At 52.4% G+C, this 57,536-nt stretch carries 57 protein-coding genes, 1 tRNA gene, 1 other RNA gene and 1 pseudogene (1 of these 60 running past the window's edge); 20 read left to right on the plus strand and 40 right to left on the minus strand.

What is annotated here, in order from left to right:
* Window positions 1–60 precede the first annotated feature (60 nt).
* The 3 genes from LJA86_RS12820 to LJA86_RS12830 all read right to left on the minus strand — a co-directional run bounded on the left by LJA86_RS12820 (window position 61) and on the right by LJA86_RS12830 (window position 1,963).
* Window positions 61–774, minus strand: a complete 714-nt coding sequence (locus LJA86_RS12820; protein ID WP_229226269.1) for a hypothetical protein — start codon at window positions 772–774, stop codon at window positions 61–63.
* Window positions 775–1,126: 352 nt separating this feature from the next.
* Window positions 1,127–1,300 (minus strand): hypothetical protein, encoded by a 174-nt coding sequence (locus tag LJA86_RS12825; RefSeq protein ID WP_229226270.1) that lies wholly within the window; start codon window positions 1,298–1,300, stop codon window positions 1,127–1,129.
* A 90-nt stretch (window positions 1,301–1,390) separates the two neighbouring features.
* A complete protein-coding gene (locus LJA86_RS12830) occupies window positions 1,391–1,963 on the minus strand; it encodes a hypothetical protein (RefSeq protein ID WP_229226271.1) in 573 nt (190 codons plus the stop codon).
* A gap of 444 nt (window positions 1,964–2,407) precedes the next feature.
* Here LJA86_RS12830 and LJA86_RS12835 point away from each other — a divergent pair, with 444 nt between their 5' ends.
* Window positions 2,408–3,331: a hypothetical protein gene (locus LJA86_RS12835; RefSeq protein WP_229226272.1), complete on the plus strand. Its 924-nt coding sequence runs from the start codon at window positions 2,408–2,410 to the stop codon at window positions 3,329–3,331.
* Between the two features lie 190 nt (window positions 3,332–3,521).
* On the plus strand, window positions 3,522–3,959 hold the full coding sequence (locus LJA86_RS12840) for a hypothetical protein (protein WP_229226273.1): 438 nt from the start codon (window positions 3,522–3,524) through the stop codon (window positions 3,957–3,959).
* 856 nt (window positions 3,960–4,815) lie between these two features.
* Here the strand turns inward: LJA86_RS12840 and LJA86_RS12845 are convergent.
* Window positions 4,816–5,688 (minus strand): DUF6998 domain-containing protein, encoded by an 873-nt coding sequence (locus LJA86_RS12845; RefSeq protein ID WP_229226274.1) that lies wholly within the window; start codon window positions 5,686–5,688, stop codon window positions 4,816–4,818.
* 174 nt (window positions 5,689–5,862) lie between these two features.
* Window positions 5,863–6,327 carry a helix-turn-helix domain-containing protein gene (locus LJA86_RS12850; protein ID WP_045784723.1) on the minus strand — a complete coding sequence of 155 codons (465 nt, stop codon included), beginning with the start codon at window positions 6,325–6,327 and terminating at the stop codon, window positions 5,863–5,865.
* A gap of 239 nt (window positions 6,328–6,566) precedes the next feature.
* Between LJA86_RS12850 and LJA86_RS12855 the strand changes: the two genes are divergently transcribed.
* Entirely contained in the window at window positions 6,567–7,064 is a 498-nt protein-coding gene (locus LJA86_RS12855; protein WP_229226275.1) for a hypothetical protein, read from the plus strand.
* A 14-nt stretch (window positions 7,065–7,078) separates the two neighbouring features.
* On the opposite strand, the gene LJA86_RS12860 is transcribed toward LJA86_RS12855, so the two are convergent.
* The 4 genes from LJA86_RS12860 to LJA86_RS12875 all read right to left on the minus strand — a co-directional run bounded on the left by LJA86_RS12860 (window position 7,079) and on the right by LJA86_RS12875 (window position 10,019).
* Entirely contained in the window at window positions 7,079–8,002 is a 924-nt protein-coding gene (locus LJA86_RS12860) for an SIR2 family protein (protein ID WP_045783878.1), read from the minus strand.
* Window position 8,003: 1 nt separating this feature from the next.
* Window positions 8,004–8,957 (minus strand): DUF4365 domain-containing protein, encoded by a 954-nt coding sequence (locus LJA86_RS12865; RefSeq protein ID WP_229226276.1) that lies wholly within the window; start codon window positions 8,955–8,957, stop codon window positions 8,004–8,006.
* Between the two features lie 27 nt (window positions 8,958–8,984).
* Window positions 8,985–9,329 carry a hypothetical protein gene (locus LJA86_RS12870; protein ID WP_126440979.1) on the minus strand — a complete coding sequence of 115 codons (345 nt, stop codon included), beginning with the start codon at window positions 9,327–9,329 and terminating at the stop codon, window positions 8,985–8,987.
* A gap of 66 nt (window positions 9,330–9,395) precedes the next feature.
* Window positions 9,396–10,019, minus strand: a complete 624-nt coding sequence (locus LJA86_RS12875; RefSeq protein WP_229226277.1) for a recombinase family protein — start codon at window positions 10,017–10,019, stop codon at window positions 9,396–9,398.
* A gap of 192 nt (window positions 10,020–10,211) precedes the next feature.
* Here LJA86_RS12875 and LJA86_RS12880 point away from each other — a divergent pair, with 192 nt between their 5' ends.
* The 4 genes from LJA86_RS12880 (at window position 10,212) to LJA86_RS12895 (ending at window position 13,484) form a co-directional block, all read left to right on the plus strand.
* Window positions 10,212–10,679, plus strand: coding sequence for a DUF1643 domain-containing protein (locus tag LJA86_RS12880; protein WP_229226278.1), 468 nt, complete (start codon window positions 10,212–10,214; stop codon window positions 10,677–10,679).
* A gap of 155 nt (window positions 10,680–10,834) precedes the next feature.
* A complete protein-coding gene (locus LJA86_RS12885) occupies window positions 10,835–11,848 on the plus strand; it encodes a hypothetical protein (RefSeq protein WP_229226279.1) in 1,014 nt (337 codons plus the stop codon).
* 409 nt (window positions 11,849–12,257) lie between these two features.
* On the plus strand, window positions 12,258–12,830 hold the full coding sequence (locus LJA86_RS12890) for a hypothetical protein (RefSeq protein ID WP_025912436.1): 573 nt from the start codon (window positions 12,258–12,260) through the stop codon (window positions 12,828–12,830).
* A gap of 102 nt (window positions 12,831–12,932) precedes the next feature.
* A complete protein-coding gene (locus LJA86_RS12895; protein WP_050437741.1) occupies window positions 12,933–13,484 on the plus strand; it encodes a DUF4468 domain-containing protein in 552 nt (183 codons plus the stop codon).
* 257 nt (window positions 13,485–13,741) lie between these two features.
* On the opposite strand, the gene LJA86_RS12900 is transcribed toward LJA86_RS12895, so the two are convergent.
* Window positions 13,742–14,272 carry a hypothetical protein gene (locus LJA86_RS12900; RefSeq protein WP_097564052.1) on the minus strand — a complete coding sequence of 177 codons (531 nt, stop codon included), beginning with the start codon at window positions 14,270–14,272 and terminating at the stop codon, window positions 13,742–13,744.
* Window positions 14,273–14,362: 90 nt separating this feature from the next.
* On the opposite strand from LJA86_RS12900, the pseudogene LJA86_RS12905 reads away from it, so the two are divergent.
* Window positions 14,363–14,646, plus strand: a pseudogene (locus LJA86_RS12905) (NIPSNAP family protein).
* A 113-nt stretch (window positions 14,647–14,759) separates the two neighbouring features.
* Here the strand turns inward: LJA86_RS12905 and LJA86_RS12910 are convergent.
* The 4 genes from LJA86_RS12910 to actS all read right to left on the minus strand — a co-directional run bounded on the left by LJA86_RS12910 (window position 14,760) and on the right by actS (window position 17,700).
* Window positions 14,760–15,917 (minus strand): site-specific integrase, encoded by a 1,158-nt coding sequence (locus tag LJA86_RS12910; RefSeq protein ID WP_229226280.1) that lies wholly within the window; start codon window positions 15,915–15,917, stop codon window positions 14,760–14,762.
* The gene (locus LJA86_RS12915; RefSeq protein WP_229226281.1) at window positions 15,880–16,713 is read right to left on the minus strand and encodes a DUF6538 domain-containing protein; all 834 of its coding nucleotides are present in this window, start codon (window positions 16,711–16,713) and stop codon (window positions 15,880–15,882) included. The genes LJA86_RS12910 and LJA86_RS12915 overlap by 38 nt, the downstream gene beginning before the upstream one ends.
* A gap of 89 nt (window positions 16,714–16,802) precedes the next feature.
* Window positions 16,803–16,876 (minus strand) — tRNA-Gly (locus LJA86_RS12920).
* 80 nt (window positions 16,877–16,956) lie between these two features.
* Complete coding sequence (actS, locus tag LJA86_RS12925) at window positions 16,957–17,700, minus strand: amidase activator ActS (protein ID WP_045335243.1); 744 nt, start codon at window positions 17,698–17,700, stop codon at window positions 16,957–16,959.
* Window positions 17,701–17,863: 163 nt separating this feature from the next.
* Between actS and idi the strand changes: the two genes are divergently transcribed.
* Entirely contained in the window at window positions 17,864–18,406 is a 543-nt protein-coding gene (idi, locus tag LJA86_RS12930) for an isopentenyl-diphosphate Delta-isomerase (RefSeq protein WP_039265495.1), read from the plus strand.
* A gap of 38 nt (window positions 18,407–18,444) precedes the next feature.
* Here the strand turns inward: idi and lysS are convergent, their stop codons facing one another.
* The 5 genes from lysS to xerD form a co-directional block, all read right to left on the minus strand.
* Window positions 18,445–19,962 (minus strand): lysine--tRNA ligase, encoded by a 1,518-nt coding sequence (gene lysS / locus LJA86_RS12935; protein WP_021242046.1) that lies wholly within the window; start codon window positions 19,960–19,962, stop codon window positions 18,445–18,447.
* A gap of 9 nt (window positions 19,963–19,971) precedes the next feature.
* Window positions 19,972–21,070, minus strand: a protein-coding gene (prfB, locus tag LJA86_RS12940) for a peptide chain release factor 2 (RefSeq protein ID WP_095908218.1) whose coding sequence is annotated in 2 segments (ribosomal slippage) — window positions 19,972–20,994 and window positions 20,996–21,070 — 1,098 coding nt in all. Because the reading frame shifts where the segments join, the coding sequence is not laid out codon by codon here.
* Between the two features lie 90 nt (window positions 21,071–21,160).
* Complete coding sequence (gene recJ / locus LJA86_RS12945) at window positions 21,161–22,894, minus strand: single-stranded-DNA-specific exonuclease RecJ (RefSeq protein ID WP_048029122.1); 1,734 nt, start codon at window positions 22,892–22,894, stop codon at window positions 21,161–21,163.
* A gap of 5 nt (window positions 22,895–22,899) precedes the next feature.
* Window positions 22,900–23,613, minus strand: a complete 714-nt coding sequence (dsbC, locus tag LJA86_RS12950; RefSeq protein WP_023333302.1) for a bifunctional protein-disulfide isomerase/oxidoreductase DsbC — start codon at window positions 23,611–23,613, stop codon at window positions 22,900–22,902.
* A 28-nt stretch (window positions 23,614–23,641) separates the two neighbouring features.
* A complete protein-coding gene (gene xerD, locus LJA86_RS12955) occupies window positions 23,642–24,538 on the minus strand; it encodes a site-specific tyrosine recombinase XerD (RefSeq protein WP_008499709.1) in 897 nt (298 codons plus the stop codon).
* Between the two features lie 101 nt (window positions 24,539–24,639).
* On the opposite strand from xerD, the gene fldB reads away from it, so the two are divergent.
* Window positions 24,640–25,161, plus strand: a complete 522-nt coding sequence (gene fldB / locus LJA86_RS12960; protein WP_025757760.1) for a flavodoxin FldB — start codon at window positions 24,640–24,642, stop codon at window positions 25,159–25,161.
* Window positions 25,162–25,167: 6 nt separating this feature from the next.
* Here fldB and LJA86_RS12965 read toward each other — a convergent pair whose 3' ends face one another.
* Together LJA86_RS12965 and sdhE are read right to left on the minus strand one after the other, a co-directional pair.
* Complete coding sequence (locus LJA86_RS12965; protein ID WP_021242050.1) at window positions 25,168–25,578, minus strand: protein YgfX; 411 nt, start codon at window positions 25,576–25,578, stop codon at window positions 25,168–25,170.
* The gene (gene sdhE / locus LJA86_RS12970; RefSeq protein WP_006178375.1) at window positions 25,559–25,825 is read right to left on the minus strand and encodes an FAD assembly factor SdhE; all 267 of its coding nucleotides are present in this window, start codon (window positions 25,823–25,825) and stop codon (window positions 25,559–25,561) included. Before sdhE ends, LJA86_RS12965 begins: the two co-directional genes overlap by 20 nt.
* A gap of 294 nt (window positions 25,826–26,119) precedes the next feature.
* Between sdhE and ygfZ the strand changes: the two genes are divergently transcribed.
* The gene (gene ygfZ, locus LJA86_RS12975) at window positions 26,120–27,100 is read left to right on the plus strand and encodes a tRNA-modifying protein YgfZ (RefSeq protein ID WP_045909913.1); all 981 of its coding nucleotides are present in this window, start codon (window positions 26,120–26,122) and stop codon (window positions 27,098–27,100) included.
* Between the two features lie 84 nt (window positions 27,101–27,184).
* Here the strand turns inward: ygfZ and trhA are convergent, their stop codons facing one another.
* Window positions 27,185–27,844, minus strand: a complete 660-nt coding sequence (trhA, locus tag LJA86_RS12980; RefSeq protein ID WP_045335239.1) for a PAQR family membrane homeostasis protein TrhA — start codon at window positions 27,842–27,844, stop codon at window positions 27,185–27,187.
* A gap of 265 nt (window positions 27,845–28,109) precedes the next feature.
* Between trhA and LJA86_RS12985 the strand changes: the two genes are divergently transcribed.
* Together LJA86_RS12985 and LJA86_RS12990 are read left to right on the plus strand one after the other, a co-directional pair.
* Window positions 28,110–28,841 carry a MurR/RpiR family transcriptional regulator gene (locus LJA86_RS12985; RefSeq protein WP_021242053.1) on the plus strand — a complete coding sequence of 244 codons (732 nt, stop codon included), beginning with the start codon at window positions 28,110–28,112 and terminating at the stop codon, window positions 28,839–28,841.
* Between the two features lie 116 nt (window positions 28,842–28,957).
* Window positions 28,958–30,391: a 6-phospho-beta-glucosidase gene (locus LJA86_RS12990; protein ID WP_045909914.1), complete on the plus strand. Its 1,434-nt coding sequence runs from the start codon at window positions 28,958–28,960 to the stop codon at window positions 30,389–30,391.
* A gap of 85 nt (window positions 30,392–30,476) precedes the next feature.
* Here LJA86_RS12990 and LJA86_RS12995 read toward each other — a convergent pair whose 3' ends face one another.
* The 8 genes from LJA86_RS12995 to LJA86_RS13030 form a co-directional block, all read right to left on the minus strand.
* Window positions 30,477–31,220: an SDR family oxidoreductase gene (locus LJA86_RS12995; RefSeq protein WP_045909915.1), complete on the minus strand. Its 744-nt coding sequence runs from the start codon at window positions 31,218–31,220 to the stop codon at window positions 30,477–30,479.
* Window positions 31,221–31,290: 70 nt separating this feature from the next.
* Window positions 31,291–34,164, minus strand: coding sequence for an aminomethyl-transferring glycine dehydrogenase (gcvP, locus tag LJA86_RS13000; protein ID WP_048029111.1), 2,874 nt, complete (start codon window positions 34,162–34,164; stop codon window positions 31,291–31,293).
* Between the two features lie 127 nt (window positions 34,165–34,291).
* Window positions 34,292–34,681, minus strand: coding sequence for a glycine cleavage system protein GcvH (gene gcvH / locus LJA86_RS13005; RefSeq protein WP_008499718.1), 390 nt, complete (start codon window positions 34,679–34,681; stop codon window positions 34,292–34,294).
* Window positions 34,682–34,704: 23 nt separating this feature from the next.
* Window positions 34,705–35,799, minus strand: a complete 1,095-nt coding sequence (gene gcvT, locus LJA86_RS13010; RefSeq protein WP_045910150.1) for a glycine cleavage system aminomethyltransferase GcvT — start codon at window positions 35,797–35,799, stop codon at window positions 34,705–34,707.
* A gap of 397 nt (window positions 35,800–36,196) precedes the next feature.
* Window positions 36,197–37,399, minus strand: a complete 1,203-nt coding sequence (gene ubiI / locus LJA86_RS13015; RefSeq protein WP_045909917.1) for an FAD-dependent 2-octaprenylphenol hydroxylase — start codon at window positions 37,397–37,399, stop codon at window positions 36,197–36,199.
* 12 nt (window positions 37,400–37,411) lie between these two features.
* Window positions 37,412–38,590: a 2-octaprenyl-6-methoxyphenyl hydroxylase gene (gene ubiH, locus LJA86_RS13020; protein ID WP_045909918.1), complete on the minus strand. Its 1,179-nt coding sequence runs from the start codon at window positions 38,588–38,590 to the stop codon at window positions 37,412–37,414.
* Window positions 38,587–39,900 (minus strand): Xaa-Pro aminopeptidase, encoded by a 1,314-nt coding sequence (pepP, locus tag LJA86_RS13025; RefSeq protein ID WP_086374948.1) that lies wholly within the window; start codon window positions 39,898–39,900, stop codon window positions 38,587–38,589. The genes ubiH and pepP overlap by 4 nt, the downstream gene beginning before the upstream one ends.
* Window positions 39,901–39,931: 31 nt before the next feature.
* Window positions 39,932–40,510 carry a YecA family protein gene (locus LJA86_RS13030; RefSeq protein ID WP_024906571.1) on the minus strand — a complete coding sequence of 193 codons (579 nt, stop codon included), beginning with the start codon at window positions 40,508–40,510 and terminating at the stop codon, window positions 39,932–39,934.
* Between the two features lie 168 nt (window positions 40,511–40,678).
* On the opposite strand from LJA86_RS13030, the gene zapA reads away from it, so the two are divergent.
* The 3 genes from zapA to LJA86_RS13045 all read left to right on the plus strand — a co-directional run bounded on the left by zapA (window position 40,679) and on the right by LJA86_RS13045 (window position 41,854).
* The gene (gene zapA, locus LJA86_RS13035) at window positions 40,679–41,008 is read left to right on the plus strand and encodes a cell division protein ZapA (protein ID WP_006811891.1); all 330 of its coding nucleotides are present in this window, start codon (window positions 40,679–40,681) and stop codon (window positions 41,006–41,008) included.
* A gap of 41 nt (window positions 41,009–41,049) precedes the next feature.
* Window positions 41,050–41,233: non-coding RNA, 6S RNA (gene ssrS, locus LJA86_RS13040), on the plus strand.
* A 24-nt stretch (window positions 41,234–41,257) separates the two neighbouring features.
* A complete protein-coding gene (locus tag LJA86_RS13045; protein ID WP_045909920.1) occupies window positions 41,258–41,854 on the plus strand; it encodes a 5-formyltetrahydrofolate cyclo-ligase in 597 nt (198 codons plus the stop codon).
* Between the two features lie 102 nt (window positions 41,855–41,956).
* Here the strand turns inward: LJA86_RS13045 and serA are convergent, their stop codons facing one another.
* Window positions 41,957–43,189 carry a phosphoglycerate dehydrogenase gene (serA, locus tag LJA86_RS13050; protein WP_021242062.1) on the minus strand — a complete coding sequence of 411 codons (1,233 nt, stop codon included), beginning with the start codon at window positions 43,187–43,189 and terminating at the stop codon, window positions 41,957–41,959.
* Between the two features lie 266 nt (window positions 43,190–43,455).
* On the minus strand, window positions 43,456–44,115 hold the full coding sequence (rpiA, locus tag LJA86_RS13055; RefSeq protein ID WP_014885151.1) for a ribose-5-phosphate isomerase RpiA: 660 nt from the start codon (window positions 44,113–44,115) through the stop codon (window positions 43,456–43,458).
* Between the two features lie 127 nt (window positions 44,116–44,242).
* On the opposite strand from rpiA, the gene argP reads away from it, so the two are divergent.
* Entirely contained in the window at window positions 44,243–45,136 is an 894-nt protein-coding gene (argP, locus tag LJA86_RS13060) for a DNA-binding transcriptional regulator ArgP (protein WP_008499727.1), read from the plus strand.
* 43 nt (window positions 45,137–45,179) lie between these two features.
* Here argP and LJA86_RS13065 read toward each other — a convergent pair whose 3' ends face one another.
* From LJA86_RS13065 to tkt, 7 genes are all read right to left on the minus strand, one after another.
* A complete protein-coding gene (locus LJA86_RS13065; RefSeq protein WP_008499728.1) occupies window positions 45,180–45,911 on the minus strand; it encodes an oxidative stress defense protein in 732 nt (243 codons plus the stop codon).
* 91 nt (window positions 45,912–46,002) lie between these two features.
* Window positions 46,003–46,638 carry an arginine exporter ArgO gene (argO, locus tag LJA86_RS13070; protein WP_021242063.1) on the minus strand — a complete coding sequence of 212 codons (636 nt, stop codon included), beginning with the start codon at window positions 46,636–46,638 and terminating at the stop codon, window positions 46,003–46,005.
* A 145-nt stretch (window positions 46,639–46,783) separates the two neighbouring features.
* A complete protein-coding gene (locus tag LJA86_RS13075) occupies window positions 46,784–47,638 on the minus strand; it encodes a small-conductance mechanosensitive channel MscS (RefSeq protein ID WP_045909921.1) in 855 nt (284 codons plus the stop codon).
* 186 nt (window positions 47,639–47,824) lie between these two features.
* Window positions 47,825–48,904 carry a class II fructose-bisphosphate aldolase gene (gene fbaA / locus LJA86_RS13080; RefSeq protein ID WP_008499731.1) on the minus strand — a complete coding sequence of 360 codons (1,080 nt, stop codon included), beginning with the start codon at window positions 48,902–48,904 and terminating at the stop codon, window positions 47,825–47,827.
* Between the two features lie 92 nt (window positions 48,905–48,996).
* Window positions 48,997–50,160: a phosphoglycerate kinase gene (gene pgk / locus LJA86_RS13085; RefSeq protein WP_008499732.1), complete on the minus strand. Its 1,164-nt coding sequence runs from the start codon at window positions 50,158–50,160 to the stop codon at window positions 48,997–48,999.
* A gap of 49 nt (window positions 50,161–50,209) precedes the next feature.
* A complete protein-coding gene (epd, locus tag LJA86_RS13090; RefSeq protein ID WP_045909922.1) occupies window positions 50,210–51,229 on the minus strand; it encodes an erythrose-4-phosphate dehydrogenase in 1,020 nt (339 codons plus the stop codon).
* Window positions 51,230–51,554: 325 nt separating this feature from the next.
* The gene (tkt, locus tag LJA86_RS13095) at window positions 51,555–53,546 is read right to left on the minus strand and encodes a transketolase (RefSeq protein WP_229226282.1); all 1,992 of its coding nucleotides are present in this window, start codon (window positions 53,544–53,546) and stop codon (window positions 51,555–51,557) included.
* 272 nt (window positions 53,547–53,818) lie between these two features.
* Between tkt and LJA86_RS13100 the strand changes: the two genes are divergently transcribed.
* Window positions 53,819–54,577 (plus strand): M48 family metallopeptidase, encoded by a 759-nt coding sequence (locus LJA86_RS13100; RefSeq protein WP_021242066.1) that lies wholly within the window; start codon window positions 53,819–53,821, stop codon window positions 54,575–54,577.
* A 209-nt stretch (window positions 54,578–54,786) separates the two neighbouring features.
* On the plus strand, window positions 54,787–56,055 hold the full coding sequence (locus LJA86_RS13105; RefSeq protein ID WP_229226283.1) for an OprD family outer membrane porin: 1,269 nt from the start codon (window positions 54,787–54,789) through the stop codon (window positions 56,053–56,055).
* 50 nt (window positions 56,056–56,105) lie between these two features.
* Here LJA86_RS13105 and speB read toward each other — a convergent pair whose 3' ends face one another.
* A complete protein-coding gene (speB, locus tag LJA86_RS13110; protein ID WP_008499737.1) occupies window positions 56,106–57,026 on the minus strand; it encodes an agmatinase in 921 nt (306 codons plus the stop codon).
* A gap of 448 nt (window positions 57,027–57,474) precedes the next feature.
* On the opposite strand from speB, the gene LJA86_RS13115 reads away from it, so the two are divergent.
* Window positions 57,475–57,536 carry the 5' end (the start) of a fimbrial protein gene (locus tag LJA86_RS13115; RefSeq protein WP_045909925.1) on the plus strand. It continues 499 nt past the right edge of the window, so 62 of the gene's 561 nt are visible here — the first part of the coding sequence; the start codon lies at window positions 57,475–57,477; its stop codon lies off the right edge, out of view.

Genomic DNA, 57,536 nt, shown 5'->3' on the forward strand with positions numbered 1-57,536 from the left:
AGCAGATGCCACCGGCTGAATATGAAAACCTATATTATCAACGGCTCAGAAGTGTCTAGATTATCCGTAGCGATTCAATTTACCCTGGCCTTTCAGCGTTCTTATCAGGCCGTCATAACGGAAATCAGAGTTTGCTTCACAAGGCATCATTCCGACAAATTTGAATTGCATATTTGCATTTTCACGCAGACGCTCAAGTGAAACCCCCGGTGCCTCAATTCGAAATCCCCGGAGGATCTCATAAAGCTCTTCATCATTAGCCAGTCCAAGATGGTCGCGCCACACTTTCCTGACTTTGCCCATCTCGCTTCTGGCCGTTTTGCCAACGGCAAGCTTATCCAAATCCAGAGAGCCATCAGTATTTTGGTGGATTTTCCCAAGCGAATCGCTATCCCGAATAGTGTCGGTAGTGACCAGAATAAAAGAGGAATTTGGGACGGCTATAGTTTTTGCCTCTTTAAGCCGTTGAAGTAAAGATTTGGATTGTGCGTTGATGAATTCAGGATCAACTAAATCTTCATATCCGAAACGGCCGCCTGAGACAACATGATATTTGATCTGAAAATATTCTGCGGCGATGCGTACGGAACCATAGCCAGGTCTTGGGGGATTGTATTTAGCAACTACATCATCGAATGATTTAGGCGCATCTGCTTCATAAGATACTTCTATGACATCTGATCGGGTTCTGTCTTTCAAAAAAGAAGCATAATACCAGAATAACCGAGCCTGATAATCATGCCCTTGCCAGCCTGCGACCACAGCATTCGCCATGAGATAGCTCCTAAAATGACATCAATATTTTGAAACTATCACTTTACAGTGCTCTATTCAAGTGGCTGAAAATGGTGCCAAAATTCTGGTTTGAAAAATTATAAAATTCACCATCCTATTGATTTTACAAGCTTTTAACTGATTTGAACGTTTCTGACTGCCAAAGGGATGGAGTATGACAAAAACTTTACCGCACCGGGTAATCCTCGGGCTAGACGGCCGCATTTCAACCAGCGCTGTTCCGTTGAGCTGACGGCTATACCATAAAAGATGTGCCGTTCTCGGAGAGTGGCTCTACAGAAGAAAAAAGGCTCCCAATGGGAGCCTTACATGCAAATCGGTATGATGAATATTATCCGAGGCTTATCGGCTTTACGCCTTTCTTTGGCCCGACCATATCCATATCTTTTTCCTTCCGGCCAACCTTGGCAAGCTTGTTGCCATCAATGGAAGTCCAGAAGTCAAGTGAACATTTCGCGGCTGCCATAGCTTTATCAGGGGTGATTTTTTTATTTTGCTTGATCATGTTAAACCTCTTTGGCTAGAGCCCTCATAACTAATTTTATAACAAACCAGTTCATTAAACAAACAGTCCGTCGAATCCTGATTGAGGCTGTCATTCTTCATCTGGGTCAATGCCATTCACCTTCATTCGTATGGTGTCTAAAATCTCGTGAACACTGGCCGACATCTTACTGTGATCATCCCATACCTGGGCGAACCCGTAAGTTCGATAACGAGGTTTTGCATCTTCGGTCGGATCTTGAATGTAAACGTCGCCAAGTTCAGCGATCCGGCAGAACGTTGTCGCGTATATGAGAGCTATGATTAACACCCTGCCTGTTAAATCGGTTTCTTCATAAGAAATAAAGTTCTCTAACATACAAATGGAAAATTGATCACGGCGAGAGTCGTACTTACAAATTATCACGGCCTGGAGTTGTTCCGGTTCGTCACGGTCGATCAGCTTTAGAGTTATATCCAGTATTCCGTCATCAGCGTTCCCTCTATAGGTTTCCATCGCCCATTGCCAGTTCAAACTGCTTTGTAAATTTTCAGCTTCAAGTTCGCGTTTGTCTTCTTCACTCAGTATGCCTACTGAGATATTGGTCCACCCAATAGTTTCAATAGCTTCTTGGGTGGTGGCTAGGCAATGCTCATGGATTTGCTGTGTAGATAGGAAGCTCACTTCATGTCGCCCTTTTTCGTTTGTCCCGAGGCAATTATACCGTTCAGGTGTCCCAGTAGGAGAGTTATTCTCGTTTCCGTAAAATTTTGGAGCCGCCGCGAGTACATATACTTTTAGTACTACGTATCTGGAGGTTTTATATGTGAGGTTACTCAGCTCCAACCGATATCTCAAGGTGACTGACTGCCTTTTCTGGCTTCCAGTTCAACACCCCATGTCCCAGAGCCTGTTGAACGGGGTTGTAACGTATCTGGGACCTAAGCGAACTTCATCTCGCTCAACGCCCTGGCCAACTGTTGGGACAGATCCTTCTTGTTTGAGGACATGATTGAAAGACACTCTCTTCAGAAGTGCGTATGGCCCGTAGGTAAATAAAAAGAAATTCAGAAAATATAAAAAAACCTATTATAATTAAATAATAGTGTTGGATGGTGGTGATAAAAAATGAAAATCATATCACTTTTAGCAATGACTATATTTTTAGTATCAGTATTTACATATGCATCATCACCACCACTTAGCGATGATGCAATTATAACAAATGTAAGTATTCTCAAATATAATGGAGAAAATGGTAAGCCATTTATAGAAATAAAATCCCGAGACCCAGGAAAACTTATTGAAGGTGGTTCATCATTGACGGGCCATGTAATGGTATATACTGGTATTGAAGCCATCGATGGTACCAAATTTTATACCAGCGTTGCTGGTTTTTATCCTGATGAAGTAAAAGGCTACAAAGATGTATTTAATGATATATATTCTACTAAGGGGGAAGTGAAGTTTACATATAACGACATGCAAACTAACAAGTCATTTTTCACATATGTTACAGATAAACAGCTGTCTTTAATAAGATATATTATCAGTAATCAAACAAAATATACACTTTGGAAAGATAACTGTGTTGGAATGCAGATGACAATTGCTCACGCGATTGGTTTGGACTTAAAAGAACGTGGGACTTATGTAGATTTTACAACTCCTAGTGCATTAGTTGATATGCTTAATAAGAATAATAATGAAAACACGGCTATAGACTTTGCTAAAAGTGAACTGAAACGGATGACGTCAGAGAGGGAAAAAGCTGTAACTGATACGAAAATATATTTCCCTCATGGCCCTGAGCATCCTATACCTCACACTCCGGGTCCGCCGGGAGCAGCTGGGGGTGGCGGTGATTTAAATAATCCTGATAACAGACCAGGGGAAGGAAGTCACTTTCCTGGAAATCATTCTGGCGTAGGTTCAAGTGGATCAGGTCCTGGTGGTGGCTCATCCTCGGGAGCTACAAAATCTTCGAATGGGAGTAGTAGCAATGAAGGCAATTTCATCATGTGTCTCGACAATTACTCTGTATGCTCTTAGCACAATGAGTTTGTTACCGGTGGTGTCATCTGCTGCAAGGCTATATCCGCCAGGTTGCAATGAACGTAACTGGTATGCGTGCTATTCGACAGGTTCTGCCATAAACGAGTGTCCGGCGTTCGACAACACTATTTCTTGGACTAATTATCTTGCAGGCGTAAAAAATGGGAAGGCATATTCAAGTTATCCTATGGCTAGTGTAGTTTTTAAATATAGTCTCGAAGCTGAGAAATATTATATTGATAAGCATTTTAAATTTTCTGACATACGCCCTGCGATAGCTATATTTCCTGGAATCAATATTGGGAATGTTCGTGCGGACAAATGCTATACGTTGCAGTATAGAAATAAAGCATCCAATCCTCCGCATGGCTATTTGTCCCAGATTAATATGATGCTAAATAGCGATCACCCAAATTTTTCTTTATTACATGCTAAGGAGGGGTTACCTGGGAACCCGTTGGATGGGGAGATAAATGTTGATGGAGTACTTCTGAAGTTCAACGAAGCTGGTGAAGTTCTTAATTTAGACGGAGTTAGAGTTGGACAGTTACAATGTTATTTACAGGTTGATTGTTCTATGTATGCAATCCAATCAGATCAAGTGCGAACCTTGGGAGGCCATTAAACTATTTTGGAAGTAGGTTAAACTCTCATGAGTGATACTTCCATTGAAATGGAGCTTATAGATCATTAACTTAGCACTCGACCGTATATACTTTTGCCCGGTTAACTCTTAGACTCACTCCTTGGTTTCCCAGCTGCTAAAGTTTTACTAATGAACTCATTAAATGAGGTGTTGAATCGCCACGGGTTTAACAGACACCTCGGCGGCGTCAGTCCGGAGACATTTGAACAGGCCTCGTCGTGAGGACAGGAAATGTCTACTGTTGTGGGGTCAGTCCAAAAATGACTCTGAGGTGTCTAGATTATCCGTGGCGATTCACTTTGCGAAAGTCACCAGTGACCTAATCAGATTGTCAGAGGGATCACACCTTATGAGGGTGCTCGTGTACCTTTCGGAGCGTGAGCGAAGCGCTGGAAGGGCCTGCATATCGTATGCAGGTACGTTTCGTTTACCACGATACACCTGTTTACGCAGCCACAAGGCCGCACATCGGGCTTAAATGCGTATGATCAATCTGTTGGGAGTTATGCCAGGTATGAGGCTTTTTGTTCGTTGTTTTGCTGTCGCGGTAAGAACCTGAACCACCGCCAGCGTGATGATATGCTCCCTTGTACCACAGACCAATCACGCGACAGGTGCGGGCGTAGAACAATGGGTAGTTTAAGTTGTACCTGCTAAAGCGGGGCAACGTAACTAACTGCTAAATCATAACTTATTGATTTATCAGGAGATTGGAGCGGGCGAAGGGAAATCACCCCCGCTCCAAAGTTCTCGTAATCCCATGGATTTATTAACAAAAACGTGATGCATTGTAGGAGGTTTTTGTAGGAGGAACTACAACGTTTTGCAAACCGCTTCACTCCAGAACGCTGATAAGTTTTAGCGCGTCATTTCTGACAGAATCTTGTATTCGCTCAGAGTCAGCGATCAACGCCAAAGCCTCAATACTTAAACCATCCCTGATCACTTTTCGCGCTTTACTGAGACGGCTCCGGCAACTTTTCTCTGTATAACCCTCACGTGAGTGCATTTGCTCAATGATATAAGCGCTTGGTAAATTTGAATCGGCAAAATGATGGTAGTAGTTTACGAAGCACTCCATCCCAATAGCCTTAAGGAGGCTGACTAGGGTAACACTACTCGTTATCTTCTCTGGTTGATTCAAAACCTCTTCCATAGGTTCGGGTGGAAGGGTTTGCATAGCCGCTTCATTGACTGAAGCCGAACTCCTGACAATCAAGTCTTCTTTGATGGAACTAACTCGGGGATCAGTAAGAATCGCGCCCTTGAGGTTAACGATATGTGCGTTAACGTGGTCACTATGCCGTGCATAATCTCGTATTACTTCATGTGGGATTTTGTAAGCATCAAGAATGTTGTAAGTCTCATCGAAAATAACCGCGATTAAATAATCAAAATCGGCTGCCTCATAGTTACGCAAGGCACTAAGCTGCCGGGAAGGATTATCCGGCGTAACTCTCCTAGCTTTGATCTGCACTTTCAGGCCATCAGCATCAATGGCATCAGCGCCCGCCGACGAATTACTGAGAAGAGTCATACCCAGTGCTTTAGAAACCAGCCATTCAGCATAGTCACCAACAGGATTATTCTTGGTGCGAATGACACCTCTAAAACGCAACTGCGTTAAAATTTCGGAATGAAGTGACAGTAACTCAAGATTATTCAGCGCATTTAGCCAATCATATGATATTAAATGATTATTTTTCAAAACACTCTCCACTGCCGAAGTGAAATGCCACTGTAACGCCTACGTAACGCACCTGGATTTTGATGTTTTGTCGACTCTTATAGAAGAGTAAGACTGATTCATAGGTGTCTCACCTTTTGCCAAAGAAGACTGTTCATTAATACAGCATCCAGAATTCATAAACTTACACTTACTTCACTTTCTCAGTTTGCCCCACCGCACTGCCGAAACAATGCCCCAGTTGCCACTGGCATTGGGCCTACGCCACTTTGCGGTCTCCATGCTACGTAGATACTCAAGTGCTTCGGAAAACGTGCCAAAACGCTTCTGAGCCGCTTTATCACCTACGCCAAACGAACCATCGCGACTACTCGCAAGTCCAGGATTAAAGCACGAGCCATCGGCCGCGTATGGAACCAACAGTTCCGGATCGTCATCTTTAGATGAGTCAGACGCTAATAACTGCCATGGCTCAACACTCAGAGCGTTAGCCAGCACCTCAATCGCATCAAGAGACGCGTTGGAGCCACCACGTTCAATACGACTCATATAACTACGAGCAAACCCACACCGATCAGCAAAGGCTTCCTGGCTCATTCCGGTGGCAATGCGCAGTTCTTTTACCCGCTCGCCAAACTGTATTCTCAAGGTCTTTTTCATGCACTGAATGTGCAGTCTTGACCACTGTAAGGCCACGCTCCATATGAGACATTTTGAATCTAAAAGCTCTATTTGTGAGCACAATCTCCCTCGCAAGAAGCCTGTATCACTACACCAAATAGATTCAAAATGAATACCAATAGTGACAAATAAAATCAAAACCGTATGATGGTCATCACTGGTTAAGTGTCTCCAGTACTCACTACAAGCTGTGATGTTGTTTGGCAAATGAGGGAATCATGACGGAATCAGGCTTTCTATTACCGATGGCAGCGGGAGCCGTGCTTAGCTGGGCCAGTTACAGCATAGTTGCTCACGTTTCAATAAAACGGCAGATCAGCAGCATACGAGCAATATCATGGGGCATTTTGGGAACTCTCGCTTTGGTGCTGGGAGTGTGTGCGTTTTCAGCTGCGAGTGCAGAACACACAACAGAAAAGCAAGGTGCTTCTTGCTCAGATAATACACCGGAATGCTATGCAAAAGCGCACCACAACCCCGTCAGACAGTGCAAGCAGGTAATGGACAATAAAGCGACGTTTCGCCATGTGTGGCAGGAAAGTGAAGCTCAACCGGTTTTCGGAACTTACTTATGGCACGACGAGAAAAAGAAAACGATTCAAGCATTTGGACAACAGGCTAAGGCTATTAACAGTCTTGGGATGCAAACACCGCTTCAGTATTTTTGTGTTTTCAACGCCAATACCGGGGAAGTAATCGCAGCTTCATTTGAATAAATTAAGCAACCTGCTCATAATATTTCGAACCACTTTTCCGGAAAAACAATATCATTTAAGGGGTTGATAGTCTCTATTGATGCTGAAGGCCAAAGACATTTGGCCTCATCAACTTTCGGATAGGGATCTATCAAAATTACCTTTTTCAAATTTGAGCCACTTTCCCTCAATAGATTCAGCAAAGCATTATCATACGCATTAAAAGAAAAACCAAAAACAATTAAGACTTTGCTATTGGCTAAGGCATTCCTAGCAAATGTCCAAACATCTAGTAATTCAAGCGGAGGTTCTTTTTCAGGAGCAGGGGGAACAATTAAAGCTTTCCCTGTCCTGCCAGGTTTGCCGCTGGTGTATTTATTATATTTGTCCCACGATAAAGAGCCATGTAATTTAGCCAGCAGAATCTCACCAGTAACTCTCACATCTGCATTTTGCCAAGGAAATTGTGGATTTCTTCCTCTTCCCACTAAAATTTCATTCTTTATACCATAATTAAATCCAGAGCAACCTAGGATATACTCGACAATATTATCATAATTACAAGTAATGATATTTTTTAAACCAGCCCGCTCTAGCTCATTAAATAAATTACGTAAAAAAACTATCCTTTCATTTTGTTTCACAATTTTTTCATCGAACATAGCAGCAGAATATCCGCCACGAATCCTAGTAATGAATGGTTCAGTTAACCTTCTATTAACATACCAAACAACTCTGCTCCTACGGTGAGAAGATTTATTAATACACCAATAAACAAAATTTTCGTATGTTGCTTCCGGATTTTTTTGTATCCAGACAGACCAATCCTCCTTAATTAGATAGAGTTTTTTCTCTTCTGAGGCAGTAAGGTAAGAGATATTAAAATCAAAAAGCTGACTTACCAGTGGCAAATCGAAAGCCCATTTAGAAAAACCGGCCCCCAAAAATATAGAAATCATGTTACAACAACCTTTTATTACTAATCATGTCCCATAAATCTTGACGTTCATATTCTGATAAAGATTCAATCAATTGAATAGCAACAGCATTCACGTCATTACTCAAATTATTGTTGAAGATAATACTTTCCAACCTTAAACATATATCTGGAATGTATCTCATTATATTACATATATGCTCCGCCACATGCTCATAACAATCATCCAATGCAACCTTCACTGAAAATATCATTTTGATTAACTGGACATCATTAAGCAAAGACAATCTTTTTATTATATATTGGTAGCGAAAATCACTTTTTTCCTTCGGGAAATATAAACTTAATCTATAACCAGCATCAGCAACAATTCTGTCATCATAAAGAAGGGAAAGAAAAGTATCTAATAGTTCATCCCATGCAGTATGAGATGAGATGGTGCTTAAATTTTGAAATGAATCTTTCTCTTTCTTTTGATTCGATTGAGGCATGGTTAAGTAAGAAAATTTAATAAAATCTTTCTTAATCCTTGTTAATTCAGCGCTATCAATAAGGGTTTGCAAGCTGTCAGAATCTAATAAGTGTTCTTGAACCGAAAGATTAATTACCCATGGCCCTTTATTGGTAAGCCTGTCCTTAGCTATATCGCTCAAATTAACCCAAACACCTTTTTCATCCTCAGGATCATAGACGACACCTATTATAGGTAAAGTGCATCTAGACCAATATTCAAAATGAGCTTTATCACTTTTGAAAGAATAACGACCTGAACTCGTTTTAAAACTTTTCCCTGTTTTTATTTGAACTCCTATCATTGCTCCTGTAGCAATATTGCCCACTTGAAGCTCAATAAACGCATCTATACCAACATCAAAAATCCTAACTGGACGGTAAATTACTTCTTGTTTGCTACATAGATATTGTAAAAACGCTGAACCTAGCTCGCCAATGTGGGATTCAGAAGTTACTCTTGTCATAAAAACCACCTAGCAACATTTAATTTTTTAATAATTACCTCTACAAACCTCACATTCACTTTGGTCTCTTTTCTCATTAGTCGTTCTATATGAAGCTCCATAATGATAAAAGTTCTTGGCCTGACCACATTTTGGACATAGCTTAAGAAATTCTCCATTTAGAATCCCACATAGATTGGTTACCCTCAGTCCTCTACCTTCATTTTCATTTGAAGAGTCATAACCATTCACCTTTGTTGGCATCCCAGACAAATCAAAAAACCTATAATTACCAGTTATATAAAAATCTGTTAATTGAGTTATCGAAAAAGAATCATTTCCGTTCGAAATTAATATTTCGCTATCTAATCTCACAGGAAGAACAAGCGACATTTACACCCCCTATAATGATTACTACGCTCTTATCTCATTATGACGATCATGAGCTACTCAGAAAATCTACAACACCTTATAAATGACATCAATCTCATCCTTCTCATTCTGTGACACTCTGCTCTCGTTTAAAGACATGATAGACGCTATAGTCGCTCTAGAAACGCCATATTCTCGTGCTAACGCACTGACACTGGTTCCGCTATACTTTTTCTCTACAATCGCGTCACGGGCTTCAGGCGCTATTTTCGACGGTCTTCCCAGCTTCTTGCCTTCGGCTTTTGCTCGTGACAGCCCCACCTGAGTGCGTTCAATTAGCAAGTCACGCTCCATCTCCGCAACTGCTGCCAGCATCGACAACAGAAGCTTACCGGCAGCAGAGGTGAGATCAGTTGTGCCAAGCTGGTGGACAATGACTTTGATATTACGCTCAGCCAGCGCCTTTATCGTTTGCAGGACGTCAATCGCATCACGCCCCAGACGATCGAGTTTCGCTACCACCAACGTTTCACCATCACGGATTTTATTGAGCATTTCAGAAAACGCTTTACGTTGCATTGCCGGAACCTTCCCGCTAACAACATCAGCGAACCAGTAATCAATTTGCCACCCAGCCTGCCCAAGTTCCAGCCGTTGGTTCTCAGTATCCTGTTGCGATGTCGAAACACGCCCGTAGCCAAAAATCGCCATAGTCATCTCCTCATCCGGCCCCTGCCAGAAAACGAGGCCAACATTAGGATGGCCTGCCAGAAAAGCCAAGGCTAATTTTCCAACAGTATGAAAGCACGCGATTGGAAGGTGTCGGAAAACGGTCGTTTGTTGGCGCTTAAAACGGATAAAGAAATGTTAGGCTGAAACCATCACTTCATAAGGACAACTGGAATGATTAAAGACGCGATTTTTTCACCGTGCGGCCAGTATCGCTACTCGTTATCACGAGTCTGGGACGAATCAAAACCATATGCCCTTTTCATCGGGCTAAACCCTTCATATGCCGATGCTGAGAACGATGATCGCACCTCGAGCCGCTGCATATCGTTTGCCAAAAACTGGGGCTACGGCGGGGTATACATGGCCAACCTGTTCGCGTTCGTTCATACCCAGCGACATGAAATGATGAAAGCACCTGATCCCATTGGTATAGATAACGATAGCCATCTGATAAGGCTTATTGCCGGTGCCGGTCTGGTAGTGGCGGCATGGGGCAACGAAGGCAGACATCTCAAGCGCTCAACAGTAGTCCGACAGTTGCTACCAGAAACCACAATGTGCTTTGTCTTAAACGCCACAGGTGAACCCAAACATCCTCTGTATATGAAAAATGACAGTGTTCTCATACCCTTAAGTTAGCAACGACTACTGCGTTCAGAATATGAACGCATTATATTGATAAGTAAGGTTTTTATCGCAAATCCATTGTGCTACCGTGCTCGAAATGTTCTCAAATCTGCTCAGTTCGAACGACCCTGATGCCGGTTTGAAGTTCCCTTCAATAAGGTCGCACTATGAAGAGTCGAAAATACGTAGCTGCTGAAGCAGACCGCAAATCCTTTAAGGTTTCAGCCGGGATCGATTGGCTGGACTTAAAGATCAGCTTCTCCAGACTGACCCAGCATCGCTACGTTCAGGATGAATTACTTAAAATCACCGGATTAAAACTCTGGGTTAAACCCTGCGGTCTACGTATCTCAAAGCTGTCATCATGCGCCCCCCGTCCCGACAACAACGTTAAAACGTGGGTAAAACCTACGATAAGCAGCACTAACGATACTTTTCGGATTTGCTTCCGTGATCTACTGGCAAACCATGGCAGGAAGCTGGAAGCTGCACTCAAGCAATTGCAAAACCGTTTCCCATTTGCGTGTGAGCCACAAATCGTGGGAGTCGAAGTTTTCTGCGATTTCTGGCATAAACAACGGTCAGTATCAGCGACACGAGCAATGACCTATCGGCTCCAGACAAGCCTGTTTAGTAACGGAACCAGACCAAGGCAATTCAATCCCGCTTCGTGGAAAAATGTCTACCTTTTCCCCGGAACACGTATTACTCCATATCGAAACTTCAGGACTGGTAACAAGTGGGACAACATCTCGTGGCAGGTCTACCACAAACGCACTGACAACGATCAGAAACTACCTGTAGAAGAGCAACGCGCTCGTGTTGAAGTCACGTTAAAAGGTGCTGCGCTCACTCACTACTCTCTTCACCATCTTAGCGACATGCAGCGCTTTCGATTTGAAACCCTCGCTCACCTGTTCAAATTTCGCAAACCAATAGAGCCTGAAATGATGGCTGACGGTGATTTGTTCCGGTTTACCGCTATCAACGCAGTTCGTAGGGTGAACGACGCAACAGCCGAGCGCGGATTGCATTCTTTCAATAACATCGGACGTAGGGATAAACGTAGCTGGATGATGGTCAACGGTTACAAGCGCCTACGGAAAGAAAGCTCTCATCTGGCGGTTGTTAGCGATCTGCAAAACGCCGTCAAAGGTGCTTTACGCCGTCTCAACGTTTGAGCCGCCGCCCGCTCCCCTATTCCAGAAAAAAGTGACAATCAGCAGGAAAGAGGCCGCATTCCTGCTGGTCTGGATGCAGTTCTCTTAATAACTGTATATATAACAACTCAACTATCAGCTTACATACCTTCGCTAAGGGTGTTTATCGGTGGCAGTTCCTTTCAATCAAACACGAACCAAACGTTGTGACACTACATTGGGTTCGCGGTGCAAATGCATCCGGATAAGTTTGGTGCGGGAAAGTGGATCTCCTAGGTTTGGAAGTCCCCCTCTCAGGCATTGCGTCCAAAAACTTCGGTGGTGGCAAAATCATCCTTATACTTGCAGATAAACATTGTTGAAAAATTCTCTCCCGCATAGTTCAATTAACTACTTAGGATTTTTCTGATCTCCTTTCTCAAGGAAGCTTATGCCCGTATCCAATTATTACCAAGCCCAACCGGATTGTTATGTGCGCTTTGATTGGGGTGGGATTTCCCTTGAAGGCGAGTTTTTCAGCTATGAGGAGTATGGTCGAGATATCGATCCGAAATGGGGATACATCCGACCATTTGATAGAGCCATCAGACAACAACTAATCGATAATTTACAAGCAACTCACGGGATTGATCTCCTGACATTCACCTCTCAAGGCGACCTGATCACCTGTGATGCTTTTGTCACCCATAAAGATCTGCAGGCAGCACACCAAATTCTCGTAGAGTCCTTTGATTTCGTTGATGAATCGGAGCTTACAACTGAAAGGGAACACATCGGTAACTGCCGTATCGATTTGATAAGACGCCAATACATTGTCGGCAGCAATCTTAAAGGGCCCAAAGAGTCTTTGGACAACCTCAATGCAGAGTTTCTTAAATGGGTAACACCTTTCTACACGCCGTTGCGTTACGAGCGGAAGTGGTTAACCAAGCATCGTAATGGGTTATTACGTTTTGGCGCGCTCGTTGCTGTCGCTGTTTTTGCCTATATCCACTACGGGTGATAATAGAAAAGCGAGACCTGTCCTGCGGTTTTGAGAAACCGACTTCATTCCGCACCATATTTACATACTGCACTTAATAAAAATGCGATAAGGACAAATCGAATGAAAAAAGTAATGATGAAAACTGTTTTAGCCAGTTTGGTTGTATCCAGTATTACTGTGTTGACAGGTTGTGTGACCTCACCAGATATGGAAGCAGCTAAACAACCGCTGGGTAGTATAGTCAGTGTTGTTAACGTTCCCGGGGTTAAAAAGGATGCACTTTACAGTAGTTCCAAAATTTGGGTTGCAAAGGCCTTCACTGATTCTAACAGCGTAATCCAATATGCCGATAAAGAAGAAGGTTCGATTGTTGGCAAGGGGAATGTTAAATACCCATGTGACGGTTTTAATGATTGCTTAGCTAATGAAGATGTTCGATATAAATTCACTATGAAAATCGACACAAAGGATGATAAAGCTCGCATCACCTTTGATGATATCCACATTTATCGTCCGGCCCATGTAACCAGCGGGATTGCGTTCCCTGCCATAGATTCGCCAAATATGACTGTTGGTGGACAAGCAAAAGCCAAAAAAGCGTTGAATGATATTGTGGAACAATACAAACGCGAGATCGTGACTGAAAGTAGCTCTGCTGCAAAAGACTGGTAACAGCCATCAGCTCAAAAACTTGCCGAATAAGTTTTTGAGCTTTTATATCTGGGATTATGTGTGGCCGCATAATGATAGTTATGACAGGTTATCACAGGGCATTTTTATTCCATTCGAAAGCAACCTGTTTCACTTGGCTACGCTAGCAACTCTATGAGAGTGCCGCAAATTCCGCGCCATGATTTCCACTACCTTCTTTAAAAAACTCGCCAGAGAGCTTCCTGGCGGGTTAAATGCGCATATCATCACCTATACAATCAGCCAGATGTCACGATGAAACGAAGTTCATAACCTCTACCAGTAGGCCAGACTTTTTTTACTGAAGAGACTTTCCACCCATCGACGCTCCATTCACCTTCTTTCCCATCACTGAGTAAACCAACAATGTCGGCAACTTTTCCGGGAGAATGAGGAAACATCTTTTTCATTATTTCAAATGAACCGTTTATAAAATAACCTCGGGCAATTTTGACGGCATTTGGCTCTTGATTATTCATATTAAGCATGAGCATCAATTTCTTTGTTTTGTCCTGATTACCTGATACGTAGTAAGCGATGTTATTGTTCATAGTGTCGCTACTATTCGGCGTTTCTATCTCAAAATAGGGTGTTCCGCACGTATAGTCTTCGCTGCCTTCAGCATATGGTTTATAGGTTGACGGAGTTTTAATGAATGGCATTCCTGAAAGAAAATGGCAAGCATCTGAAGGAACCGGGTCAGGTATGCTAACGGCGAAACCTGGAGAGGAGATAATGGACAGCAACAAAAAAATAACCTTTTTATTCATGGCAAAAAATCCTGATCAAGCGAACCCAGTAAGATGTGTTTTATTGACCCGAGCACCATGCATGAAAGGTTACAATGTCAGGTCGTAACAATCCGTGTAACTAGTTTATCGGTCAGTTCAGCAGACACTTTATACCGCCGCCATGGGATCGATGTTGTTTCGTTTGGCAACTCGCTTCATGACCCGGATTGCTACTACCTCATTCGCACCTTTGACAGCGCTGAAAAATGGCTGCGGCTCTCAATGCTTTTTACGCAAGCGATGACTGGCACAGCGGTCCACGCGAAAACATCGTTGGCAGCATAGAGACCAGCATTAAAACAGTGATGAATCTACCAACTAAAAACGTGGAAGGGCTGCGGGTGCAATCGTAGGTTATATGGATTCACCAGACGCATTTTAAGCACCTCAAAATTTGGCACTATGAAAATGCCACTACCCTTAATAAAAAACGCGCCACAGAGCTTCCTGGTGCGTTTGGCACATCTTACGATTTATGTCTGCGCCGCGCGTCGATGACCGCCTTGATACCCGCTTGCGAATCAAACTGCGCAATATCAGGCAAATTGTAGTGAAGCTGCGAAATCACGCCAAATTGCTCTCCCACATCAGCATCCTTACGATAGGTTGTCATCGCAGTGGTGCTGCCGCGAACATGTCCTACAAGCTGCGCAATCGTGCGCTCGTTGATCTCAAACTCGTCTACGGCATTGATAAAAGTATGCCGCAGCGAATGGAACGTTTTCTTACCATCGCGGGGAAAGCCAAGAATTTTGCCAAAGTAGTTTTCGTTAAACCATTTTGAGGCGGCGGCGCGATATCCTTTGATTTTGTTGTGCTTTAACTCAGGGAAAAGACGATCATACCCGGCTGCTTTCAGCGCATCCACATACTCCAGCAGCCCTAGTTCGATAAGTCGCGGATGAATTGGAACCTGACGGATTGCATTCACCGTCTTTAATGATTTATCGCCGCCAGCCTGCGCCTCTTCATCCATCATCTTATCTGGCGCATCAAGGTTAAAATCAATGTAGACAACGCCGTTTTTATCTACGCGAATGTCCGCCAGATAAAGCTGGCAAAGCTCATTGATTCGCCCGCCTACATATAATGCCAGCAGGGGCAACCAGTAGTGAAACGGGCGAAAACTCGTATAACGTCCATATTGATTGGGCGTTCCCGAGCCTTTCTTAAACCAGTCAGCCGAGAAAATTTGCACTAATTCATCATCGGTGAAGAGGTCGCGGCGATCTTGCTCACGCACCATCACGCGGCGCTGAGCCAGCACATTCTCAGCAGGGTTATCAAAAAGATAACGTTCGCTCTTAGCCCATTTGAGCATTGATCCCAGTGATTCAATATGCCTGCCAATCGCATCTCGGCTCATGACCGACTGACCATCAGCCAACGCCGTTTCAATCAGCTTATGCGTATCTGAAATCTTGTATTTTCGCCGCATTAAATACAGATTGCCGGGCATATTCTGCATTCTATTGACGTAATCCTTCACGACATCACGATCCAGCCCACTCAAGGACATATCGCCCATGATCTCCGTGAAGTGTTCAATTCTGGAACGAATTTTACCCTCGCTGGCCAACTTGATATCACCCGTATTTTTGTAGACCAGAAACGCTTCCAGCAATGGCTGAAACCGTCATACTCGCATACAACGGATTGCAATACGGATTCATGATAGCGACCGCAGGAAGCGCTGTTGATGGCACTGTAGAAGCTTTTGGTGGAGTGGTTGATGTCGGTTCCGATTTCGTAAGCGCCTTATCCCAAGCGCTACGCAGTTTTTCAGCCTGCACGTTGTTGATGAACAAAGAACTTGCATTCAGCGTCACCCCGGGTAAATCCAACAACCAGAGGGAAAGAGGATTGCCGTTGTTAGCCCTGAATGCCGTAACCTCAACCTCTCGCCCGTTCAGCAATTCAACAAGGGCAAACTGCGGCTGATAAAGCTGCATATAGCCGTTCACCGCAGCCTCAGCACCGTCATACGCAATGTTATTCAAAACGAACCCATGCGTATCAGGATCACGCTCAAGCGTGCTGAAATCATCAATCAGAAAGCCACGCTGGTTCGACACAAGGGCATACAGCGGCACATTGTCTGCCAGAAGATGCTGGACGACAGTCTCAACCCCAACCCCAAATGAATCGCAAAACAATGCCAGGCTGATTTTGCCAGCGCCAGTCAACAATGGGGCATTGCCCCTGATCTTTTCTTTATCCACTTGCCTGAACTCTTCCAGAGACGCATACCACTTCTCCAGCAAACACGCGGCAATAGCTCTGGCATTTGCAAGGTGGGTTGTGCGGGTAGATGCATGAATTTCACGCTGCCCTATCAGGGCGCGATAACGAACCGGAACGGTGATCCGCAGAACATAGATACCACTTGGACGTCGATAGAGATTATCACGCTGCGCCATCGGCTGTATGACCCCTTTGTAGGAGGATCACGAGCGCCGTCACGTATGGTTTTGAAAAAGATAGTGGAATGAATACGTTAGGGGAATTCTGGAGCGGGCGAAGGGAATCGAACCCTCGTATAGAGCTTGGGAAGCTCTCGTTCTACCATTGAACTACGCCCGCTTTGAGGTGCGTAAGGCATTATAGACCTTACGCACCTTCATACAAGCCTCTTCACAACTAACCGGCGATTAAATAATCACTTAGCACTTCGGTTTGCTGCCGGGCGCAGGAAGATAGCGCTGCGGATCGATGGCCGTCGCCTTATAGCGGATCTGGAAATGCAGCTTCACTGAATCCGTACCGGTGCTGCCCATGGTGGCAATCTTCTGCCCGGCTTTGACGTTCTGCCCGTTGTTGACCAGCATCGTGTCGTTGTGCGCATAGGCAGTGATGTAGTCTTCGCCATGCTTAATCATGATCAGGTTACCGTAGCCGCGCAGCTGGTTACCGACGTAAACCACCTTCCCCGCGCCGGAGGCATAAACCGGCGTACCGCGCGCAGCGGCGATATCAATACCCTTGTTGCCACCTTCAGAGAGTGAGTAAGGGGCGACCACTTTACCGCTGGCAGGCCAAATCCAGCAGCGCTGTCCAACCGGCGGCCATGACGATTGCGGCACCTGATAGGACGGCGTCACTTTGGCGGTTTTGCCTTTCGAAGAGGACTTTTTACCCGCGGACGATCCGCCGCTAACCTTCAGCTGCTGCCCCACCTCTATGGTGTAGGGCGGAGAGAGATTATTCAGCCGCGCCAGATCCTTCACGCTGGTCCCCGTTGCGCGCGAAATCCGGTACAGGGTGTCCCCACGTTTGACGGTGTAGACCGAACCGGAATAGCTTCCCGTATCCGAAGATTTGCTCCCTGAACAACCCGCCAGTAATAGCGTCAGCGTCAGGCAAAAAATAGCGGTAAGGGGTTTTCTCGTCAGGCTTCCTGCAAACAAAACAGATCCTCGGTCAGCGTGAATGGCGCACTATGATAACAGCCCAAACGAACAGGGGTCATGCCCTTTTCCGCTCTACGAGCCAAACCGTTCGTATAAGAATGCAGTATAATGCTTCGGCTGATGGTGCTGAACCACTCGGCAATTTGGCACTGGAGCATCAATGAGTATTCAAGAACACGTTATTTTGGTAAACGACCAGGGAATGGTGATTGGCACTCAGGAAAAATATGCCGCGCACACGTTACATACCCCGCTGCATCTGGCGTTCTCTTCCTGGCTTTTTAACGCAAAAGGCGAATGTCTGATCACCCGACGCGCCTTAAGCAAAAAAGCCTGGCCCGGCGTCTGGACCAACTCCGTGTGCGGCCACCCGCAGTCGGGTGAAGAGACAGTCCAGGCGATAATCCGCCGCTGCCGCTTTGAAGTGGGCGCAGAACTGACCGATATCACCGCCGTCGCCCCTGAATTTCGCTATCGGGAAACCGACCCGTCCGGGATCGTGGAAAACGAAATTTGCCCGGTGTTCGCCGCCCGCATCACCAATGACGTGACGATAAACGAAGATGAAGTGATGGACTATCAGTGGGTTGAGCTGGACGCTCTATTCCGCGCGCTGGACGCGACGCCCTGGGCCTTTAGCCCGTGGATGGTCATGGAAGCGACAACCGCCCGCGAAAAACTCAAAGCCTTCGCGGCGCAATAAAAAAGCCCCTTTCGGGGCTTTTTTTACATCTTAACGCCTTACTTCACCGGGCGCATCGCCGGGAACAGGATCACGTCGCGGATGGTGTGGCTGTTGGTGAACAGCATCACCATACGGTCGATACCAATCCCCAGACCCGCCGTTGGCGGCAGGCCGTGCTCCAGCGCGGTCACGTAGTCTTCGTCGAAGAACATCGCTTCGTCGTCGCCTGCCGCCTTCGCGTCAACCTGATCCTGGAAGCGCTGAGCCTGGTCTTCCGCATCGTTCAGCTCGCTAAAGCCGTTGCCGATTTCACGGCCGCCGATGAAGAATTCGAAGCGGTCAGTGATCTCCGGGTTCTGGTCATTACGACGCGCCAGCGGAGAGACTTCAGCCGGGTATTCGGTAATGAAGGTCGGCTGAATCAGATGCGCTTCGGCCACTTCTTCGAAGATCTCGGTCACGATACGGCCCAGACCCCAGCTCTTCTCAACCTTGATACCGATGCTTTCGGCGATCGCTTTCGCAGAATCGAAGTTATCCAGATCGGCCATATTGGTTTCCGGACGGTACTTCTTGATCGCTTCGCGCATGGTCAGTTTTTCGAACGGCTTGCCGAAGTCGAAGACTTCTTCACCGTAAGGAACCTGCGTGGTGCCCAGAATATCCTGCGCCAGCGTGCGGAACAGGGATTCGGTCAGCTCGATCAGATCTTTGTAATCCGCATACGCCATATAGAGTTCCATCATGGTGAACTCTGGGTTATGACGAACGGAGATCCCTTCGTTACGGAAGTTACGGTTGATTTCGAACACGCGGTCAAAACCACCAACCACCAGACGCTTCAGGTACAGTTCCGGCGCGATACGCAGGTACATGTCCAGGTCCAGGGCGTTGTGATGGGTGATGAACGGACGCGCAGACGCGCCGCCAGGGATCACCTGCATCATCGGGGTTTCCACTTCCATAAAGTCGCGGTTGACCATGAACTGGCGGATACCGGCCATAATCTGGGAGCGAATTTTGAAGGTCTTGCGGGATTCATCGTTAGAGATGAGATCCAGGTAGCGCTGACGATAGCGCGCTTCCTGATCCTGCAGGCCGTGGAATTTGTCCGGCAGCGGGCGCAGGGCTTTGGTCAGCAGACGCAGCTCGGTGCAATGGATAGACAGTTCACCGGTTTTGGTTTTGAACAGTTTACCTTTCGCGCCCAGGATATCGCCCAGGTCCCACTTCTTGAACTGCTCGTTGTAGATGCCTTCCGGCAGATCGTCACGGGAAACGTACAGCTGTATACGGCCGCCAACGTCCTGCAGGGTCACGAAGGAGGCTTTACCCATGATACGACGGGTCATCATGCGGCCCGCAACGGCTACTTCAACGTTCAGCGCTTCCAGCTCTTCGTTCTCTTTCGCGTCGAAGTCAGCGTGCAGTTGGTCTGAGGTGTGGTCACGACGAAAATCGTTCGGGAACGGCACGCCCTGCTCGCGCAGCGCTGCCAGCTTCTCGCGGCGGGTTTTCAGTTCGTTGTTAAGATCGACTACCGCGTCAGCGCCCTGTGCTTGTTGTTCAGACATGTTGGTTCCTCATAACCCTGCTTTCAAACTTGCTTCGATAAATTGGTCCAGGCTGCCGTCCAGCACCGCCTGCGTGTTACGGGTTTCAACCCCGGTACGCAGGTCTTTGATGCGGGAGTCATCAAGGACGTAAGAACGGATCTGGCTGCCCCAGCCGATGTCAGACTTGTTGTCTTCCATCGCCTGTTTCTCAGCATTTTTCTTCTGCATCTCCAGCTCATAAAGCTTCGCTTTCATCTGCTTCATGGCCTGGTCTTTGTTCTTATGCTGGGAACGGTCGTTCTGGCATTGCGTTACCAGCCCGGTTGGAATGTGGGTAATACGCACCGCCGATTCCGTACGGTTAACGTGCTGGCCGCCCGCGCCGGATGCGCGATAAACATCGATACGCAGGTCCGCCGGGTTGATTTCGATATCGATATCTTCATCAACTTCCGGGTAAACAAACGCGGAGCTGAAGGAGGTATGACGACGGCCACCGGAGTCGAACGGGCTCTTACGCACCAGGCGGTGAACGCCGGTTTCAGTGCGCAGCCAGCCGTAGGCATAATCACCGATGATCTTGATGGTGACGGATTTAATACCGGCCACTTCACCTTCAGACTCTTCGATAATTTCGGTTTTGAAGCCGCGCGCTTCTGCCCAACGCAGGTACATGCGCATCAGCATGCTGGCCCAGTCCTGCGCTTCGGTACCGCCGGAACCTGCCTGAATATCGAGATAGCAGTCAGCGCTGTCGTATTCGCCGGAGAACATGCGACGGAATTCAAGCTGCGCCAGCTTCTCTTCCAGCACGTCGAGTTCTGCTACGGCTTCGTTAAAGGTTTCTTCGTCGTCGGCTTCGACGGCCAGCTCCAGCAAACCGGAAACATCTTCCAGCCCCTGGGCCATTTGATCCAGCGTATCTACGATAGCTTCGAGAGAGGAACGCTCTTTACCCAGCGCCTGTGCGCGTTCAGGTTCGTTCCAGACGTCCGGCTGTTCCAGCTCGGCGTTTACTTCTTCAAGACGCTCTTTCTTGGCATCGTAGTCAAAGATACCCCCTAAGAACGTCAGAGCGCTCCGTGAGGTCCTGAATACGGTTTTTTACCGGATTAATTTCAAACATGGTCTGTTTTCTTTTATGGACTTGTCAAAATGCGGTGATAAGAGCGGGATTGTACCGAATCCACGCCCTTTTTTATAGAGATTACTGCCGCTAAATTGGCCAGATATTGTCGATGATGATCTGAAGGGTGCGGTTACCGCGAAACTCGTTGATGTCCAGTTTGTACGCCAGCTCGACCTCGCGTACGCCGTTGTCCGGCCATACCGCCGTGTCAACGTTAAAGGCAATGCCGTCCAGCAGCGGGCCGCCGCCGACCGGTTCCACCATCACCTTCAGATGACGCTCGCCGACGATGCGTTGCTGCAGCAGGCGGAAACGGCCGTCGAACAGCGGCTCCGGGAACATCTGCCCCCATGGACCGGCATCGCGGAGCATTTGCGCTACGTCCATCGTCATCTCAAGCGGTGAAAGCTCGCCATCGGACACCACTTCACCCTGCAGCAGGGCCGGGTCAATCCAGTCGGTGACCAGCTCGCCGAACAGGCGCTGAAACTCGTCGAATTTCGCCTCTTCCAGCGACAGGCCTGCCGCCATCGCATGGCCGCCGAACTTGATCATCAGGCCCGGATACAGCGTATCGAGACGCTCCAGCGCGTCGCGCATGTGCAGACCCTGAATCGAGCGGCCAGAGCCTTTCAGCGTGCCGTCGCCCGCGGGGGCGAAGGCGATCACCGGGCGGTGGAAGCGCTCTTTGATGCGCGACGCCAGAATGCCGACCACGCCCTGATGCCACTCGGGATGGTACATCGCCAGGCCGCCCGGCAGCGTATCGCCGCTGCGCTCCAGTTTTTCACACAGGGTCAGCGCTTCGGCCTGCATCCCCTGCTCAATCTCTTTACGTGTCTGGTTCAGGGCGTCCAGCTCGTTGGCCAGCACGCGCGCTTCACCAATGTTGTCGCACAGCAGCAGCGCGACGCCAACGGACATATCGTCCAGTCTTCCGGCCGCGTTCAGGCGCGGCCCGAGGGCAAAGCCCAAATCGCTTGCCGCCAGCTTGAGCGGGTCGCGGTTGGCGATTTCCAGCAGCGCCTTGATCCCCGGACGGCACTTGCCTGCCCGGATACGGCTTAAGCCCTGCCAGGTCAAAATACGGTTATTGGTATCGAGCGGGACCACGTCAGCGACGGTACCCAGTGCCACCAGATCGAGATATTCGGCCAGGTTTGGTACGGCAATACCGCGGGATTCGAACCAGCCCTTATCGCGTAACAGGGTACGCAGCGCCAGCATCAGATAAAACGCCACGCCTACGCCCGCGAGGGATTTCGACGGAAAATCACAGTCGCGCAGGTTGGGGTTAATAATCGCCTCGGCGGCAGGCAGCGTTTCACCGGGGAGATGGTGATCGGTAACCAGCACCGGGATCCCCAACGCGTGGGCATGATCGACCCCCGCATGGGAAGAGATCCCGTTATCGACGGTCATGATCATCTGCGCACCGCGGGCGTGCGCCTGATCGACCACTTCCGGGCTAAGTCCGTAGCCGTCTTCAAAACGGTTCGGCACCAGATACGTGACGTTATCGCAGCCCAGCGCGCGCAGGCTGAGCACGCTCAGCGCGGTGCTGGTGGCGCCGTCGGCGTCGAAATCCCCTACCACCACGATGCGCGTGCCCTCACGCAGGGCGTGGTAGAGCATTTCAGTGGCTTTTTCGATGCCGTTCAGCTGCTGCCAGGGCAGCATCCCTTTCACGCTGCGTTCCAGATCTTCAGCGCGACGCACGCCGCGGCTGGCGTAGAGGCGCTTCAGCAGCGGCGGGAGATCGTCCGGTAAATCAACCGGTTCAACCGCCTCGCGGCGGCGCAATTTTATCGGGGCTTTCACGCGGATTATTTACCACTAACCTGTTTCTGGTGCGCGTCGAGGAACTCTTTCATCTCTTTTGGTCCCTGATAGCCCGGAACGACATACCCGTTGCTCAGGACAATCGCTGGCGTACCGCTCACGCCAAACTGCACGCCCAGCGCGTAGTGGTTAGCAATGTCGATATCGCAGGAGGCTGGCTTAACCTCTTTTCCGCTCATCGCATCATCAAAGGCTTTGTTGCGGTCTTTCGCACACCAGATGGCCTTCATGTCCTGCTCTGGCTGGCTCTGTACGCCCGCGCGCGGGAAGGCCAGATAGCGCACGGTAATACCCAGCGCGTTGTAATCTTTCATCTCTTCATGCAGCTTGTGGCAGTAGCCGCAGGTGATGTCGGTGAAGACGGTAATGACGTGTTTTTCCTGCGCCGCCTTATAAACGATCATCTCTTTTTCGAGCGCGTTCAGGTTTTTCATCAGCAGCTGGTTGGTCACGTTGACCGGCTGCGCGCCGCTCACGTCGTACATTGGCCCCTGAATAATGTGTTTGCCGTCTTCGGTGACGTACAGCACGCCGCTGTTGGTCAGTACCGTTTTCATCCCGGCGACCGGTGCTGGCTGAATATCGCTGCCGGTGACGCCAAGCTTAGCGAGCGACTGTTTGATAGCGGCATCGTCAGCATGGGCGAAACCGGTAAAGGAGGCTGCCAGCAGGGTGAACAGCGCGAAACTCTTTTTCATAGTTGATCCTGTTACAATTCGTCGGCACTCACGCACGAGGGTGGTGCTGTTGGTGTAGCTGCCGCAGGCGTTCCGTCGCGACATGGGTGTAAATTTGCGTCGTGGAAAGATCGCTATGTCCCAGCAGCATCTGCACCACGCGTAAATCCGCGCCGTGGTTGAGCAGATGCGTCGCGAAGGCATGACGCAATACGTGCGGCGAAAGCTTTTCACTGTCGATACCGGCCAGTGTGGCGTAATGCTTGATGCGATGCCAGAACGTTTGCCGCGTCATCTGCTGCGCGCGCTGGCTCGGAAACAGAACGTCGATAGACGCGCCGTTGAGTAGCCACGGGCGACCGTGCTCCAGATACGTTTCCAGCCAGTAAACCGCCTCTTCGCCCAGCGGAACCAGCCTTTCCTTGTTTCCTTTACCGATGACGCGCACCACGCCCTGACGCAGGCTGATGTCGCTCATCGTCAGGCCAACCAGTTCCGAAACGCGCAGGCCGGTAGCATACAATAGCTCAAGCATGGCTTTATCGCGTAACTCCAGCGGCAGGTCAACTGCCGGTGACTGTAATAATCTCTCAACTTGTGCTTCGCTGAGATCTTTCGGCAGCCGCTGCGGAAGTTTTGGGGATGCCAGCAGCGCGCTGGGATCGTCTTCGCGGATCTTCTCACGGTAGAGATGCTGGAACAGCCGACGCATGGCGCTGAGCAAGCGCGCAGAACTGGTCGCTTTGTAGCCCCCTTCTACACGTTCACCGAGCAGCGCCTGCAGGTCGTCGCTTTGCGCGCTCGCCAGCGAGAGCTGCCGACGGGCCAGCCACTCCACCAGCATGGTAAGATCGCGCCGATAGGCGCTGAGCGTATTCTCGGCCAGATTTTTTTCCAGCCACAGCGCGTCGAGAAACTGTTCAACGAGTGCGAGATCCTTTTCCACATCAGCCCCTTTGATTCTGCAGTCAGGTCATTATGCCTGATTGTGACCTGTTTCTGGTACACTACGCGCAAAGTCAACGCAAGAATTGAGATAGTTACGCGATGAATATTGGTCTGTTCTATGGTTCCAGCACCTGCTACACCGAAATGGCGGCAGAGAAAATTCGCGACATCATTGGCCCGGAACTGGTGACGTTGCATAACCTGAAAGATGACGCGGTCGCGCTGATGGAACAGTACGATGTGCTGATCCTCGGCATCCCAACCTGGGACTTTGGTGAGATACAGGAAGACTGGGAAGCCATCTGGGATCAACTCGATTCAGTCAATCTCGACGGCAAGATTGTTGCCATGTACGGGATGGGAGATCAGCTGGGTTACGGGGAGTGGTTCCTGGACGCGCTCGGCATGCTGCACGACAAGCTGGCGCCGAAAGGGGTGTCGTTCATCGGCTACTGGCCAACCGAAGGTTACGAGTTCACCAGTAAAAAGCCGATTATTGCCGACGGCGAGCTGTTTGTTGGACTCGCGCTGGATGAAACCAACCAGTACGATCTTAGCGATGAACGCCTGCAAACCTGGTGCGAGCAGATTCTGGGCGAAATGGCAGAAAAGTTTAGCTAACGCGCGCTACCCCTGCGTCGTCTGTTGCAACAGCATCCGGCGCAGGTCTCGCCACTCGGCAGCATCCATACTGTCAGCCGCCAGCCACAGATGCTGGCAACGCCCGCCGTCCACCTTGCGTAACCGTAACATCATGCCGCAGTTAAGCATCCAGGGCATACCGAGAATATCCCACTCTTTACCCTGCCAGCGCAGGCGGGAATCCATCAGTAATTTAATCTCTCCCTGACGAGCATTAATGCGACGCTGGCTGCGTACGCTGTCAAACACGACAAACGACAGTAACAGCAGCCACAGCGGCGTATAGCTCAGCGGCCACGGCATCAGTAACACAAAGGCCGCAACCAGGCCGTGGAGCAACAAAGACATCCACTGCGAGCGCCACGAGACGCGAAGATCAGATTGCCACAGGACCACGTTCCCGATTCCGTGTTTGAATTAATTGCACCATCCGTTGCAACTCGGTGTCGGCGGGTTTGCCGTGGTTCATCAGCCAGTTGAATAAATCCGGATCGTCAGACTCAAGCAGGCGAACAAACAGACGCTTATCATCGTCGCTTAAGGTGTCATACTCATATTCGAAGAAAGGCATGATGGAAATATCAAGTTCACGCATGCCGCGACGGCACGCCCAGTGAATACGGGCCTTGTTGTTAATATCCATGTTCAGTTTCCTGCATTACGTTTGGCACAGTCGGTACCCCATTCAGTGTTCTTTATTTCTCTACGGGGACACCAGCTAGTGTAACGTGTTTTTGAGCGTTTCATTACTGGAATATTGCGATCGACGAGCAGGCTTCCAGAATAATCCCTACAAAGACAGCGGATTACATTATTTTGCGTGGTGTTACGCACAACCGGTTTATGGCACAAATGGCCTGTTGAAAGCGCTTGCATTGCCTGCAGGCTCTTTTACCATTAGGCATTATCAAAGCGTTAAGCAATTCAGGATATCGTTATGGCCTTTACACCATTTTCTCCTCGCCAGCCCGCCGCCTCTGCGCGTCTGCCGCTGACGCTTATTTCTCTTGATGACTGGGCGCTGGCGACGCTCACCGGTGCCGACGCCGAAAAATATCTGCAGGGCCAGGTGACCGCCGACGTCAGTCAGATGACCGAACACCAGCACCTGCTGGCCGCCCATTGCGACCCAAAAGGCAAAATGTGGAGCAACCTGCGTCTGTTCCGCCGTCAGGACGGTTTTGCCTTTATTGAGCGCCGCAGCCTGCGCGACGCCCAGCTCAAAGAGCTGAAAAAATACGCGGTCTTCTCCAAAGTCACTATCGCCCCGGACGACGAACATGTCCTGCTGGGTGTGGCCGGCTTCCAGGCGCGTGCGGCGCTGAAAAATCTGTTCAGCGAACTGCCGGATGCCGAAAAGCAGCTCGTCAGCGAAGGCGCTACCTCTATCCTGTGGTTTGAACACCCGGCAGAGCGTTTTCTGTTAGTCACCGATGCTGAAACCGCCGAGCGCGTCACCGAGGCGCTGCGCGGCGAAGCGCAGCTTAACAACAGTCAGCAGTGGCTGGCGCTGAACATCGAAGCGGGTCTGCCGATCATTGACGCCGCAAACAGCGCGCAGTTTATTCCTCAGGCAACGAACCTGCAGGCGCTGGGCGGCATCAGCTTTAAAAAAGGCTGCTACACCGGCCAGGAGATGGTCGCACGAGCAAAATTCCGCGGGGCAAACAAACGCGCGCTATGGACACTCGCGGGCCATGCCAGCCGGGTACCTGAAGCAGGGGAAGATTTAGAGCTGAAGATGGGTGAAAACTGGCGCCGTACCGGCACCGTATTAGCCGCCGTACAGCTGGATGATGGACGTCTTCTGGTGCAGGCCGTTATGAACAACGACATGGAAGCGGACAGCGTGTTCCGCGTGCGTGACGATGTGAACACACTGAGCATCGAGCCTCTGCCCTATTCACTGGAAGAGTGATGCTGTATCGCCCGGTGGCCCTGCGCTTACCGGGCCTACTTATCCCGTAGGTCGGGTAAGGCGAAGCCGCCACCCGACAAAAAACTACGCCTGCCCCACATACAAATAAATCGCCAAAAAGTGGCACACGCTGCCGCCCAGCACAAAGCCGTGCCAGATGGCATGGTTGTACGGAATACGCTTGCAGACGTAGAAAATGACGCCGAGCGAATACACCACGCCGCCTAAGGCCAGAAGCGTGACGCCCCCTATCGACAGTTTGATTGCCAGCTGGTACACCACGATCAGCGACAGCCAGCCCATGGTCAGATAGGTGACCAGCGACAGCACTTTAAACCGGTGCGCAATGGTGAGCTTAAACAGGATCCCGAGCAGCGCCAGGCTCCAGATAACAATCATCAGGCCGCGCGACAGCGGTGAGTTGAGCCCCACCAGCAGAAACGGCGTGTAGGTGCCTGCAATAAGAAGGTAGATAGCGCAGTGGTCAAACTTCTTGAGCCACATCTTGGCCCGCTGATGCGGGATCGCGTGATACAGCGTCGAGGCCAGAAACAGCAGGATCATGCTCCCGCCATACAGGCTGTAGCTGGTAATAGCCATTGCGCTGGCATTGGCATCGACCGCCTGCACCAGCAATAACACTAAACCGACAATCCCAAACACCAGGCCAATGCCGTGGCTGATGCTGTTGGCTATTTCCTCAGCCAGCGAATATCCCTGTGCGATTAATGGTCTACTCACCATACAAAACTCCGGGAAAACAAAAGATGATTATTCATCGCATCACTATGCTAACTGAGAATGATTCCAGTGAACACCTGTTAGCTAAAATAATTTCACCTCAGGATTTATACCTAAAAATCATAGGCATAAATGAATTTTTCACCTAACATTTGTTCACATTAAAATTTAACCATTAAGAATCAAGAGCATAAAAATGGATCCTGCCGTCTGGCCGCATGTTATGATGAATACATGAGGTCTGAATAAGAGTTATGCCATTGTGAGTATGTTTACCCACTCCGCCATTGCCAGTCTCAATAACCTGGAGATGATGGTCTACAACTATGTCATTAAAAACCGTGACAAAGTCATGTACATGACCATCCGCGAGCTGGCAGATGCGGCGGGTGTCTCGACGACCACTATCCTGCGCTTTTGCCGCAAGCTTAACTGCGAAGGCTACTCGGAGTTTCGCGTACGCTTTAAGCTTTATCTTGAACAGAACGAGCCCCAGCAGGCGAATTTCGGCGCCAGCGAAATTATCAGCTTCTTTAAAAGCGTAAATAATGAAGAGTTCGACGCGTTATTAGATAGTGCGGTCGATATTATTTTATCGTCGGAACGCATTATATTTGTCGGCGCAGGAACGTCAGGCTCGCTGGCAAAATATGGCGCACGTTTCTTTTCTAATATCGGAAAATTCAGTAACCATATTGATGACCCTTATTTCCCGGTCACCAATGACATGGCGAAAAATGCGCTGGCGATTGTGCTCTCCGTCTCGGGTGAGACCGAGGAGATCCTGCGCTTCGCCAGCCAGTTTAGCCTGCATCACTGCAAGGTGCTTTCCATTACCAGCCACGAGCACTCGCGTCTCGCAAAACTGGCCGACTTTAATCTCTCCTGGCACGTTCCCCAGACGCGTATTGCAGGTGTCTACGATATCACCACGCAAATTCCCGTCATCTATATTCTGGAATCTCTCGGCCGTAAGCTGGCGAAGAAACTTGCAGAATAAAACATCCTGTTTTTTTGATGTAACAAATCACATTATGCCCAATTTGTTATATCGTGACATTTAATTTCGCTTTGCTAGACTCGATGCCAATAAGCCATTTATTGAGAATAGCAGCGATGAAAAAATTGACCTTACCAAAAGATTTTTTATGGGGTGGCGCGGTTGCCGCTCACCAGGTTGAAGGCGGCTGGAACAAAGGCGGCAAAGGGCCAAGCATTTGCGACGTATTAACCGGCGGCGCACACGGCGTACCGCGCGAAATCACGCAGGACGTGGTGCCGGGGAAATATTATCCCAATCATGAGGCGATTGATTTCCACGGCCATTACAAAGAAGACATCAAGCTGTTTGCCGAGATGGGCTTCAAGTGTTTCCGCACCTCGATTGCCTGGACGCGTATCTTCCCGAACGGTGACGAAACGCAGCCAAACGAAGAAGGGCTGAAGTTTTACGACGACATGTTCGATGAGCTGCTGAAATACAACATCGAACCGGTGATCACCCTCTCCCACTTCGAAATGCCGCTGCACCTGGTGAAGGAGTACGGTAGCTGGACCAACCGTAAAGTGGTCGATTTCTTTGTACGCTTCGCGGAAGTGGTCTTTGAGCGCTACAAAAACAAGGTCAAATACTGGATGACCTTCAACGAAATCAACAACCAGCGTAACTGGCGCGCGCCGCTCTTCGGCTACTGCTGCTCGGGCGTGGTCTACACCGAACATGAAAATCCGGAAGAGACCATGTATCAGGTCCTGCACCACCAGTTTGTGGCCAGCGCCCTGGCGGTGAAAGCCGCGCGCCACATCAACCCGGAGATGAAAGTCGGCTGCATGCTGGCGATGGTGGCGCTCTATCCGTTCTCCTGCAAACCGGAAGACGTGATGTTCGCCCAGGAATCAATGCGCGAGCGCTACGTCTTTACCGACGTCCAGCTGCGCGGCTACTACCCGTCCTACGTGCTGAACGAATGGGAGCGCCGCGGGTTCTCCATCAAAATGGAAGCGGATGACGAGCAGATCCTGCGTGAAGGCACCTGCGACTACTTAGGCTTCAGCTACTACATGACCAACGCAGTGAAGGCGGAAGGCGGCACCGGCGATGCCATTTCCGGTTTCGAAGGCAGCGTACCGAACCCACACGTGAAGGCCTCCGACTGGGGCTGGCAGATTGACCCGGTAGGCCTGCGCTATTCCCTGTGCGAACTGTACGAGCGTTACCAGAAACCGCTGTTTATCGTGGAAAACGGCTTCGGCGCCTACGACAAGGTAGAAGAAGACGGCAGCATTAACGATGACTATCGCATCGACTACCTGCGTGCCCACGTGGAAGAGATGATCAAGGCCGTCACCCACGATGGCGTGGATCTGATGGGCTATACGCCATGGGGCTGTATCGACTGCGTGTCGTTTACCACCGGCCAGTACAGCAAGCGCTACGGCTTTATCTACGTGAACAAGCACGACGACGGCACGGGCGACATGTCGCGTTCCCGTAAGAAGAGCTTCGAGTGGTATAAAGGCGTGATTGCCAGCAACGGCGAGAAACTTTAACGCCGTAACGCCGGGCGGCGCTACGCTTGCACCGGCCTACGATTGATCCCCTCTCCCCTTTGGGGAGAGGGTTAGGGTGAGGGGTTTACTTCCCACCCGCCAGCTCTATAAAACTCCCCGTTACGTACGACGCCTTTTCGCTCAGCAGCCAGACAATCGCCTGGGCGACCTCTTCCGGCTGGCCGCCGCGCTGCATCGGCAGTAACGATTTTACGCGATCCACTCGCCCCGGCTCTCCGCCGGAAGCATGGATATCGGTATAGATCAGACCCGGACGGACGCAGTTAACGCGAATGCCCTGCGCTGCGACCTCCAGCGATAAACCCGTTGTCAGCGAATCCACCGCCCCCTTGGACGCGGCGTAATCCACATATTCACCCGGCGCGCCCAGACGGGACGCCGCGGAAGAGACATTTACTATCGCCCCGCCCTTGCCGCCATGTTTGAAGGACATGCGTTTTACCGCTTCCCGGCAGCAGAGGAAATAGCCCGTGACGTTGGTCGCCAGGACACGGTTAATGCGCTCGGCGGAGAGATTCTCGATGGTGGACTGCTCAAACAGGATCCCCGCATTATTGACCAGCGCGGTCAACGGCTCGCCTTCGCGATCGAGGCTGTTAAACATCGCCAGCACCTGAGCTTCATCGCTGATGTCTGCACGTACGGCAAAGGCTTGACCGCCCGCATCCACAATCTGCCTGATGACGTCCTGCGCGGCGTTAATGTTGTGATGATAGTTCACCGCCACGGTGTAGCCTTCGCGAGCCAGCTGCAGCGCGGTGGCTTTCCCGATGCCGCGGCTGGCACCGGTGACCAGTGCAATTGCCATTATCTTCTCCCAATAAAAAAGCCGGGTGGCGGCTTCGCCTTACCCGGCCTACGTTACTACAGCAGCAATGTTACTGGTATTCGCTCATCGGTACGCAGGAGCAGAACAGGTTACGGTCGCCGTAGACGTCATCGAGACGCTTCACGGTCGGCCAGTACTTGTTCGCCACACCTGCCGGGAAGACCGCCAGCTCGCGGGAATAACCGTGGTTCCACTCCGCCACCATCTCGTGCTGGGTGTGCGGGGCGTTAACCAGCGGGTTATCTTCCAGCGTCCACTCACCGTCCTGTACGCGGTCGATCTCCATGCGGATGGCCAGCATCGCGTCGATAAAGCGGTCCAGTTCGGCTTTGCTTTCCGACTCCGTTGGCTCCACCATCAGCGTGCCCGCAACCGGGAACGACATGGTAGGCGCGTGGAAACCGTAGTCGATCAGACGCTTGGCAATATCCAGCTCGCTAATGCCGGTCTGCTCTTTCAGCGGACGAATATCAAGGATGCACTCGTGCGCCACGCGACCGTCGCGGCCGGTATAGAGCACCGGGAAGGCAGACTTCAGGCGCGTCGCAATGTAGTTGGCGTTCAGAATGGCCACCTGGCTCGCCTGCTTCAGCCCTTCCGCGCCCATCATGCGGATATACATCCAGCTGATTGGCAGGATAGAGGCGCTACCGAACGGTGCCGCAGAAACCGCGCCCTGACGGGTCAGCATGCCTTCAATCTGAACCACGCTGTGGCCCGGCACAAACGGCGCCAGGTGCGCTTTCACGCCGATAGGTCCCATGCCCGGGCCGCCACCGCCGTGCGGAATACAGAAGGTTTTGTGCAGGTTGAGGTGCGATACGTCCGCGCCGATAAAGCCCGGCGAGGTAATGCCTACCTGCGCGTTCATGTTTGCGCCGTCGAGGTATACCTGACCGCCGAACTGGTGCACCACGTCGCACACTTCACGGATGGTCTCTTCGTACACGCCGTGGGTGGATGGATAGGTCACCATGATGCAGGAGAGTCTGTCGCCCGCCTGCTCGGCTTTCGCGCGCAGGTCAGCCAGGTCGATGTTGCCGTTTTTATCGCACGCCACAACCACCACTTCCATGCCCGCCATCTGGGCAGAGGCCGGGTTGGTGCCGTGGGCGGAGCTTGGGATCAGGCAGATATCGCGATGGCCTTCGTTACGGCTTTCGTGATAGTGACGGATTGCCAGCAGGCCCGCATATTCACCCTGCGCGCCGGAGTTCGGCTGCATGCAGAGCGCGTCGTAGCCGGTCAGCTTCACCAGCCAGTCGGAAAGCTGGTTGATCATCACGTGATAACCTTCCGCCTGCTCCGGCGGGCAGAACGGGTGCAGCTCGGAGAATTCAGGCCAGGTGATCGGGATCATCTCTGCCGCGGCATTCAGCTTCATGGTGCAGGATCCCAGCGGGATCATCGCCTGGTTCAGCGCCAGATCCTTGCGCTCCAGAGAGTGCATGTAACGCATCATCTCGGTTTCGCTGTGGTAGCGATTAAAGACGGGGTGCGTCAGGATGGCGTCGTTACGCAGCATGCTGTCCTGAATGGAGCGGCTGTCGAGCGCAACTTCTTTGTCGAGCGCATCAATGTCCAGACCGTGCGCGTCACCCAGCAGCACGCTGAACAGGTTCAGGATATCGTCGCGGGTGGTGCTTTCATCCAGCGTAATGCCGACGGCGTTGTGGATGTCGCTGCGCAGGTTGATCTTTGCCGCGTCCGCGCGGGCCAGCACGGCGGCCTTGTCCGCCACGTCCACGCACAGGGTGTCGAAGTAGTGGGCATGGCGCAGCTTAAGACCTTTTTGCTGCAGGCCGCAGGCCAGGATATCGGCCAGGCGGTGAATGCGGCTGGCAATGCGTTTCAGACCAGCCGGGCCGTGGAACACGGCGTACAGGCTGGCGATGTTAGCCAGCAGCACCTGTGAGGTACAGATGTTGGAGTTCGCTTTCTCGCGGCGGATATGCTGCTCGCGGGTCTGCATCGCCATGCGCAGCGCGGTATTACCGGCAGCATCTTTGGAGACGCCGATAATACGGCCAGGCATGGAACGTTTGAATTCATCTTTCGCGCCGAAGAACGCCGCGTGCGGGCCGCCGTAGCCCATCGGTACGCCGAAGCGCTGTGCTGAGCCGAATACGATATCCGCGCCCTGTTTGCCCGGCGCCGTCAGCAGCACCAGCGCCATAAAATCGGCGGCAACGCTCACAACCACCTTGCGGGATTTCAGCTCGGCAATCAGCGCGCCGTAGTCGTGAACTTCACCGGTGGTGCCCACCTGCTGCAGCAGCACGCCAAAGACATCCTGATGATCCAGCACTTTGTCAGCGTCGTCGACAATCACGTCAAAGCCGAAGGTTTCCGCACGGGTGCGCACGACGTCCAGCGTCTGAGGATGCACGTCCGCCGCCACGAAGAAGCGGTTAGCGTTTTTCAGCTTGCTCACGCGCTTAGCCATCGCCATCGCTTCGGCGGCAGCTGTCGCTTCATCCAGCAGAGAAGCGGAGGCGATATCCATGCCGGTCAGGTCCAGCGTCACCTGCTGGAAGTTCAGCAGCGCTTCCAGACGGCCCTGGGAGACTTCTGGCTGATACGGCGTATAGGCGGTGTACCAGCCCGGGTTTTCCAGCATGTTGCGCAGGATCACCGGCGGTAACTGCACGTTGGTGTAGCCCATGCCAATGTAAGACTTATAGCGCTTGTTCAGGCCGGCGATGGCCTTCAGCTCCGCCAGCGCGGCGAATTCCGTAGTGGCTTCCCCCACCTGAGGCGGCGTGGCAAGCTGGATGTCTTTTGGCACAATCTGGCCGATCAGTGCGTTTAATGAATCCGCGCCAACTGTCTTTAGCATCTCCTGCTGTTGCTGAGCATCCGGCCCAATGTGACGTTCGATGAAGGCGCCACGGTTTTCAAGCTGGCTTAAAGTCTGTGTCATGAGCGATGGTTCCTGAAACGTGCAGTGAATCGTAGTTATCTGTAACGCTGTTGCCCGGTGGCGCTAACGCGTACCGGGCCTACGTTGATCTCCAGGCCGGATAAGCGCAGCGCCATCCGGCACAACGTTATTCGTCTTCCAGTAGTGCTTCGTATGCGGTCGCATCCAGCAGCGCGGCAACCTGGGATTCGTCGCTGGCTTTGATCTTGAAGATCCAGCCGCCTTCATAAGGCTCGCTGTTGACCAGTTCTGGCGAATCGCTCAGCGCGTCGTTGACGGCAACAATTTCACCGCTTACCGGCGCGTAGATATCGGATGCTGCTTTTACGGACTCCGCCACGGCGCAGTCGTCGCCCGCGCTCACGGTCGTGCCCACGTCAGGCAGGTCAACAAACACCATGTCGCCCAGCAGCTCTTGCGCGTGCTCGGTGATCCCTACGGTGTAAGTGCCGTCCGCCTCTTTGCGCAGCCACTCGTGTTCTTTGCTGTATTTCAGTTCTGCTGGCACATTGCTCATTGAAGTTCTCCTGATAAAAATGATTAGGCGACCGGCTTACCGGCGCGAACAAAAATCGGTTTGGTCACGTTGACCGGCATTTCGCGGTTGCGGATTTGCACCACCGCCGTTTCGCCAATCCCCGCCGGCACGCGTGCCAGTGCAATACTGTAGCCCAGCGTCGGTGAGAAGGTTCCGCTGGTGATCACGCCTTCGCGAGGATTGCCGTCAGCATCGGTAAAGCGCACCGGCAGTTCGCCGCGCAGCACGCCCTTCTCGGTCATCACCAGGCCCACCAGTTGTTCAGTGCCCTTCTCGCGCTGCATCTCCAGCGCTTCACGGCCAATAAAGTCACGGTCAGCCGGTTCCCACGCGATGGTCCAGCCCATGTTGGCGGCCAGCGGAGAGACACCTTCATCCATCTCCTGACCGTAGAGGTTCATGCCTGCTTCCAGACGCAGCGTATCGCGCGCGCCCAGACCCGCAGGCTTCACGCCCGCTTCCACCAGCGCACGCCAGAAATCAGCGGCCTTCTCGTTTGGCATCGCAATTTCGTAGCCCGCTTCACCGGTGTAGCCGGTGGTGGCAATAAACAGATCGCCCGCCTGCACGCCAAAGAACGGCTTCATGCCAGCGGTGGCGTTGCGCTGCTCGTCGTTAAACAGAGAGGCGGCTTTCGCCTGCGCGTTTGGTCCCTGCACGGCGATCAGCGACAGATCGTCACGGACGGTGATGTCGATGGCATAAGGTTCGGCGTGTTGGGTGATCCAGGAGAGGTCTTTTTCGCGGGTGGCGGAGTTTACAACGAGGCGGAAGAAATCTTCAGTGAAGTAATAGACGATAAGGTCATCAATCACGCCGCCCGAGGCATTCAGCATACCGGTATAGAGCGCTTTACCCGGCGTCTTCAGTTTGGCGACGTCGTTTGCCAGCAGATAACGCAAAAACTCCCGGGTGCGGCTACCGCGCAGATCGACAATTGTCATGTGGGACACGTCGAACATACCGGCATCGGTGCGCACCGCGTGGTGCTCATCAATCTGCGAGCCGTAGTGCAGCGGCATCATCCAGCCATGGAAGTCCACCATGCGGGCGCCGCATAACACGTGTTGTTCGTACAAAGGAGTCTGTTGAGCCATCTTGTCCTCGTTGAAAAATTCACCGTGAAACCCGGTATCGGCCCCGCGTTCGGGCACCGACGCAAACGTTCTCTTTTACCTGAACTTACCACCGAAACCGGCGGTTAACCATAAGGCAAAATGGGTCATCACATTAGCTTATGACCAAAAAACGCTAAAAAGCCTACAGAGTTATTCACTGGAAAAATGCGATTAACCCCGCACAAAATTAACAATGATCTAACAGGATTTAGCACATGGTGATATTTCGTGCGGAAAATCGGGCCGAATTTCCGTAACGCGAAAAACGCGACATTAGATTATCTAATGCGAAAAATGACGTGAAATTAGAATATTTCAAACGAGGGGATTTCCCCGGCGCAGAGGCCGGGAAAATAAAGTGTGACGGGGATCTAAGTTAGCGCAGCCAGTCAGGGAGATCGTTAAGACCCATCGCCTGACGGAGAAGTTGAGGTTTGACGCCAGGAAGCGTATCGGCCAGTTTAAGACCGATATCGCGCAGCAGTTTTTTCGCCGGATTTGCCCCGGCAAACAGCTCGCGGAAGCCCTGCATCCCCGCCAGCATCATCGCCGCACTGTGCTTGCGGCTGCGCTCGTAGCGACGCAGATAGAGATGCTGGCCGATGTCTTTTCCTTCGCGATGCAGGCGACGCAGCTCCTCGACCAGCTCCGCCGCGTCCATAAAGCCAAGGTTAACGCCCTGCCCGGCCAGCGGATGAATGGTATGTGCCGCATCCCCCACCAGCGCCAGACGGTGCGCCGCAAACTGACGCGCGTAGCGGCCGGTTAACGGGAACACCTGACGCTCGCTTTCAAGCGTGCACAGGCCAAGGCGGTTATCAAAGGCCACGCACAGCGCCTGGTTAAAGGCCTCCGGCGTCGCCTCATGCATCTGCCGGGCTTTGTCCGGCACCAGGGACCAGACAATCGAGCACAGGTGCGGATCGGCAAGCGGCAGGAACGCCAGTATGCCGTCGTTGTGGAAAATCTGGCGCGCCAAGCCGCCGTGCGGCTCTTCGGTGCGGATCGTCGCGACCAGAGCGTGATGACGATAGTCCCAGAAGGTCAGCGGGATATCGGCTTTATTACGCAGCCAGGAGTTGGCACCGTCAGCACCGACCACCAGGCGCGCGGTCAGCATGTCGCCGCTCTGCAGGGTGATAAACGCCTCGTTTTCGCCCCACGCCACCTGCTGGATCTGCGCAGGCGCAATCAGCGTCACGTCGCTGCACTGCTGTGCTTTTTGCCACAGCGCGTGGTGGATCACCGCGTTTTCAACGATGTGGCCCAGATGGCTATAGCCCATGCTTTCATCATCAAAAGCAATATGACCAAAGCTGTCTTTATCCCACACCTCCATGCCGTGATAGCAACTGGCGCGGTTCGCCACAATATCTGACCAGACGCCAAGGTGCGTCAGAAGCTTTTCGCTGGCCGCATTAATGGCCGAGACGCGGAGTTCCGGCGGCGCATCCGGGGCAACGGGCTGGGGCTGTTTTTGCTCCAGTACCGCCACACGCAGGCCGCTGCCCTGTAATCCACAGGCCAATGCCAGTCCGACCATTCCGCCGCCAACGATGGCGACATCAACATTTTGCACGGTGATAACTCCTTAACGCGCAACCCAACCCAGGGTCCGCTGCGCCAGCACGTCACGTGCCGGAATGAATAGTTCCATCGCCATCAGCCCGAGATTGCGGCCCGCAACCAGCGGTGCCCAGCGATTGGCAAAAAGATGGACCAGGCCATCGGTCACACCAATGGTGGCCTCTTTATCGGCCTGACGGCGCTTCTGGTAATGACTCAGCACCGAATACGCCCCGCAGTCTTTTTGCTCGCCCCATGCCTGCGCCAGTGATTCGGCCAGGCTCATGACGTCGCGTAAGCCAAGGTTAAAGCCTTGCCCCGCGATGGGATGCAGCGTTTGCGCGGCGTTACCGACAAGCGCCAGACGATGGGAGATGGACTGAGATGCCGTGGTCAGCGAAAGCGGATAGACCGTCCGCTTGCCGGCATGGGTAATACGCCCCAGCCGCCAGCCAAAGGCTTTCTGCAGCTCGGTACAAAAACGTTCGTCGGACCAGTCCTTCACCTCTTCAGCCTTATCCTGCGGATGGCACCAGACCAGGGAACAGCGCCCGTCCGACATCGGCAGCATCGCCAGTGGGCCATGCTGCGTAAAGCGCTCAAACGCCCTGCCGTTGTGGTCAGCTGCGGTAGCGACGTTCGCAATGACCGCCACCTGGCCGTAAGGCTGCTGGCGCCACTCCACGCCGCACTGGGTGCCGAGCGACGAGCGCGAACCGTCCGCAGCGACCAGAAGCTGGCCTTCAAGAACAGAGCCGTTTTCCAGCGTCACGCTGACCGACGCTTCACTTCGGCTCACGCTGGCCACGCGCGCGGGGCAATGCAGCGTGACGCCCGGCGCGTCCTGGAGCAGGCGGAACAGACGCAATCCGACGTCGTGTAGCTCAACAACCTGACCCAGGGCATCAATCCGGTAATCCTGCGCGTCCAGCGTGACAAAGCCCGCATGGCCGCGATCGCTGACGTGAACGGTCCCGATCGCCGTAGCACGGTCGGCAATCGCCTGCCAGATCCCAATGCGGGAAAGCTGCTGGCAGGTGCCCTGCGCCAGCGCGATGGCGCGGGCATCAAAACCGGGGTGGTTGGACTCCTCTGGCGCAACGGCTTCCACCAGGTGCACCGGAAGCTGCCCCTGCGTCAAATGCGAAATGGCCAGCGCCAGCGTGGCCCCGGTCATGCCGCCGCCAACGATAATCACGCTCATGCGCGCGCCGCTGCCATCAGCGCCTCGATATCGTCAGCGTTTTTCACGACGCTGGCGGTCAGGTTTTCGTTACCGGTCTCGGTAATCACGATGTCATCTTCAATACGAATACCAATCCCGCGGTACGCTTCAGGCACGTCGGCATCCGGCGCGATATACAGACCCGGCTCCACGGTTAACACCATGCCCGGCTCCAGCACGCGCGAACGGTCGGTGCCGTAGGCGCCAACGTCATGCACGTCCAGCCCCAGCCAGTGGCTCAGGCCGTGCATAAAGTACGGTCGATGCGCATTTTCAGCAATCAGGGTATCTACGTCCCCTTTCAGGATACCGAGCCTGACCAGACCGGTAATCATGATGCGCACCACTTCACCGGTCACTTCCTGGATGGAGGTACCCGGACGATACAGCCTGAGCGCCGTCTCAAGGGATTCGAGAACAATGTCGTAAATCGCGCGCTGTGCCGGCGAGAATTTACCGTTCACCGGGAAGGTCCGGGTGATGTCCCCCGCATAGCCCTGATATTCGCAACCGGCATCAATCAGCACCAGATCGCCGTCGCGCAGCGCGCTTTCGTTTTCGGTGTAGTGCAGAATGCAGCCGTTTTCCCCGCCGCCAACAATGGTGTTGTAGGAGGGATAGCGCGCGCCGTGGCGGTTAAATTCGTGGTGAATTTCGCCTTCCAGCTGGTATTCGAACATCCCGGGACGGCATTTCTCCATCGCGCGGGTGTGCGCCAGCGCGCTGATTTCGCCCGCGCGGCGCATCACGTTCAGCTCTTCTTCAGACTTGAACAGGCGCATCTCATGCACCACCGGACGCCAGTCCGTCAGCGTGGCCGGTGCGGACAGGTTCTGCCGCGAGCCTTTGCGCAGCTTATCCAGCGCGGTGAAGACAATCTCATCGGCGTAAGCATATTCGCCCTGCGCGTGATAGAGCACGTCGAGGCCGTTAAGCAGCTGGTACAGCTGCTGGTTGATTTCGCTAAACGCCAGCGCACGGTCAACGCCCAGCTTTTCCGGTGCGGCCTCTTGCCCTAAGCGGCGACCAAACCAGATTTCGGCCGTCAGATCGCGCACGCGGTTAAAAATCACGCTGTGGTTGTGGGTGTCATCACTCTTAATCAACACCAGTACCGCTTCCGGCTCGTTAAAACCGGTGAAGTACCAGAAGTCGCTGCTCTGGCGATAGGGATATTCGCTGTCGGCGCTACGCGTCACTTCGGGCGCGGCAAAAATCAGCGCGGCGCTGCCCGGCTGCATTTTTGCCAGCAGCGCCTGACGGCGGCGCGAATACTCTTGACTCGAGATAACCATGACACCCTCCTGTGCGTTATTTTTCTTAATGTAAGGTTGGCTTGCGGACTTCCGGCGCAGTCGGCTGTGAGCGCGTAAAGTTGTCGTGGCACAGCAGTGCCGCCACGCGCACATACTCGATGATCTCTTCGAGAGACATTTCCAGCTCTTCCTGGTCTTCGTCTTCATCGTAGCCAAGCTGGGCGATGTTGCGCAGATCGTCGATCGCTTCACCCGCTTCACCGGTGACTTTATCCAGTTTAGGCTGCGTGACGCCCAGACCCAGCAGATAGTGATTTACCCACCCCGCCAGCGCATCGGCGCGATCGAACACGCTGACGTCGTCGCCTTCAGGCAGATAAAGCTGAAAAAGGAAGCCATCGTCTTCCAGCGAATCACTGATGGCGGCATGCATTTTACGCAGCGCTTCCGCCAGCTCGTGACCAAACGCCAGCCCTTCATTCGTGAGGTCGTGGATCAGCGGCTGCCATGAGCTGTCGCTGTTTCCGCCGCACAGCATGCCACTGATCAGACCGTGCATTTCGGCAGGGGTTAAACCGACTCCCTGCTGGTTCAGTAACTGGTTTAAATCCTTGTAACCAGGCATTTCGTTCTGTATAGACATGCGCATTCGTCATCATTGGGGGGAAGTTTCATGATATGCTACCACTTTGGACCCTGGTGATACCAGAAAAGGGCTTGTATCTTCACATCAGGGTAGCTATAGTGTCGCCCCTTCGCAGCCCCCGGGGCATCAGGCGAAGGCAGCGCAGTCAATCAGCAGGAAGGTGGCATGTCTGCACAACCCGTCGATCTCCAGATTTTTGGCCGTTCACTGCGAGTGAATTGTCCGCCTGAACAAAGGGATGCTTTGAATCAGGCTGCGGACGATTTGAATCAGCGGTTGCAAGATCTAAAAGAACGCACTAGAGTCACAAATACTGAGCAGCTGGTTTTCATCGCCGCGTTGAACATCAGCTATGAACTGACTCAGGAAAAAGCGAAGACCCGCGACTACGCGGCAAGCATGGAGCAGCGCATTAAAATGCTCCAGCAGACCATAGAACAGGCATTGCTTGATCAAGGTCGCAATCCCGAAAGACCGGGACCCAAGTTTGAATAACACTTCTCAGTTGACTATGGTAGAGTAACTGTGAAGACAAAATTTCTCTGAGATGTTCGCAAGCGGGCCAGTCCCCTGAGCCGATATTTCATACCACAAGAATGTGGCGCTCCATGGTTGGTGAGCATGCTCGGTCCGTCCGAGAAGCCTTAAAACTATGACGACACATTCACCTTGAACCAAGGGTTCAAGGGTTACAGCCTGCGGCGGCATCTCGGAGATTCCCTCTCTTTTCTTCTACCGACTACCATGACTCAATTCCCTGAAGTTTCGGCTTCACGCCAGGACATTCGTCAGCTCATTCGTCAACGCCGTCGTGCGTTAACCCCCGTTCAGCAAGCGCATTTTGCCCAGCAGGCCGCCGCCCGTATGATGGCGTATCCCCCTGTCGTGATGGCGCGCACGGTTGCCCTGTTTCTGTCGTTTGACGGCGAGCTGGACACCCAACCGCTGATAGAGCAGCTCTGGCGCGCCGGGAAGAAGGTATACCTACCGGTGCTGCACCCGTTCAGTGAAGGCAATCTGCTGTTTTTGCACTATCACCCGCACAGCGAGCTGGTGGTGAATCGTCTGAAAATCACCGAACCGAAACTCGACGTGCGCGACGTGCTCCCGCTGTCACAGCTGGATGTACTGATTACGCCGCTGGTCGCGTTTGATGAGCAAGGACAGCGCCTGGGAATGGGCGGTGGTTTTTACGACCGGACGCTGCAAAACTGGCAGCAGTATGGGTTGCAGCCGGTGGGCTACGCGCATGATTGCCAGGGCGTGAAGGCGTTGCCGGTAGAAAAATGGGATGTGCCGTTACCGGCGGTGGTGACGCCCAGTAAAACCTGGACCTGGTAGAATAAAGCCGGGTGGCGGCTACGCCTTACCCGGCCTACATAAATCCTCGAACATTGTAGGTCGGGTAAGCGTAAGCGCCACCCGACACCACAGACCGCACCATCAGTACAGCAGACGCGCGCGAATCGTCCCCGGAATGGCCTTCATGCTCAGCAGCGCTTTCTCGGCCACATCGTCATCCGCTTCGATATCAATAACCACATAGCCCATCTGCGAGTTGGTCTGCAGATACTGCGCGGCAATGTTAACGCCCTGCTCGGCAAAGATCTGGTTAATCGCGGTCAGCACGCCTGGACGGTTTTCGTGGATGTGCAGCAGACGACGACCGCCGTGCAGCGGCAGCGACACTTCCGGGAAGTTCACCGCAGAAAGCGTAGAACCGTTGTCGGAGTATTTACTCAGCTTACCCGCCACTTCCAGACCGATATTCTCCTGCGCTTCCTGGGTTGAACCGCCGATGTGTGGCGTCAGGATCACGTTGTCGAACTCGCACAGCGGAGAGGTAAACGGATCGCTGTTGGTCGCAGGCTCCGTCGGGAAAACGTCGATGGCGGCGCCCGCCAGATGCTTACGCTTCAGCGCATCGCACAGCGCAGGGATATCGACAACCGTGCCACGCGCGGCGTTAATCAGCAGTGAACCCGGCTTCATCAACGCCAGCTCTTCTGCACCCATCATGTTTTTGGTGGACGCATTTTCCGGCACGTGCAGACTCACCACGTCACTCATGTTCAGCAGGTCAGACAGGTGTTGAACCTGGGTGGCATTGCCCAGCGGCAGCTTGCTTTCGATATCGTAAAAATAGACATGCATACCGAGAGATTCCGCCAGAATCCCCAGCTGGGTACCGATGTGGCCATAGCCGATGATACCCAGTTTTTTTCCACGGGCTTCGTAGGAACCCGCAGCCAGTTTGTTCCAGACGCCGCGGTGTGCTTTGGCGTTAGCCTCCGGAATGCCGCGCAGAAGCAGCAGCAGTTCGCCAATCACCAGCTCCGCCACGGAACGGGTGTTGGAGAACGGGGCGTTGAAGACAGGAATACCGCGTTTCGCGGCAGCATTCAGGTCAACCTGGTTGGTACCGATGCAGAAGCAGCCGATAGCCACCAGCTTTTCCGCCGCGGCAATCACATCTTCAGTCAGGTGAGTACGGGATCGCAGGCCAATGAAGTGGGCATCACGGATGGACGCTTTCAGCTCTTCGGTATCGAGCGCGCCTTTGTGAAATTCGATGTTGGTGTAACCTGCCGCACGAAGGCTATCGATTGCTTTTTGATGCACGCCCTCGACCAGCAGGAATTTAATCTTGTCTTTCTCCAGTGATACCTTTGCCATTTACCCGACCCTGTTTTTGTCTGAACTGATGTTGTGCTGGATATAAATCCGCTGTAGCCAACATATCAAAAAAAACTATTGCAGCAATATGAACGTTTGCGTCGGCACACTGAAGGAAAGTCATACAGCGCAAAATGGCAGAGGAAAATGCTATGGAAATTTACAAATGCGGAAGGATCGGCAAAAGAGGCATAAAAACGTGACACAAGTCACCGAATTTAGCGTATCAAAAATTTTTTAGCGGGGGGAGGACTCCCCCCGTCAGATCATTTTACGATGGTTTTCACACCGTCAGCGGTGCCGATCAGCGCCACATCCGCGCCACGGTTGGCGAATAGCCCTACGGTCACGACGCCAGGAATGGCGTTGATGGCATTTTCCAGCGCAATCGCGTCGAGAATTTCCAGACCGTGAACGTCGAGGATCACGTTACCGTTGTCGGTCACTACGCCCTGACGATATTCCGGGCGACCGCCCAGCTTCACCAGCTGACGGGCAACCGCGCTGCGGGCCATCGGGATCACTTCAACCGGCAGCGGGAAATTCCCCAGAATGTCCACCTGCTTGGAGGCGTCGGCGATGCAGATAAACTTGTCCGCAACGGAAGCGATGATTTTTTCACGCGTCAGCGCCGCGCCGCCGCCTTTGATCATCTGCATGTGGCCGTTGATTTCATCCGCACCATCAACGTAAATCCCCAGACGATCCACTTCGTTGAGATCGAAAACGGTAATGCCGAGGCTTTTCAGCTTTTCCGTGGAAGCATCAGAGCTGGAAACCGCGCCCTCGATCTGCCCCTTCATCGTGCCCAGCGCATCGATAAAGTGTGCCGCGGTTGATCCCGTACCGACACCGACAATGGTACCCGGCTGTACGTACTGGAGAGCGGCCCATCCTACTGCTTTTTTCAGTTCATCCTGCGTCATGATCGTTTTGCCTGTGGTGTGAAAACTCAGGGCGCATTATAGAACACGTCGAATGGAATTCGTCTGCCACAAAGGGAAAATTGTGTCATAGTGCAGAATAAGCAAAATTAAGGAGCCAGCCAGAGCAATGAAACGTCCGGACTACAGAACACTACAGGCACTTGATGCAGTTATTCGTGAACGAGGTTTTGAGCGCGCGGCGCAAAAGCTTTGCATCACGCAGTCCGCCGTCTCTCAGCGTATCAAACAGCTTGAAAATATGTTCGGCCAGCCGCTGCTGGTACGTACCGTACCGCCACGTCCAACCGAGCAAGGACAAAAGCTCCTCGCCCTGCTGCGCCAGGTTGAACTGCTGGAAGACGAGTGGCTAGGTGACGAGCAAACGGGCTCTACGCCGCTGCTGCTCTCTCTGGCGGTCAACGCCGACAGTCTGGCAACCTGGCTGCTGCCGGCCCTGGCGCCGGTCCTCGCGGACTCCCCTATCCGTCTGAATTTGCAGGTCGAAGACGAAACCCGTACTCAGGAGCGCCTGCGTCGCGGTGAGGTAGTTGGGGCGGTCAGTATTCAGCCTCAGGCGCTGCCAAGCTGTCTTGTCGATCAGTTAGGCGCCCTGGATTACCTGTTTGTGGGTTCAAAAGCCTTTGCAGAGCGCTACTTCCCGAACGGCGTCACCCGCGCTGCGCTGCTGAAAGCCCCTGCCGTGGCGTTCGACCATCTGGACGATATGCATCAGGCGTTCCTGCAGCAAAACTTCGATCTGCCGCCGGGCAGCGTGCCGTGCCATATCGTTAACTCGTCTGAAGCCTTCGTGCAGCTTGCGCGCCAGGGCACGACCTGCTGCATGATCCCGCACCTGCAGATTGAAAAAGAGTTGAAAAGCGGTGAGCTGATTGACCTGACGCCGGGGCTGTATCAGCGCCGGATGCTCTACTGGCACCGTTTTGCGCCGGAAAGCCGGATGATGCGCAACGTCACCGACGCGCTGCTGGCGTACGGGCATAAAGTATTGAGACAGGATTAAAAAGAAAAGCCGGGTGGCGGCTACGCCTTACCCGGCCTACAGATTACTGAGCCGGTTTCGGCTGTGCTGCAACGGGTTCCAGCTGGAACACCACATCCACCTGATCGTCGAACTGAATGGTTGGCTGCTCGTAAGTTTCCTGAGCGGACACCGGGGCTGCATCAGCCTTCATCATACGAACCATCGGGCTTGGCTGGTAGTTAGAGACGTGGTAACGCACGCTGTAAACCGGACCGAGCTTGCTCTTAAAGCCAGAAGCCAGCTGTTCCGCCTGGTGAATGGCATCATCAATCGCCGCTTTACGCGCTTCGTCTTTGTATTTCTCCGGTTGCGCAACGCCCAGCGACACGGAACGGATCTCGTTCAGGCCCGCCTTCAGCGCACCGTCCAGCAGCGAGTTAAGCTTATCCAGCTGACGCACGGTCACTTCAACGGTACGCACGGCACGGTAGCCTTTCAGGATGCTTTTGCCATTCTGGTAGTCGTAATCGGGTTGAGTACGCAGGTTCGCAGAGTTGATATCTTTTTTACCGACACCGTTCTGCTCGAGGAAAGAGAGGTATTGCGCAACGCGATCGTCAGCCTGCTTCTTGGCCGTCGCCGCATCTTTCGCCGCCACATTCACCTCAATTGCCAGGGTTGCAACATCGGGTACCGCGTCCACGCTTGCGGTGCCTGACGTGACGATGTGCGGGCCATCCGGCAATTCGCTTGCCTGCACCGACACCGCACCGAAACTTACTAATGCCGCCAGGGCCATCACTTTAAACTTCACTGTCATTCCTCCATGTTGCGAAGAGTGCCCATTAACAGGGCGCATGCCAGCAAGCTTAGCGGGTCTTGTTCAGTTGTCCATAAGACAAGGATTAGTTGAACAATTCCTGGACATGATGAATCCCCTCTTTCGCCAGCTGAAAGGCAATAAACCACATCACCAGCCCCACAAGGGTATTAATGATGCGCTGGGCTTTGGCCGTACGCAGGCGGGGCGCCAGCCATGCCGCCAGAATGGCGAGACCGAAGAACCACAGGAAAGAGGCGCTGACCGTGCCGAGCGCAAACCAGCGTTTCGGTTCAACGTCCAGTTGACCGCCCAGGCTGCCCAGCACGACGAAGGTGTCGAGATAGACATGAGGGTTTAGCCAGGTCACCGCCAGCATAGTGACGATAATCTTCCAGCGGCCCTGCTTCATGACCTCCGCGCTCGCCAGTTCGAGGTTGCTGCTCATCGCCGTTTTCAGCGCGCCGAATCCGTACCAGAGCAGAAACGCCACGCCGCCCCAGGTGACCAGCGCCAGCAGCCACGGAGACTGCATCAGCAGCGCGCTGCCGCCAAAAATCCCGGCACAGATCAGCAGCAAATCGCTTACCGCGCACAGCAGGGCAATCATCAGATGGTACTGGCGGCGGATGCCTTGGTTCATCACGAACGCATTTTGCGGTCCTAGCGGAAGGATCATGGCTGCACCTAAGGCAAGCCCTTGAAAATAATAAGATAGCATGACGTTTTTCTCGCAGTGTTGTTCTGGAAGCCGACTATACTGCGCGAATTACATAAGAGGAAATGGATAATATTAATTGGGTATTAGCGGAGCTTATGAAAGTAAAGCCCGGTGGCGCTAGCGCTTACCGGGCCTACGGGTGACGTTATTCTGCTTCTTTGACTTTTTTGACGTTTACGTCCATCTGCGGGTACGGGAAGCTGATGCCGTTGGCGTCGAAGTCGCGCTTAATGCGTTCCAGCACGTCCCAGTACACGTTTTGCAGATCGCTGCTTTTGCTCCAGATACGCACCACAAAGTTAATGGAGGAAGCGCCGAGTTCATTCAGGCGAACCGTCTGCTCTTTGTCTTTCAGGATACGCTCGTCTGAAGCAATGATGTTGGTAATCAGCGACTTCACCTGATCGATGTCGGAGTCGTATGCCACGCTGATAATCAGTTCGTTACGACGCACCGGCTCACGGGAGAAGTTGATGATGTTGCCTGCGATAATTTTCCCGTTCGGCACGACCACGATGCGGCCATCGACGGTGCGCATGGTCGTTGAGAAAATTTGTACCTGCAGCACGGTTCCGGCAATGCCGCCAAGGTCAACGTACTCGCCGGAGCGGAACGGACGGAAGGTCACCAGCAGAACGCCTGCCGCCAGGTTTGAAAGCGAGCCCTGCAGCGCCAGACCAATAGCCAGACCGGCGGCACCGAGAACGGCGATGACAGAGGCGGTTTGCACTCCAACACGGCCCAGCGCCGCAATCAGCGTAAAGGCGATAATGCCGTAACGCACCAGTGCGGAGAGGAAGTCAGCCACCGTGGCGTCAATGTGACGGGCCAGCATCACGCGGTTAACCGTATTCGAGACAATACGCGCCACGATCATCCCGACGATGATGATGGCTATCGCCGCGACGATGTTCACGGCATAGCTCAGCAGCAGGGCCTGGTTGCGCACCAGCCAGTTACCGGCGTTATTGATGCTGTCTACAACATCGAGTTGTTCCATTTATTCTTCCTTTTGTTAAACCAAAACACAAAATCCATCCCCCATGGAGACAGGCAGGTCTGTAAAGGGTAAACAAAAAGCACCGGTTTTGCCAAACAGATCACAAAAGCAGGTCTGACAGGGTATTGAAAAAGCATAAAAAAAGGCCCGCATTTGCGGGCCTTCTGATGCTGCTAGCAGCACAAATTACAGAACGTCGATCGCGTTCAGTTCTTTGAAAGCCTGCTCCAGACGGGTCACCATGGACGTCTGCGCTGCGCGCAGCCATACGCGTGGATCGTAGTATTTCTTGTTCGGCTGGTCTTCGCCTTTCGGGTTGCCCAGCTGGCCCTGCAGGTAAGCTTCGTTCGCTTTGTAGTACTGCAGGATACCGTCCCAGGTTGCCCACTGGGTGTCGGTATCGATGTTCATTTTCACAACGCCGTAGCTTACGGAGTCTTTGATTTCCTGAGCAGAAGAACCGGAACCGCCGTGGAAGACGAAGTTCAGGCTGTTGTGCGGCAGGTTGTGTTTCTTGGAAACGTATTCCTGAGAATCACGCAGGATGGTTGGGGTCAGAACCACGTTGCCTGGTTTGTAAACGCCGTGTACGTTACCGAAGGACGCTGCGATGGTGAAGCGTGGGCTGATTTTGCTCAGCTCGGTGTAAGCGTAATCAACGTCTTCTGGCTGAGTGTACAGTGCAGAAGCGTCCATGTGGCTGTTGTCCACGCCGTCTTCTTCACCGCCGGTGCAACCCAGTTCGATTTCCAGGGTCATGTCCATTTTGGCCATGCGCGCCAGGTACTTAGAGCAGATTTCGATGTTTTCGTGCAGTGACTCTTCAGACAGGTCGATCATGTGAGAAGAGAACAGTGGCTTACCGGTTGCCGCGAAGTGTTTTTCACCCGCGTCCAGCAGACCGTCGATCCACGGCAGCAGTTTCTTCGCGCAGTGGTCAGTGTGCAGGATAACTGGAACACCGTAGTGCTCAGCCATCTGGTGAACGTGGTGCGCACCAGAGATAGCGCCCAGGATTGCAGCACCCTGAGGAATGTCAGTTTTCACGCCTTTACCTGCGATGAACGCAGCGCCACCGTTGGAGAACTGAACGATAACCGGTGCTTTAACTTTTGCAGCGGTTTCCAGTACGGCGTTGATGGAGTCGGTACCCACGCAGTTAACTGCTGGCAGAGCGAAGTTGTTTTCTTTAGCTACCTGGAACACTTTCTGTACGTCATCACCAGTGATAACGCCAGGTTTTACGAAATCAAAAATTTTAGACATGTTGCTTAGTCCTGTATCTTCGGCCGTTAGAAAAGGTGCGAGCTCTTAAAAGCGCGCTGAAAATTGGGCAGGTTTCCCTGCCCTTGAATGGCTTACTTCTTAGCGCGCTCTTCGAGCATTGCTACTGCTGGCAGTACTTTGCCTTCCACGAATTCGAGGAATGCGCCGCCACCAGTGGAGATGTAGGAGATCTTGTCAGCGATACCGAACAGGTCGATTGCTGCCAGGGTGTCACCACCGCCTGCGATAGAGAACGCTTCGCTGTCTGCGATAGCGTTAGCAACGATTTCAGTCCCTTTGCGGAAGTTCGGGAATTCGAACACGCCAACCGGACCGTTCCACAGGATAGTTTTTGCGTTTTTGAGGATTTCAGCCAGTTTCTGTGCAGAAACGTCGCCCAGATCCAGAATCTGCTCTTCGTCTTTGATGTCGTTTACAGACTTCAGAGTCGCGGTTGCGGTTTCGGAGAACTCGGTCGCGACGCGAACGTCAGTTGGAACCGGGATATCACAAGTACCCAGCAGGCGTTTGGCTTCGTCAACCAGGTCTGCTTCGTACAGGGATTTACCCACGTTGTGGCCCTGAGCGGCAACGAAGGTGTTCGCGATACCACCGCCAACGATCAGCTGGTCAGCGATTTTAGACAGGGAATCCAGAACGGTCAGTTTGGTAGAAACTTTAGAACCACCAACGATAGCCACCATTGGACGAGCAGGTTCTTTCAGTGCTTTACCCAGCGCTTCCAGTTCGTCAGCCAGCAGAGGACCGGCACACGCAACGTCTGCGAATTTACCGATACCGTGGGTAGACGCCTGAGCACGGTGCGCCGTACCGAAGGCATCCATCACGAACACGTCGCACAGTGCAGCGTATTTTTTGGAAAGGGTTTCATCGTCTTTCTTCTCGCCTTTGTTGAAGCGAACGTTTTCCAGAACAACCAGTTCACCGGCTGCTACGTCAACGCCATCCAGGTAATCTTTCACCAGGCGAACCGGGTTGGACAGTTTGTCTTTCAGGTAATTAACCACTGGCAGCAGAGAGAACTCTTCGTTGTACTCGCCTTCAGTTGGACGACCCAGGTGGGAGGTGACCATCACTTTCGCGCCCTGCTTCAGAGCCAGCTCGATGGTTGGCAGAGATGCACGGATACGCGCGTCGCTGGTCACTTTGCCATCTTTAACCGGTACGTTCAGATCGGCACGGATGAAAACGCGTTTACCAGCCAGATCCAGATCGGTCATCTTAATTACAGACATGGTGAATCCTCTCGTTGATTCTTAAAGTTTTGCAGACGCACGATGCGTCTTACCTGAAACCTTGAGCAGCCATTGCTAACGTGGTGTCGAGCATTCGGTTAGCAAAGCCCCATTCGTTATCACACCAGACCAGCGTCTTGATAAGGTGTGCGCCACTGACCCTCGTTTGCGTGCCATCGACGATGGCGCTGTGCGGGTCGTGGTTAAAATCTACTGAGACCAACGGTAATTCCGTATAGTCAACTATACCATGAAATGCCCCCTGTGCCGCTTTTTGCAGCAACAGGTTGACTTCACAGGCTTTTACCGGTTTTTTCACCGTTACGCTAAGGTCGATTGCGGTGACGTTGATCGTTGGGACACGCACGGCAATCGCTTCAAAACGGTCATTGAACTGCGGAAAAATTCGGGTGATCCCTGCCGCCAGTTTCGTATCCACCGGAATGATTGACTGGCTCGCTGCACGCGTGCGCCGTAAATCCGGGTGGTAAGCGTCAATGACCTGCTGATCGTGCATGGCGGAGTGAATCGTGGTCACGGTGCCGGACTCAATGCCATACGCATCGTCTAACAATTTGATGACCGGAATAATGCAGTTGGTGGTACAGGAGGCGTTGGAAACAATGCGGTGTTCGGCCTGCAGCTCATGCTGGTTGACGCCAAACACGACGGTCGCGTCGAGGTCGTTACTGCCGGGATGAGAAAACAGAACTTTTTTCGCGCCGGCTGTCAGATGCGCTTCGCCATGTTCGCGATTGCCATACACACCGGTACAGTCAAGTACGACATCCACACCCAGTTCACGCCAGGGTAGCCCGGAGATGCTGTTCTCATGCAGCACACGAATCGCGTCATCACCCACAAAAAGCTGATCTCTTTCCTGACGCACATCCCAGGCAAAGCGTCCGTGGCTGGTGTCATACTTCAATAAATGCGCCATGCCCGCAGCATCCGCCAGTTCATTGATTGCCACCACGGTTATTTCCGCCCGACGTCCGGATTCATACAAAGCACGAACCACATTACGCCCGATGCGACCGAAGCCATTAATCGCTACGCGTACGGTCATAGATCTCCTGCAAAGCAATCCCTGAGTGTGAGGTGGCTGAAAGAGTAATCCAGCTACGCCCGAAGGGGAATCCTTGCTGTCACAAACTGCGATTGATTGGTCAATTGTCGAACATTTAATCGACTGAAACGCTTCAGCAAGAATAAGCGAATCGGGGAATAAAAGGAATGTCTGTCCAGATGAATAAGCGAGCTATATGACTTGCGTCACATTTTCGGTGGAATAATGACGCAAAAAAAGCCGGGTGGCGCGCTAGCGCTTACCCGGCCTACTTTCGAGCCATTTGTAGACCCGGTAAGCGTAGCGCCACCGGGCAAAACGGCGATTACAGCAGTTCTTTCGCTTTCGCGACAACGTTCTCAACGGTGAAGCCGAACTCTTCGAACAGTTGCTCTGCCGGCGCAGACTCACCGAAGGTGGTCATGCCGACGATAGCGCCGTTCAGGCCCACGTATTTGAACCAGTAGTCAGCGATACCCGCTTCCACTGCCACGCGAGCGGAAACCGCTTTAGGCAGTACGGATTCACGGTAAGCGGCATCCTGCTTATCGAACGCGTCGGTAGACGGCATGGAGACCACGCGCGCCTTCACGTCTTCGGCAGTCAGTTTTTCCCATGCGGCAACAGCCAGTTCAACTTCAGAACCGGTAGCGATGAAGATCAGCTCTGGCTGGCCCGCGCAATCTTTCAGAACGTAACCACCGCGAGCGATGTTCGCCAGCTGCTCTGGCGTACGCTCCTGCTGTGCCAGGTTCTGACGGGAGAGGATCAGCGCGGTAGGACCGTCCTGACGCTCAACGCCGTATTTCCACGCTACCGCGGATTCAACCTGGTCACACGGACGCCATGTGCTCATGTTCGGGGTCACGCGCAGAGAAGCCACCTGCTCTACCGGCTGGTGAGTTGGACCGTCTTCGCCCAGACCGATGGAGTCGTGGGTGTAAACCATCACCTGACGCTGTTTCATCAGCGCCGCCATACGCACGGCGTTACGCGCATATTCGACGAACATCAGGAAGGTAGAGGTGTACGGCAGGAAACCACCGTGCAGGGAGATACCGTTGGCAATCGCAGTCATACCGAATTCACGTACACCGTAATGGATGTAGTTACCGGCAGTGTCTTCGTTGATTGGCTTAGAACCGGACCACAGGGTCAGGTTAGATGGCGCCAGGTCAGCGGAGCCGCCGAGGAATTCCGGCAGCAGAGGACCAAACGCTTCAATGGCATTCTGAGACGCTTTACGGCTCGCGATTTTAGACGGGTTCGCCTGCAGCTTAGCGATGAACTCGTTCGCTTTCGCGTCGAAGTCAGACGGCATGTCACCTTTCATACGACGGGTGAATTCAGCCGCTTCCTGTGGGAAGGCTTTCGCGTAAGCCGCGAACTTCTCGTTCCACGCCGCTTCTTTCGCCTGGCCTACTTCTTTTGCATCCCACTGAGCATAGATCTCAGATGGGATTTCGAATGCAGGGTATTTCCAGCCCAGCGCTTCGCGGGTCAGTGCGATTTCCGCGTCGCCCAGCGGCGCGCCGTGGGAGTCGTGCGTACCCGCTTTGTTCGGAGAACCGAAGCCGATGATGGTTTTGCACATCAGCAGGGACGGTTTGTCCGTCACAGCGCGCGCTTCTTCTACTGCACGTTTAATCGAGTCAGCATCGTGGCCATCAACGCCACGCACAACGTGCCAGCCGTAGGCTTCGAAACGTGCAGCGGTGTCGTCAGTGAACCAGCCTTCAACGTGACCGTCGATGGAGATACCGTTGTCGTCATAGAACGCAACCAGTTTACCCAGCTTCAGGGTACCTGCCAGGGAGCACACTTCGTGAGAAATGCCTTCCATCATGCAGCCGTCGCCCATGAACGCGTAGGTGAAGTGGTCAACGATGTCGTGGCCAGGACGGTTGAACTGCGCCGCCAGGGTCTTCTCAGCGATCGCCATACCCACAGCGTTAGCAATACCCTGACCCAGCGGGCCGGTGGTGGTTTCTACGCCAGCGGTGTAGCCCACTTCCGGGTGACCTGGAGTTTTGGAGTGCAGCTGACGGAAGTTTTTCAGCTCTTCGATAGGCAGATCGTAGCCGGTGAGGTGCAGCAGGCTATAGATCAGCATAGAGCCGTGGCCGTTAGACAGTACGAAACGGTCGCGGTCAGCCCATGACGGGTTCTGCGGGTTGTGGTTCAGGAAATCGCGCCACAGGACTTCGGCGATATCAGCCATACCCATAGGGGCCCCTGGGTGGCCGGATTTGGCTTTCTGTACTGCGTCCATGCTCAGCGCACGAATAGCATTAGCAAGCTCTTTACGTGAGGACATTTTAACTCCAGATCGGACTGTTAAAGGCCATGCCCTTGACGACAGCGCGTTTTGGGCTACGCCGGAAAAAAGTGCCAACAATGTAACCCAAGCGGCATGCCATGTACATGGACCATTCTTTTGCAGCTTAAGAAATCTCTGGATCATGCTCGCATGTTGCGCAATCTGCTCGCCCGGCCCTGTAGATATTCCTTATACTTAGCGCGACACCGGCTTCGCTGACGGTGCACTTTTCGGATTTTATTCAGATTAACGAGTACGGAAGCAACCTCATGAAAATGCGTGCAATAGTGCTGGCCCTGGGTACAACGCTCCTGCTGAGCGGCTGTCAGAATATGGATTCTAACGGCCTGATGACCTCAGGCGCAGAGGCCTTTCAGGCCTATTCCCTGAGCGATGCGCAGGTAAAAGCGCTGAGCGACCAGGCCTGTAAAGATATGGACGGAAAAGCGACGCTTGCGCCGGCTAACAGTACCTACACGCAGCGTCTGAATAAGATTGCTTCCGCGCTGGGCGATAACATCAACGGTCAGCCGGTGAACTACAAGGTTTACATGGCGAAAGACGTCAACGCCTTCGCGATGGCGAACGGCTGTATCCGCGTTTACAGCGGCCTGATGGATATGATGACCGACAACGAAGTGGAAGCGGTCATCGGCCATGAAATGGGCCACGTTGCGCTGGGCCACGTGAAGAAAGGGATGCAGGTTGCCTTAGGCACCAATGCCATCCGCGCAGCGGCGGCCTCAGCAGGCGGTATCGTTGGCAGCCTGTCCCAGTCACAGCTTGGCGACGTGGGTGAAAAACTGGTGAACTCCCAGTTCTCCCAGCGTCAGGAGTCCGAAGCGGATGACTACTCCTACGATCTGTTGCGCAAACGCGGCATTAATCCATCCGGTTTAGCCACCAGCTTTGAAAAACTGGCCAAACTGGAAGCAGGACGTCAAAGCTCAATGTTTGACGATCACCCTGCCTCAGAAGAGCGCGCACAGCATATTCGCGACCGTATGGCCGCAGACGGAATTAAATAATTTCAGAAGGAGGCAGTTTTGCCTCCTTTTTATTTCGCATGAATTGTTAACTTAACAGCACGTATCGATAACACCTCTGAAAGCCCCGCCAAACCTGCCCTGTCACATTGAAATGTCTGGTCACATAATTATTGCAAAGGTCACTTTTTCCGGTAATTATCACCCCTGCAGTTATTCAATTAATATATCCAGACAGAGACGTTCCCTCCGTGAAAAAAGAATTATCATTAATTGCTTTAAGTTTATTTTCCGCATTACCTGCCGCTGCAAGCCAGCAATCCGACAGCCAGGGTTTTATTGACGACAGCCATCTGGACCTGTTTTTACGCAATGCGTATATCAGCCGTGATTATCATCAGGGCCAGCAGGACAAAGCCGAATGGGGTCAGGGGATCATCGCCACGTTTGCATCCGGCTATACCGAAGGGCTGGTGGGCTTTGGTGTGGACGGTATTGCTCAATACGGCGTGCGCCTGGACGGCGGTCGCGGCAAGAGCGGCGCAGGCGGCATCGACTTCTTTAAGCAGGAAGACGACGGCCGGGCAAAATCCGATCTGGCAAAGTTTGGCGCAACCGCCAAAATGCGCATATCGAATACCGTGCTGAGCTACGGGAATCAGCGTCCTGAGCTGCCCATCGTCAATGCCGACAGCTCTCGCCTGCTCTTTGAAAGCTACACCGGCGCTATGCTGACCTCAAAAGAGATCGACGGTCTGGAAATCAACGCCGGTTATTTCACCGACGAGCAGCGTAAAAGTGACGACCGCCACGACAGCGGGCTGAAGAGCCTCTCCTTCGGCGGCGCGAGCTACCAGTTCAACGATCAGTTCAGCGGCGCGTTTTACGCCTCTCACAATGAAGAGGTGATGAACAAGCAGTATCTGGGCCTGAACTTCAAACAGCCGTTCAGCACCGGGCAGCAGCTGGTGCTCGACTTCAACGGCTATAACTCCCGTCTCGATCAGAGTTACGCGAACAGCCTCGATACGGGCCGCAGCAACGCTATCTGGAGCCTGGCGGCGAGCTACATCTGGGATATTCACACGTTCAAAGTGGCGTACCAGCATAGCAGCGGCAGCACCGGCTACAACTACGGCGGCTACCGCGACCAGGGCGGCGTGGGTGATGGCGGTAACACCATCTGGCTGGCAAACTCCTACTGGTCTGATTTTAACGGCGAAGATGAACGTTCCTGGCAGGCATCCTACGGTCTGGACTTTGGCGGCCTTGGCCTGCCGGGTCTGAGCTGGACCACCGCCTACGTGCGCGGGGACAACATCAAAACCGCGGAAACCAGCAACGGCAAAGAGCACGAGTGGTTTAACCAGATCCAGTACCAGGTGCAGGATGGCCCGGCGAAGGATCTGAAACTGAAACTGCGCTATTCCGTGCTGCGCGTCTCCAGCAACGCCAGCGACTATAACGTAGGCGGGGACGAGATCCGCGCTTACGTGGAATACCCGTTTAACGTGTTCTAAAGGCAATAAAAAACCTCTCCAGGGAGAGGTTTTTTTACACCAGAAGAGGCTTATTCGCCTTTTTTGGCTGCCTGGATGTAGAGCATTTCCAGTGCCAGGGTCGCTGCGGCCAGCGCAGTGATCTCGGACTGGTCGTACGCAGGCGCCACTTCCACCACGTCCATCCCGACAATGTTGAGATCCTTCAGGCCGCGCACCAGCTTGATGGCGCGGTCTGAGGTCAGGCCACCAATTACCGGGGTACCGGTACCCGGTGCAAATGCCGGATCCAGGCAGTCGATGTCGAAGGTCAGATACACGGGCATATCACCCACGATCTGCTTGACCTGCGCGAGGATGTCATCCACGCCGCGGTCGTTAACCTGACCCGCATCCAGCACGGTGAAGCCGTTATCTTTGTCGAACTCAGTGCGAATACCGATCTGAACGGAATGATTCGGGTCGATCAGACCTTCGTTCGGCGCAGTAAAGAACATGGTGCCGTGGTCAAACTCACAGCCGTTGGCGTAGGTGTCGGTATGCGCATCAAAGTGTACCAGCGCCATTTTACCGAAGTGCTTCGCGTGGGCGCGCAGCAGCGGCAGGGTCACGAAGTGGTCGCCGCCGAAGGAGAGCATGCGCTTACCGGCTGCCAGCAACTTCTCGGCGTGGGCCTGCAGCTTTTCGCTCATCTCACGCGCATCACCAAAGGCATACACCAGGTCACCGCAGTCCACCACGTTCAGGCGCTCGCGCATGTCGAAGTTCCACGGGAAACGGTTGTGCTCCCAGGCCAGGTTAGTGGAAACCTGACGGATCGCCGCCGGGCCATGACGCCCACCCGCACGGCCTGACGTTGCCATGTCGAACGGCACGCCGGTGATCACCCAGTCCGCGTCACTGTCGTACGGCTGGAAGTTCATCGGAAGGCGTAAAAAACCAAACGCGTTAGATACCAGAGAGTTATCGTACTGATGACCTAAAGTGCTCATGTCCTGTCCTCGTATCATAGATAGACGATCGTTGCTAAAGGTGAAAAAAAATCCCTTCCGCGTCGTTAAGCCCGACGAGGAAGGGATCGTTTCATATCGTAATGCTGTATGGCGCTAAGAATAGCGCCTGACTCCATTAAATTCAAGCGACTCATAAATACAAATTATATAGCCAAGCCTTACCATTCATCGAATAAAACAATAGCCATAAAAATATTATAATCTTTACATCCCTAATATTTTCCCAATGAATATTTAAATGCTCCCATTACGGGCTCACCCCTTATAATTCAAGAGTAAAGTCTTTCCATAACACATTCATACATACATAAACAGCATGAGATAGTCCGAATTCGGATTTTATTTAGTTATAGCGTGTAGTTTTCTCTTTTTTTACTCCCTACAATCCGGCCGCTTTATTAAAATTTATTTCTAAATGGAATTACTTATGAACAAATATTTAAAAATAGGTCTTTTTACCATTCTGGCGGGAGCGGGTTCTGCAGCAGC

The organism is Enterobacter sp. TCD1-1 (assembly GCF_020567405.1).
GTDB lineage: Bacteria > Pseudomonadota > Gammaproteobacteria > Enterobacterales > Enterobacteriaceae > Enterobacter > Enterobacter quasiroggenkampii.

Coding starts and splice junctions, on each gene's coding strand:
- serA (WP_021242062.1), bottom strand. CDS start 43,189: ATGGCAAAGGTATCACTGGAGAAAGACAAGATTAAATTCCTGCTGGTC.
- ubiH (WP_045909918.1), bottom strand. CDS start 38,590: ATGAGCGTGATTATCGTTGGCGGCGGCATGACCGGGGCCACGCTGGCG.
- LJA86_RS13030 (WP_024906571.1), bottom strand. CDS start 40,510: ATGTCTATACAGAACGAAATGCCTGGTTACAAGGATTTAAACCAGTTA.
- speB (WP_008499737.1), bottom strand. CDS start 57,026: ATGAGCACTTTAGGTCATCAGTACGATAACTCTCTGGTATCTAACGCG.
- sdhE (WP_006178375.1), bottom strand. CDS start 25,825: ATGGATATTAACAACAAGGCCCGTATTCACTGGGCGTGCCGTCGCGGC.
- LJA86_RS12840 (WP_229226273.1), top strand. CDS start 3,522: ATGGCTAGTGTAGTTTTTAAATATAGTCTCGAAGCTGAGAAATATTAT.
- rpiA (WP_014885151.1), bottom strand. CDS start 44,115: ATGACGCAGGATGAACTGAAAAAAGCAGTAGGATGGGCCGCTCTCCAG.
- LJA86_RS12870 (WP_126440979.1), bottom strand. CDS start 9,329: ATGTCGCTTGTTCTTCCTGTGAGATTAGATAGCGAAATATTAATTTCG.
- LJA86_RS12825 (WP_229226270.1), bottom strand. CDS start 1,300: ATGATCAAGCAAAATAAAAAAATCACCCCTGATAAAGCTATGGCAGCC.
- LJA86_RS12985 (WP_021242053.1), top strand. CDS start 28,110: ATGTTTACCCACTCCGCCATTGCCAGTCTCAATAACCTGGAGATGATG.
- fbaA (WP_008499731.1), bottom strand. CDS start 48,904: ATGTCTAAAATTTTTGATTTCGTAAAACCTGGCGTTATCACTGGTGAT.
- LJA86_RS12880 (WP_229226278.1), top strand. CDS start 10,212: ATGATTAAAGACGCGATTTTTTCACCGTGCGGCCAGTATCGCTACTCG.
- argP (WP_008499727.1), top strand. CDS start 44,243: ATGAAACGTCCGGACTACAGAACACTACAGGCACTTGATGCAGTTATT.
- LJA86_RS12915 (WP_229226281.1), bottom strand. CDS start 16,713: ATGGCGCAGCGTGATAATCTCTATCGACGTCCAAGTGGTATCTATGTT.
- LJA86_RS12995 (WP_045909915.1), bottom strand. CDS start 31,220: ATGGCAATTGCACTGGTCACCGGTGCCAGCCGCGGCATCGGGAAAGCC.
- LJA86_RS13100 (WP_021242066.1), top strand. CDS start 53,819: ATGAAAATGCGTGCAATAGTGCTGGCCCTGGGTACAACGCTCCTGCTG.
- epd (WP_045909922.1), bottom strand. CDS start 51,229: ATGACCGTACGCGTAGCGATTAATGGCTTCGGTCGCATCGGGCGTAAT.
- gcvP (WP_048029111.1), bottom strand. CDS start 34,164: ATGACACAGACTTTAAGCCAGCTTGAAAACCGTGGCGCCTTCATCGAA.
- LJA86_RS12895 (WP_050437741.1), top strand. CDS start 12,933: ATGAAAAAAGTAATGATGAAAACTGTTTTAGCCAGTTTGGTTGTATCC.
- tkt (WP_229226282.1), bottom strand. CDS start 53,546: ATGTCCTCACGTAAAGAGCTTGCTAATGCTATTCGTGCGCTGAGCATG.
- gcvT (WP_045910150.1), bottom strand. CDS start 35,799: ATGGCTCAACAGACTCCTTTGTACGAACAACACGTGTTATGCGGCGCC.
- LJA86_RS12885 (WP_229226279.1), top strand. CDS start 10,835: ATGAAGAGTCGAAAATACGTAGCTGCTGAAGCAGACCGCAAATCCTTT.
- LJA86_RS12820 (WP_229226269.1), bottom strand. CDS start 774: ATGGCGAATGCTGTGGTCGCAGGCTGGCAAGGGCATGATTATCAGGCT.
- LJA86_RS12865 (WP_229226276.1), bottom strand. CDS start 8,957: ATGACAAGAGTAACTTCTGAATCCCACATTGGCGAGCTAGGTTCAGCG.
- LJA86_RS12855 (WP_229226275.1), top strand. CDS start 6,567: ATGACGGAATCAGGCTTTCTATTACCGATGGCAGCGGGAGCCGTGCTT.
- LJA86_RS12850 (WP_045784723.1), bottom strand. CDS start 6,327: ATGAAAAAGACCTTGAGAATACAGTTTGGCGAGCGGGTAAAAGAACTG.
- LJA86_RS13045 (WP_045909920.1), top strand. CDS start 41,258: ATGACTCAATTCCCTGAAGTTTCGGCTTCACGCCAGGACATTCGTCAG.
- LJA86_RS12890 (WP_025912436.1), top strand. CDS start 12,258: ATGCCCGTATCCAATTATTACCAAGCCCAACCGGATTGTTATGTGCGC.
- fldB (WP_025757760.1), top strand. CDS start 24,640: ATGAATATTGGTCTGTTCTATGGTTCCAGCACCTGCTACACCGAAATG.
- pgk (WP_008499732.1), bottom strand. CDS start 50,160: ATGTCTGTAATTAAGATGACCGATCTGGATCTGGCTGGTAAACGCGTT.
- zapA (WP_006811891.1), top strand. CDS start 40,679: ATGTCTGCACAACCCGTCGATCTCCAGATTTTTGGCCGTTCACTGCGA.
- idi (WP_039265495.1), top strand. CDS start 17,864: ATGAGTATTCAAGAACACGTTATTTTGGTAAACGACCAGGGAATGGTG.
- LJA86_RS12900 (WP_097564052.1), bottom strand. CDS start 14,272: ATGAATAAAAAGGTTATTTTTTTGTTGCTGTCCATTATCTCCTCTCCA.
- LJA86_RS13075 (WP_045909921.1), bottom strand. CDS start 47,638: ATGGAACAACTCGATGTTGTAGACAGCATCAATAACGCCGGTAACTGG.
- LJA86_RS12875 (WP_229226277.1), bottom strand. CDS start 10,019: ATGGCGATTTTTGGCTACGGGCGTGTTTCGACATCGCAACAGGATACT.
- dsbC (WP_023333302.1), bottom strand. CDS start 23,613: ATGAAAAAGAGTTTCGCGCTGTTCACCCTGCTGGCAGCCTCCTTTACC.
- LJA86_RS12990 (WP_045909914.1), top strand. CDS start 28,958: ATGAAAAAATTGACCTTACCAAAAGATTTTTTATGGGGTGGCGCGGTT.
- ygfZ (WP_045909913.1), top strand. CDS start 26,120: ATGGCCTTTACACCATTTTCTCCTCGCCAGCCCGCCGCCTCTGCGCGT.
- trhA (WP_045335239.1), bottom strand. CDS start 27,844: ATGGTGAGTAGACCATTAATCGCACAGGGATATTCGCTGGCTGAGGAA.
- lysS (WP_021242046.1), bottom strand. CDS start 19,962: ATGTCTGAACAACAAGCACAGGGCGCTGACGCGGTAGTCGATCTTAAC.
- gcvH (WP_008499718.1), bottom strand. CDS start 34,681: ATGAGCAATGTGCCAGCAGAACTGAAATACAGCAAAGAACACGAGTGG.
- LJA86_RS12860 (WP_045783878.1), bottom strand. CDS start 8,002: ATGATTTCTATATTTTTGGGGGCCGGTTTTTCTAAATGGGCTTTCGAT.
- argO (WP_021242063.1), bottom strand. CDS start 46,638: ATGCTATCTTATTATTTTCAAGGGCTTGCCTTAGGTGCAGCCATGATC.
- LJA86_RS12835 (WP_229226272.1), top strand. CDS start 2,408: ATGAAAATCATATCACTTTTAGCAATGACTATATTTTTAGTATCAGTA.